This window comes from Streptomyces sp. NPDC046215, from assembly GCF_040646215.1.
In the GTDB taxonomy this organism is placed as follows: Bacteria; Actinomycetota; Actinomycetes; order Streptomycetales; family Streptomycetaceae; genus Streptomyces; species Streptomyces stramineus.
Genome location: NZ_JBEYZW010000050.1, coordinates 1 through 52,535, shown reverse-complemented (window position 1 = coordinate 52,535; position 52,535 = coordinate 1). Strand labels below are relative to the sequence as shown.

General features: G+C 69.3%; 49 protein-coding genes and 8 pseudogenes. 21 read left to right on the top strand and 36 right to left on the bottom strand.

Going from position 1 to position 52,535, the window contains the following annotated elements; translation table 11 throughout:
- The coding region (locus ABZ951_RS21690; protein ID WP_361280482.1) for a hypothetical protein at positions 1–760 on the top strand (760 nt) is incomplete at its 5' end.
- 57 nt (positions 761–817) lie between these two features.
- Here the strand turns inward: ABZ951_RS21690 and ABZ951_RS21685 are convergent.
- The 6 genes and pseudogenes from ABZ951_RS21685 to ABZ951_RS21660 form a co-directional block, all read right to left on the bottom strand.
- Positions 818–1,391: pseudogene (locus ABZ951_RS21685) on the bottom strand (transcriptional regulator).
- The gene (locus ABZ951_RS21680; RefSeq protein WP_344084311.1) at positions 1,391–1,537 is read right to left on the bottom strand and encodes a hypothetical protein; all 147 of its coding nucleotides are present in this window, start codon (positions 1,535–1,537) and stop codon (positions 1,391–1,393) included. The pseudogene ABZ951_RS21685 and the gene ABZ951_RS21680 overlap by 1 nt, the downstream one beginning before the upstream one ends.
- Positions 1,538–1,660: 123 nt before the next feature.
- Positions 1,661–3,874 carry an FUSC family protein gene (locus tag ABZ951_RS21675; protein WP_361280480.1) on the bottom strand — a complete coding sequence of 738 codons (2,214 nt, stop codon included), beginning with the start codon at positions 3,872–3,874 and terminating at the stop codon, positions 1,661–1,663.
- A gap of 42 nt (positions 3,875–3,916) precedes the next feature.
- A complete protein-coding gene (locus ABZ951_RS21670; protein ID WP_344084102.1) occupies positions 3,917–4,369 on the bottom strand; it encodes a cupin domain-containing protein in 453 nt (150 codons plus the stop codon).
- 73 nt (positions 4,370–4,442) lie between these two features.
- A complete protein-coding gene (locus tag ABZ951_RS21665; protein WP_344084099.1) occupies positions 4,443–4,928 on the bottom strand; it encodes a luciferase family protein in 486 nt (161 codons plus the stop codon).
- A gap of 238 nt (positions 4,929–5,166) precedes the next feature.
- Positions 5,167–5,595, bottom strand: a complete 429-nt coding sequence (locus ABZ951_RS21660) for a helix-turn-helix domain-containing protein (protein ID WP_344084096.1) — start codon at positions 5,593–5,595, stop codon at positions 5,167–5,169.
- Positions 5,596–5,966: 371 nt separating this feature from the next.
- Here ABZ951_RS21660 and ABZ951_RS21655 point away from each other — a divergent pair, with 371 nt between their 5' ends.
- The gene (locus tag ABZ951_RS21655; RefSeq protein WP_344084093.1) at positions 5,967–7,034 is read left to right on the top strand and encodes an alkene reductase; all 1,068 of its coding nucleotides are present in this window, start codon (positions 5,967–5,969) and stop codon (positions 7,032–7,034) included.
- 146 nt (positions 7,035–7,180) lie between these two features.
- Positions 7,181–8,101 (top strand): NADP-dependent oxidoreductase, encoded by a 921-nt coding sequence (locus tag ABZ951_RS21650; RefSeq protein ID WP_344084090.1) that lies wholly within the window; start codon positions 7,181–7,183, stop codon positions 8,099–8,101.
- Positions 8,102–8,407: 306 nt separating this feature from the next.
- On the opposite strand, the gene ABZ951_RS21645 is transcribed toward ABZ951_RS21650, so the two are convergent.
- On the bottom strand, positions 8,408–9,694 hold the full coding sequence (locus tag ABZ951_RS21645) for a hypothetical protein (protein ID WP_344084087.1): 1,287 nt from the start codon (positions 9,692–9,694) through the stop codon (positions 8,408–8,410).
- A gap of 935 nt (positions 9,695–10,629) precedes the next feature.
- On the opposite strand from ABZ951_RS21645, the gene ABZ951_RS21640 reads away from it, so the two are divergent.
- Entirely contained in the window at positions 10,630–11,955 is a 1,326-nt protein-coding gene (locus tag ABZ951_RS21640; protein WP_344084084.1) for a DNA/RNA non-specific endonuclease, read from the top strand.
- Positions 11,956–11,986: 31 nt separating this feature from the next.
- On the top strand, positions 11,987–13,036 hold the full coding sequence (locus ABZ951_RS21635) for a hypothetical protein (RefSeq protein ID WP_344084081.1): 1,050 nt from the start codon (positions 11,987–11,989) through the stop codon (positions 13,034–13,036).
- Between the two features lie 117 nt (positions 13,037–13,153).
- Here the strand turns inward: ABZ951_RS21635 and ABZ951_RS21630 are convergent.
- A pseudogene (locus ABZ951_RS21630) lies at positions 13,154–13,327 on the bottom strand (transposase); the annotation flags it as partial.
- Positions 13,328–13,849: 522 nt separating this feature from the next.
- Between ABZ951_RS21630 and ABZ951_RS21625 the strand changes: the two are divergent.
- A pseudogene (locus ABZ951_RS21625) lies at positions 13,850–14,991 on the top strand (DUF4158 domain-containing protein).
- Between the two features lie 66 nt (positions 14,992–15,057).
- Here the strand turns inward: ABZ951_RS21625 and ABZ951_RS21620 are convergent.
- From ABZ951_RS21620 to ABZ951_RS21610, 3 genes are read right to left on the bottom strand one after another with little or no spacing between them, the layout of a single operon-like run.
- Positions 15,058–15,384: a DUF1048 domain-containing protein gene (locus ABZ951_RS21620; RefSeq protein ID WP_344084078.1), complete on the bottom strand. Its 327-nt coding sequence runs from the start codon at positions 15,382–15,384 to the stop codon at positions 15,058–15,060.
- A gap of 1 nt (position 15,385) precedes the next feature.
- Positions 15,386–15,742: a DUF1048 domain-containing protein gene (locus ABZ951_RS21615; RefSeq protein WP_344084075.1), complete on the bottom strand. Its 357-nt coding sequence runs from the start codon at positions 15,740–15,742 to the stop codon at positions 15,386–15,388.
- Positions 15,739–16,065, bottom strand: a complete 327-nt coding sequence (locus ABZ951_RS21610; RefSeq protein ID WP_344084073.1) for a PadR family transcriptional regulator — start codon at positions 16,063–16,065, stop codon at positions 15,739–15,741. Before ABZ951_RS21610 ends, ABZ951_RS21615 begins: the two co-directional genes overlap by 4 nt.
- Before the next feature lie 368 nt (positions 16,066–16,433).
- Here ABZ951_RS21610 and ABZ951_RS21605 point away from each other — a divergent pair.
- Positions 16,434–16,697: pseudogene (locus ABZ951_RS21605) on the top strand (recombinase family protein); the annotation flags it as partial.
- Between the two features lie 103 nt (positions 16,698–16,800).
- Positions 16,801–17,376, top strand: coding sequence for a hypothetical protein (locus tag ABZ951_RS21600; RefSeq protein ID WP_344084070.1), 576 nt, complete (start codon positions 16,801–16,803; stop codon positions 17,374–17,376).
- Between the two features lie 698 nt (positions 17,377–18,074).
- Here ABZ951_RS21600 and ABZ951_RS21595 read toward each other — a convergent pair.
- Both ABZ951_RS21595 and ABZ951_RS21590 read right to left on the bottom strand, forming a co-directional pair.
- Positions 18,075–18,283 (bottom strand): annotated as a pseudogene (locus tag ABZ951_RS21595) (transposase); the annotation flags it as partial.
- 635 nt (positions 18,284–18,918) lie between these two features.
- Positions 18,919–19,980 carry a terpene synthase family protein gene (locus ABZ951_RS21590; protein ID WP_344084067.1) on the bottom strand — a complete coding sequence of 354 codons (1,062 nt, stop codon included), beginning with the start codon at positions 19,978–19,980 and terminating at the stop codon, positions 18,919–18,921.
- Positions 19,981–20,356: 376 nt separating this feature from the next.
- On the opposite strand from ABZ951_RS21590, the gene ABZ951_RS21585 reads away from it, so the two are divergent.
- The 4 genes from ABZ951_RS21585 (at position 20,357) to ABZ951_RS21570 (ending at position 25,172) form a co-directional block, all read left to right on the top strand.
- A complete protein-coding gene (locus ABZ951_RS21585) occupies positions 20,357–21,412 on the top strand; it encodes a polyprenyl synthetase family protein (protein ID WP_344084064.1) in 1,056 nt (351 codons plus the stop codon).
- A gap of 41 nt (positions 21,413–21,453) precedes the next feature.
- Positions 21,454–22,563 carry a hypothetical protein gene (locus ABZ951_RS21580; RefSeq protein ID WP_344084061.1) on the top strand — a complete coding sequence of 370 codons (1,110 nt, stop codon included), beginning with the start codon at positions 21,454–21,456 and terminating at the stop codon, positions 22,561–22,563.
- A gap of 1,247 nt (positions 22,564–23,810) precedes the next feature.
- Entirely contained in the window at positions 23,811–24,860 is a 1,050-nt protein-coding gene (locus tag ABZ951_RS21575) for a hypothetical protein (RefSeq protein WP_344084058.1), read from the top strand.
- 162 nt (positions 24,861–25,022) lie between these two features.
- Positions 25,023–25,172, top strand: coding sequence for a hypothetical protein (locus ABZ951_RS21570; protein ID WP_344084308.1), 150 nt, complete (start codon positions 25,023–25,025; stop codon positions 25,170–25,172).
- Positions 25,173–25,294: 122 nt separating this feature from the next.
- Here the strand turns inward: ABZ951_RS21570 and ABZ951_RS21565 are convergent, their stop codons facing one another.
- The 5 genes from ABZ951_RS21565 to ABZ951_RS21545 all read right to left on the bottom strand — a co-directional run bounded on the left by ABZ951_RS21565 (position 25,295) and on the right by ABZ951_RS21545 (position 30,938).
- Positions 25,295–26,308 carry a 4-hydroxy-3-methylbut-2-enyl diphosphate reductase gene (locus ABZ951_RS21565; protein WP_344084055.1) on the bottom strand — a complete coding sequence of 338 codons (1,014 nt, stop codon included), beginning with the start codon at positions 26,306–26,308 and terminating at the stop codon, positions 25,295–25,297.
- Positions 26,305–27,393, bottom strand: coding sequence for a polyprenyl synthetase family protein (locus ABZ951_RS21560; protein ID WP_344084052.1), 1,089 nt, complete (start codon positions 27,391–27,393; stop codon positions 26,305–26,307). The genes ABZ951_RS21565 and ABZ951_RS21560 overlap by 4 nt, the downstream gene beginning before the upstream one ends.
- Positions 27,390–28,520: a flavodoxin-dependent (E)-4-hydroxy-3-methylbut-2-enyl-diphosphate synthase gene (gene ispG, locus ABZ951_RS21555; RefSeq protein WP_344084049.1), complete on the bottom strand. Its 1,131-nt coding sequence runs from the start codon at positions 28,518–28,520 to the stop codon at positions 27,390–27,392. Before ispG ends, ABZ951_RS21560 begins: the two co-directional genes overlap by 4 nt.
- 190 nt (positions 28,521–28,710) lie before the next feature.
- Positions 28,711–28,869, bottom strand: coding sequence for a hypothetical protein (locus ABZ951_RS21550; RefSeq protein ID WP_344084046.1), 159 nt, complete (start codon positions 28,867–28,869; stop codon positions 28,711–28,713).
- Positions 28,870–29,087: 218 nt separating this feature from the next.
- A complete protein-coding gene (locus ABZ951_RS21545; protein WP_344084043.1) occupies positions 29,088–30,938 on the bottom strand; it encodes a 1-deoxy-D-xylulose-5-phosphate synthase in 1,851 nt (616 codons plus the stop codon).
- Positions 30,939–31,544: 606 nt separating this feature from the next.
- On the opposite strand from ABZ951_RS21545, the gene ABZ951_RS21540 reads away from it, so the two are divergent.
- On the top strand, positions 31,545–31,787 hold the full coding sequence (locus tag ABZ951_RS21540) for a hypothetical protein (protein WP_344084040.1): 243 nt from the start codon (positions 31,545–31,547) through the stop codon (positions 31,785–31,787).
- An 18-nt stretch (positions 31,788–31,805) separates the two neighbouring features.
- A complete protein-coding gene (locus tag ABZ951_RS21535; protein ID WP_344084037.1) occupies positions 31,806–32,114 on the top strand; it encodes a hypothetical protein in 309 nt (102 codons plus the stop codon).
- 663 nt (positions 32,115–32,777) lie between these two features.
- Here ABZ951_RS21535 and ABZ951_RS21530 read toward each other — a convergent pair.
- Positions 32,778–32,948 carry a hypothetical protein gene (locus ABZ951_RS21530; RefSeq protein WP_344084034.1) on the bottom strand — a complete coding sequence of 57 codons (171 nt, stop codon included), beginning with the start codon at positions 32,946–32,948 and terminating at the stop codon, positions 32,778–32,780.
- Positions 32,949–33,002: 54 nt separating this feature from the next.
- Positions 33,003–34,466 (bottom strand): AarF/UbiB family protein, encoded by a 1,464-nt coding sequence (locus tag ABZ951_RS21525; protein ID WP_344084030.1) that lies wholly within the window; start codon positions 34,464–34,466, stop codon positions 33,003–33,005.
- Positions 34,467–35,353: 887 nt separating this feature from the next.
- Between ABZ951_RS21525 and ABZ951_RS21520 the strand changes: the two are divergent.
- Positions 35,354–35,697: pseudogene (locus ABZ951_RS21520) on the top strand (transposase); the annotation flags it as partial.
- A 143-nt stretch (positions 35,698–35,840) separates the two neighbouring features.
- Here ABZ951_RS21520 and ABZ951_RS21515 read toward each other — a convergent pair.
- From ABZ951_RS21515 to ABZ951_RS21465, 11 genes and pseudogenes are all read right to left on the bottom strand, one after another.
- The gene (locus ABZ951_RS21515; protein ID WP_344084027.1) at positions 35,841–37,208 is read right to left on the bottom strand and encodes a cytochrome P450; all 1,368 of its coding nucleotides are present in this window, start codon (positions 37,206–37,208) and stop codon (positions 35,841–35,843) included.
- A gap of 66 nt (positions 37,209–37,274) precedes the next feature.
- Positions 37,275–38,249 carry a pentalenene synthase gene (locus ABZ951_RS21510; protein WP_344084024.1) on the bottom strand — a complete coding sequence of 325 codons (975 nt, stop codon included), beginning with the start codon at positions 38,247–38,249 and terminating at the stop codon, positions 37,275–37,277.
- Between the two features lie 26 nt (positions 38,250–38,275).
- On the bottom strand, positions 38,276–38,695 hold the full coding sequence (locus tag ABZ951_RS21505; protein WP_344084021.1) for a hypothetical protein: 420 nt from the start codon (positions 38,693–38,695) through the stop codon (positions 38,276–38,278).
- Between the two features lie 129 nt (positions 38,696–38,824).
- Positions 38,825–39,016, bottom strand: coding sequence for a hypothetical protein (locus ABZ951_RS21500; RefSeq protein WP_344084018.1), 192 nt, complete (start codon positions 39,014–39,016; stop codon positions 38,825–38,827).
- 566 nt (positions 39,017–39,582) lie between these two features.
- Positions 39,583–39,747 (bottom strand): annotated as a pseudogene (locus tag ABZ951_RS21495) (IS5/IS1182 family transposase); the annotation flags it as partial.
- A 78-nt stretch (positions 39,748–39,825) separates the two neighbouring features.
- The gene (locus ABZ951_RS21490) at positions 39,826–42,117 is read right to left on the bottom strand and encodes an excinuclease ABC subunit UvrA (RefSeq protein ID WP_344084015.1); all 2,292 of its coding nucleotides are present in this window, start codon (positions 42,115–42,117) and stop codon (positions 39,826–39,828) included.
- A 103-nt stretch (positions 42,118–42,220) separates the two neighbouring features.
- On the bottom strand, positions 42,221–42,892 hold the full coding sequence (locus tag ABZ951_RS21485; protein WP_344084012.1) for a gfo/Idh/MocA family oxidoreductase: 672 nt from the start codon (positions 42,890–42,892) through the stop codon (positions 42,221–42,223).
- Between the two features lie 11 nt (positions 42,893–42,903).
- Positions 42,904–43,167, bottom strand: a complete 264-nt coding sequence (locus tag ABZ951_RS21480) for a Gfo/Idh/MocA family oxidoreductase (protein WP_344084009.1) — start codon at positions 43,165–43,167, stop codon at positions 42,904–42,906.
- Positions 43,168–43,264: 97 nt separating this feature from the next.
- Positions 43,265–43,669 carry a VOC family protein gene (locus ABZ951_RS21475; RefSeq protein ID WP_344084006.1) on the bottom strand — a complete coding sequence of 135 codons (405 nt, stop codon included), beginning with the start codon at positions 43,667–43,669 and terminating at the stop codon, positions 43,265–43,267.
- Between the two features lie 120 nt (positions 43,670–43,789).
- A complete protein-coding gene (locus ABZ951_RS21470; protein ID WP_344084003.1) occupies positions 43,790–44,620 on the bottom strand; it encodes a VOC family protein in 831 nt (276 codons plus the stop codon).
- A 147-nt stretch (positions 44,621–44,767) separates the two neighbouring features.
- On the bottom strand, positions 44,768–46,276 hold the full coding sequence (locus ABZ951_RS21465) for an MFS transporter (protein ID WP_344084000.1): 1,509 nt from the start codon (positions 46,274–46,276) through the stop codon (positions 44,768–44,770).
- 63 nt (positions 46,277–46,339) lie between these two features.
- Between ABZ951_RS21465 and ABZ951_RS21460 the strand changes: the two genes are divergently transcribed.
- Positions 46,340–46,933: an HTH domain-containing protein gene (locus ABZ951_RS21460; protein ID WP_344083997.1), complete on the top strand. Its 594-nt coding sequence runs from the start codon at positions 46,340–46,342 to the stop codon at positions 46,931–46,933.
- Positions 46,884–46,991 (top strand): annotated as a pseudogene (locus tag ABZ951_RS21455) (WYL domain-containing protein); the annotation flags it as partial. The gene ABZ951_RS21460 and the pseudogene ABZ951_RS21455, both read left to right, overlap by 50 nt.
- 294 nt (positions 46,992–47,285) lie before the next feature.
- On the opposite strand, the gene ABZ951_RS21450 reads toward ABZ951_RS21455, so the two are convergent.
- Entirely contained in the window at positions 47,286–48,119 is an 834-nt protein-coding gene (locus tag ABZ951_RS21450) for a DUF1206 domain-containing protein (RefSeq protein ID WP_344083994.1), read from the bottom strand.
- Positions 48,120–48,490: 371 nt separating this feature from the next.
- On the opposite strand from ABZ951_RS21450, the gene ABZ951_RS21445 reads away from it, so the two are divergent.
- Positions 48,491–48,790, top strand: coding sequence for a hypothetical protein (locus ABZ951_RS21445; RefSeq protein ID WP_344083991.1), 300 nt, complete (start codon positions 48,491–48,493; stop codon positions 48,788–48,790).
- Between the two features lie 192 nt (positions 48,791–48,982).
- The gene (locus ABZ951_RS21440; RefSeq protein WP_344083988.1) at positions 48,983–49,585 is read left to right on the top strand and encodes a hypothetical protein; all 603 of its coding nucleotides are present in this window, start codon (positions 48,983–48,985) and stop codon (positions 49,583–49,585) included.
- Between the two features lie 159 nt (positions 49,586–49,744).
- On the opposite strand, the gene ABZ951_RS21435 is transcribed toward ABZ951_RS21440, so the two are convergent.
- The 4 genes from ABZ951_RS21435 to ABZ951_RS21420 form a co-directional block, all read right to left on the bottom strand.
- The gene (locus ABZ951_RS21435) at positions 49,745–50,032 is read right to left on the bottom strand and encodes an ANTAR domain-containing protein (protein WP_344083985.1); all 288 of its coding nucleotides are present in this window, start codon (positions 50,030–50,032) and stop codon (positions 49,745–49,747) included.
- Positions 50,033–50,161: 129 nt separating this feature from the next.
- Positions 50,162–50,518, bottom strand: coding sequence for a PRC-barrel domain-containing protein (locus ABZ951_RS21430; protein ID WP_344083982.1), 357 nt, complete (start codon positions 50,516–50,518; stop codon positions 50,162–50,164).
- Between the two features lie 53 nt (positions 50,519–50,571).
- Positions 50,572–50,931, bottom strand: a complete 360-nt coding sequence (locus ABZ951_RS21425) for an ANTAR domain-containing protein (RefSeq protein WP_344083979.1) — start codon at positions 50,929–50,931, stop codon at positions 50,572–50,574.
- A 79-nt stretch (positions 50,932–51,010) separates the two neighbouring features.
- Complete coding sequence (locus tag ABZ951_RS21420) at positions 51,011–51,280, bottom strand: hypothetical protein (RefSeq protein WP_344083977.1); 270 nt, start codon at positions 51,278–51,280, stop codon at positions 51,011–51,013.
- Between the two features lie 383 nt (positions 51,281–51,663).
- On the opposite strand from ABZ951_RS21420, the gene ABZ951_RS21415 reads away from it, so the two are divergent.
- On the top strand, positions 51,664–51,870 hold the full coding sequence (locus tag ABZ951_RS21415) for a hypothetical protein (RefSeq protein ID WP_344083974.1): 207 nt from the start codon (positions 51,664–51,666) through the stop codon (positions 51,868–51,870).
- A 119-nt stretch (positions 51,871–51,989) separates the two neighbouring features.
- The gene (locus ABZ951_RS21410) at positions 51,990–52,157 is read left to right on the top strand and encodes a hydrophobic protein (protein ID WP_344083970.1); all 168 of its coding nucleotides are present in this window, start codon (positions 51,990–51,992) and stop codon (positions 52,155–52,157) included.
- The last annotated feature ends 378 nt before the right edge of the window (positions 52,158–52,535 follow it).

Below are 52,535 nucleotides of genomic sequence, written 5' to 3'. Positions count from 1 at the left end.
CGCACCGGTCGCGACCGGTGCGGACGCCCCTGCCGTCTGCGAGGATCCGCTCCGCCGTTGTGGTTTCGGGATGAAGCAGGCCCGCCAGGAAGCGCAGGGAGCGGACTGCGCCTCCTGCACGCAGCGGATCACCGGCGCGGTGAACGTGGTGGTGACGGGCAGCAGGGGTCCGCAGGTCCGCGTGCGGTTCGCCCACCCGGGCTGCATGCGTTCGGCCGTCACGGAGCTTGAGACCGGCGCGTCGGTCAACCCGGTGGACGACATGCGGATGAGTACCCTGCCTCCGAGCGCTTCCGGACACCAGTTGGCGGTCCTGGTCGCGGAACTGGTGAGCCCGCAGTTCTTCGCCGACACCCGGCAGGCTGAACTCACCGATGTGTTCGCGTCCTACCTCCAGCGCCGTGGTTTCACGCCCGCGAGTGCGACCACCAGTCCACCACCGCTGGTCAAGGAGTGGGTTGCCGTGCTCACCGCGGTGCCGGGCCTGCCGGGTGCGACCAGTCGCCTGACGGTCGTGGACCCACAGGGCACCTTCTTCTTCACCGGCCCCGTCTTCACGCCCACCCGCTGGCGCCGCACAGCGCTGGAGGCCGGGGAATACGCGCTTTACTACCGGCCCGCCGACCTGGATCCCGTCTCCCGTGGCTTCCCCCGACAGCGCCGGCTCCTGGAAGCCGCCGCCCGGGACGGGCACCTCCTGGCCGCACGGATCCCCTGCACGGACGACACCACCTTTCAGGAGGCCGCAGGGAGGCCGTGATGTCCCGCTGGCTGCTTCCCGGCGACGACGGGGGTCGTCCGTAGTCATCCGGGGCAGCTATGCGGCGAAGCCGACGTTGGTGACGTACTCGTACTGGCCCCACTCGCTGCCTAGATCAGGCAGGACATCGGTGGTCCACGCATCGTCCAGGCCCTGGTGGTCACCGGCCGCTCAGAAGATGACGATCTTGTCCCAGCGGCGCACGTTCATCGCCCGGTACTCCACCACCCGCTGCAGCGGCCGCGGCACCTGCGACTGGTTCAGGGGATGGATCTCGACACGAGTGCCGCGGCCGTCGCGGTTGAGACGGGCCAGGAGATGCCGGGCAACGTTCTGGCGGCGCACCGAAAGGTACGCGGCGTCGATGCGTTCCAGGTTGGCTTCCGACGGCGATCGTTGCCCTCGAGCCAGGCTTGAGGGTCCGGTCGGTGACGGTCAGCCCAGCCTATTGGGCAGCCTGGCGGCTCTTGCCGGTCCTGGTCAGGTAGTGCAGGCGCGCTATCAGAGCGCGCCGAGCGGTCACGGGGGTGGCGATGCCGCCCGCGGGTTCGTCGAGCTTGCGGGCGACTGCGTCGCTGCCCTTGATGCCGCGGGCGCCGTACTTCCCGAAGTCGAGGTTCTTCTCCGGCACTACTCCCCCTCCTCTTCCGTCTCGGTGTGTTCGGTGATGCGGATTCCGGCGGTGCAGGTGTCCTTCACCCTTACCTCGGCAACACCCCAGCGCTCAAGGAAGACACTGCGCCAGTCGCCGATGATGTGGAGTTCGTCGGTGCCCATCGCCGGGTGAGTCGTGACCCGCTTGGTACCCAACCGCCGTCAGAGGGCCGGGCTGCGGCCGTCGGCGGGAGTGTGGTGGGGCCAATCCAGTCGGCCTGCTGTCCGGCTTGGTGGCTACGGGTGCTATGCGGCTGAGAACCGTTGACGTTGCGGGGTATCGACGGGTAGGCCCAGGGTGTCGGCAAGGGTGAGCAGGCAGGCGTCGAGGCGGTGGAGGTGCCGGACGGCACGCTGTGCGGCCGGATCGGAGCCCTGGGGTGCCGGGGTGGTGGGCCTGCCGACAACGAGAGCGGCAGGCGTCGTCCATGCGGGGTGCGCGAGGGGTGTGCGCGGGTTGGTGTGGGTGATCAGCCTCTGAAGGGTTGCCTCGACGCGTGCGGCCGTGTCGCGGGTGGCCGGATCGGTGAGGGGCAGGACTGTGGTGAGGGTGGTGAGGTGCTTGGCTTGGGTGGCGCAGATGTCCAGCAGTCCGGTGAGGTAGTGGACGGTGCGGCGGCGTCGGCGCCAGGGGGTGGCGCCGTAGGTGAGGGGCTGAGCGGTGGTGCGCAGGTCGGCCAGTGCCTGGTCCAGCTGTCGTGCGGCGTCCACCGGGGCTGTGGTGCCGGGGCGGAGGGCCGCGTCGACGACCTGGCGCAGACGGGTGAGTGCGTCGCGCAGGCGGGCGTCGGCGGTTGCGGCGGTGGGGACGGGCCAGACGAGGTGGCCGGCGAGGATGCCGCAGACGGCGCCGACGGTGGTTTCGAGGACCCGGTCGGTCAGGGCGTGGCTGGTGGGGGTGGACAGGAGCGGAAGGGCGAGGGCGATGGTGGCGGTGACGAAGAAGGCCATCGCCGCGTGGGAGAGCTGCGCGGTGGCGGCGATCCCCAGGACTCCGGCGACGATCAGCGTCATGGTGGCGGTGGGGTGGCCGGTGGTCAGGCCGGCTGCGGCGAGGGCGGCCAGGATGCCGGCGAGGGTGCCGGTGGTGCGGCGGAATCCCTTGACGAGGATCTCGCCGGTGGTGGAGGTGCCCACGTAGATGGTCCAGCAGCTGAGCACGGCCCAGTAGGCGTGCGCCCCGCTGGTGATCAGGTTCCCGGCGACCAGGGCCGCGGCGGTGCCGGTGGCGGCCTGGGCCGCGGCCCGGGTGGTCGCCCGGCGAAGCCCCCGCGGCGCGGCATCGGGCCCCGGCGTGATGCCCGGGGAGGCGGGTGTGTGCTGCTGGTCGGCCTGGCCGTCGGGGCCCTGTGCAGTCGGCGCTGATGCGACGGGGCGGGGTTCCCCTGCATACAGGGCGGTCAGGGCATCGGCGAGATCGTCGATCGCCTCCCCCACCGGATCGGCGCCCTGCGCCGCGCCGTTCAGGTGCTGATGACGGGCCTTTGCGGCGTGCGGCTGTCGGCGCACCAGGGCGTGCAGGGTGGTCAGGCCGGCTGCGGCGTGTGTGACCCGGGAGCCGGCGGCGGGCGGTGGGGGCTGCGCGCTGACCGTCGCCGGGGCGTGCGGGAGGTGGAGGGCGAGTGCGGGTGCGGGGTGGCCGAGCAGCGCCAGGGTCCCGACGGCCAGGCGCTCGGCGGCCAGGTCGATTTCCACGATCCGGCGCTGCACCTCGCCACTGGTACCACCGGGGAGCGCGGGCGGGCCGGCCGGTGGCGTGAGGAGCAGGGCGGTGCTCCGGTGCAGCCGCGTCAGGTCCCTCCGCACCCGCGCCGCCGCCTGGTTCACCGGCCGGCCCGGGGCCGGCGGGTGGGTGGCGAGGGTGGTGAGGGTGTGCAGCAGGCGTTCCAGGCAGGCATCGAGGGCCCGGAGTAGCCGGGCTGCCGAGCGCTGCCCGGTGACGGGGGCCAGCGTCAGGCGAGTGAGGGCGCCGGCGGTGAAGGCGATGGCCTGGGCGGCGTAGAGGCCGGTGAGCAGCGCGGGGGTGGCCTGGATGAACTGGGTGGCGAAGTACGCCTGGAAGGCGAGGGTGCCCAGTGCGGTGGCACGCTTGCCGAACCGGCGCGCGTATACCGCGCCGAACACCAGGGCCACCAGTACGACGCCGGACGCGAGTGGAGTGGTGGTGAGCAGGGCGCCGAGCGTGGCGGTGGCCAGGACGGCGGGGACGGCGAGGGCGAGGGTGCGCAGCTGGTCGAGGGTGCGGGGGTCGGAGATGGTCAGGGAGGAGACCATCGCGGTGGCCGTGCCCACCAGGATGAGCGGTGGGGCGGCGCCGGAAGCGGCGAGCACGGCCATGGTGAGCAGCATGGTGGCGGCGATGCGGGCGGCGGTGGCGGCGCGCAGCAGGCCGGGGTCGGCGGAGGTGACGGCATCCACGAGGGTGGCTGCCGCCGCCCGGACGGGGGTGGGGGTGTGCACTGCTGTCGTACCGCTTCTGATCGGGCCGAGCCCGGTAGGGGGTCAGGGCTGCCAGGTTTCGGTGGCGTACTTCTTCATTACCTCGGCGATGTCCGCGGGCTTGAGTCCCTCGGGGCCGGGCTTGAGCCGCTGGAGGTCGCGGAAGTACTCGATGTACAGGTCGGGGGTGGTGGTGAACAGGATGCTGGCGTCCTGGTCGTTGTCGGGGTTGCCGAAGGTGTGGGGGGTGCCGATGGGGGCGGTGACGAGCTGTCCGGGGCTGACGCGGTGGGTGTCGTGGCCGGAGGTGAAGTCGACGGTGCCGGCGAGGACGAAGAAGGTCTCCTCGTGCTTGCGGTGCAGGTGCTGAGGCGGGCCGCTGAAGCCGGGAGCCAGCCACAGCTCGGCGATACCCAGGCGCTTGTCGGTCCGCGAGCCGTCCTCGAGGATCCGCACCCGGGTGCTGCCCATGTCGAGCAGGTCGCCGTCGTTCTGGGTGACAAGGTTGATGGTCACGGCCAAGGTCTCCGATCGTCGTGCCGAAAAGCAAACACGTGCAGTTTTATGCGGTAACCACTGTTTTGCGCGGTTAACGCGCGGTGGGCGCCTGTTCCGGAACACGGCCGGTGGCGTACCGGTAGGAGGCGGTGACGACCTGCCGGACGAGAGCGAGTTCGTCCGCGTCGCGGGGTGCGTAGACCATGAGGGCGTTGGCCCGCCGCGGGTGGTAGAGCGGGTGACGCTCACCCCGGCCGGCATCCAGCACCACGGCCTGGTCGTCCGGGTGGAGGGCGAGGTGGAGGCTGCCGTCGGCGTGCAGGTGGACGAATTCCGTGCCGCGCGGCGGCATGAGTACCGCGCCATCGGCGGGCGGGGCCGTCAGGTGCAGGGCCCAGCTGTCGGGGACGGAGATCCCCGAGCGGCCCGGGCGGGTGCCGTCCAGCGTGGTGGCCATCCACCGCTGAAGAGCCTCCCGCACAGCCGGGGGGCTGGCCTGGGACAGTTGCAGGTGCGGGATGAACGAGCCGGTGCGCGGGCGGTCACCGGCGCGCGGGGGAAGGGAGGTCAGGGACATGGTGCGCATTCCTTGTACGGGGGTGCGCCCGCGCCGAGCGGCGGGCCGGATGCCGGCGCTCGCGCCACGGTGAGCGGGGCCGGTATCTCCACGCTAGTAGCCGCCGGATAGTGGTTTCCCTGACGAAACCACCGCGCGCGGAACCAAACACGCAGGTCAGAGGCGCCGATGGTGTTTCATGCCCGCTTGCGAGAGGTCGCTGGGAGCCCGTCAGCCGTCAGCCGTCAGCCGTCAGCCGTCAGCCGTCAGCCCAGGCTTCCTCTTCCGCGCGGGCGGTGTCGTAGGCGCGGCGGGCGGCCTCGACCTCGGCGAGGTGGTCGGTACCCCAGGCGGTCAAAGTCCGGAAGACAGGCGTGAGGGTGCGACCCAGGTCGCTGAGCGCGTACTCCACCCTCGGCGGGATGTCCGGGTGGTAGGTCCGCTCGATGAGCCCGTCGCGTTCGAGCTGCCGCAGCCGGCTGGTGAGGATCTTCGGGGTGATCTCAGGGATCAGGCGCTGCAGGGCGTTGAACCGCAGCGTGCCGTGATGTCCGAGGGTCCACAGGATCGGGGTGGTCCAGCGGCTGAAGATGATGTCACCGACCGGACTGACCGGACAGGCCACCACCGCCTCACTGGCCTGGTCAGCAGTCCTCGCGGGCGTGGCGGAACCTGGTCGGCGCGGCATGAGGGCACTCCCGGAGAACGAGGACGGTAAGGCGGAAAGGCGCGGCCCGGCGGCTGCGGGCCCCCCGCAGCCGACTGAAGCCGCTGACATGACAAAGGCGGCCGGAGCCCCGGTATGTCCAGTGTCGCCGCGACACCAGGGGCGCTTTCGTCAGGGAAACCACTATCTCCACGGTAGTAGCGTGGAGGAGTCGCCGCACGACGGACGCGCCACCGCCGCGCTCCCCGCTGCACGGCAGCCGGGCGCCTCACCCCCCGGCCATACCGGGCGCAGCGCACCTGAACCGGTCGCCTGACACCCCCCGGTCCCCGTCCGCCTCGCGGGCGGTCCCCGCTGCCCAGCCCCTTCCTCACCGAGTCCGGAGTTTTCCTGTGAGTGTCGCTTTCACTCCCTTTGACCTGGCGGGTGCCAAGCTCGCCAACCGCATCGCGATGGCCCCCATGACCCGCAGCCGCGCCCACGGCGGCAGCGGCGTGCCGACCCCCGCCATGGCCACGTACTACGCCCAGCGGGCCTCCGCGGGCCTGATCGTCACCGAAGGTGTCCAGCCCAGCGCCGTCGGCCAGGGCTACCCCGATACCCCCGGCCTGCACACCGCCGAGCAGGTCGCCGGATGGCGGCAGGTAACCGACGCCGTCCACGCGCAGGGCGGGGTGATCTTCGCGCAGCTGATGCACACCGGCCGCATCGGCCACCCCAGCCTCCTGCCCGCCGGCCTCGCCCCCGTCGCGCCGTCCGCCGTCGCAGCCCGCGGGCAGGTCTACACCCATCAGGGCCCGCAGGACTTCGTCACGCCCAAGGAGCTGAACGAGGCGGAGATCGCGGCGACGATCGCCGATTTCGTCACGGCCGCCCGCAACGCGGTGGAGGCGGGCTTCGACGGCGTGGAGATCCACGGCGCCAACGGCTACCTCATCCACCAGTTCCTCTCCGACAACGCCAACCAGCGCACCGACGGCTGGGGCGGCAGCACCGAGGGGCGGATCCGCTTCGGCGTCGAGGTCGCCACCGCGGTCACCGATGCGATCGGCGCCGAGCGGGTCGGTTTCCGTATCGCGCCGGGCAACCCGTTCAACGACGTCACCGAAAACAGCGTCGCCGAGGTCTACACCGCCCTGCTGGGCCGCCTGGCTTCCCTGGGCCTGGCGTACGTGCACATGGTCGAAGGCCCCGGCCGCGATCTGACCCGCCACCTGCGGCAGGTGTGGCCCGGCACGTTCGTCCTCAACCCCTTCACCCACCCCGACGCCACCGGGCCCAAGGACCTGGCCCTGGTCGACGAGGGGCTCGCGGACCTCATCGCCTTCGGCGCCATGTTCGTCGCCAACCCCGACCTGCCCCGCCGTCTCGCCACCGGCGGCCCGTACAACACCCCCGACCGGGCCACCTTCTACGGCGGCGACGAACGCGGCTACACCGACTACCCCACCCTCAACTGACCCACCCACCACACCGGTGGCCACCCCTGTGCCGTCCGCCGTTCGGGGGACGACCCACGGCAACACACCAGAGGGCACACCACCGGCGGGTAGTGCAGCCACACAGCCCGCCGCCCCCGCCCAGCAACTCTGTGAGGAGCTTTACCATGTCACAGGCCATCCGCTACACCACCTACGGCGACGCCGACGTCCTGCAGCTGACCGAGGTCCCCCTGCCCGAGCCCGGCCCGGGCCAGGTCCGCATCGCGGTGAGGACGGTCGGCGTCAACGCCCTGGACTGGAAGATCCGCAAGGGCTTCTTCTCCGACGGCAAGCCCCTTCCCGGCCCGGCGGGCACGGGCATCGAGCTGGCCGGCACCGTCGACGCCATCGGCGACGACGTGTCGCAGTGGCAGGTGGGCCAGGCCGTTTTCGGCCGCTCGGCCACCGGTGGCGCAGCCGCGACTCACGACCTCGCCGGTGCTGACGAGATCTTCGCCAAGCCCGAGTGGCTGTCCTTCGAGCAGGCCGCCGCTCTGCCGGTCGCGGTCGAGACCGCCTACCGCACCCTGCGCGAACTGGGCGTGCGCGAGGGCCAGACCCTCTTGGTGCACGCCGCCGCCGGCGGCGTCGGCCTGATCGCCACCCAGCTCGCCCGCGCCTGGGGCGTCACCGTCATCGGCACCGCCAGTGAAACCAACCACGCCTTCCTCCGCGAGGTCGGCGCGATTCCCGTCACCTACGGCGAGGGCCTGGCCGACCGCGTCCGCGCCGCAGCCCCCCAGGGCATCGACGCCGTCCTCGACGGATCCGGCCGTGGCGTCCTGCCCGACTCGATCGCCCTGACCGGCGACCCGGAGAAGGTACTCACTATCGCCGACCCCACCGCCGCGGAACACGGCGTCCGCTTCTCCGGCCGGCCGGGCCCCGCAGGCCTCGCCCTGGAAGCCGTCCTTCCCCTCATCGAACAGGGCAAGATCCGCACGCCCGTCGACTCCGTCTACCCGCTCCAAAAGGCCGCTGACGCCCACCGGCACAGCGAGAACGGACACCTCCAGGGCAAAATCATCCTCACCGCCGGACAGTAGTCCCACGTGTGACTTGCAAGGACCCCGTGTGTCGGTCGTGACGATGGAGGCCAAGGTCCTCATCAGAAGTCTTTCCCGGGATCACTGCTGACGGGCCCCTTCACCAGACCCCCAACACCCGCCCCGCTACGGCTCCGTATCCGTATCCGTATCCGTGCACACAGGTAGCGCGCACCCAGCGCACACCGCATGACGCGCGTCAGGGGCTGGTCCCCGCGGCCCGCCTCGGGGCAGAGAAGGAGGGCCCGCGCGGAACCCGGGCGGTCAGGGATTCACGTGCGGGCCGCTCTCGTGGGGTCGGGGTCGTCAGACTCCGGTCAGGGTGTACGTACTCGTACCGTCCTGCCTGCCGCTGGAGTACTGGCGGATCAACTCCCCGTCCGCGTACCGGTCGTGACCCATCATGGAGCCGGTGTGCTTGTTCTGCAGACCGATCTTCGAGCTGCCGGGTACGTCGCGGTAGATGTAGAACCGCTGGAGGTCGTCCTCTCCGCAGGTGGCCGTCGTCAGGTAGGCCTGTTCCTGGTTGGCTATGTTCGCCGGGATGGTGGCGCATCCGCCGTTGCCCCAGTTCCACAGGGTCGCCTCAAGGACTCCGCTGTTCTCCGTGACGTTGCACAGGCGCCAGTTGTCCAGGTGGGCACTGGTCCAATTCGATTGGCGCAGGCGGATGCCGTCGTTGGCCAGGAGCGGTGCGCTCCAGTTCAGGGGCTTGCCAGGGACGTCGATCTTGTAGGCGCCGGGCTGGCAGTTCAGGGCGGCCCGGGTGGCGGGCTTGGCGGCCCGGGTGGCCTTCGTGCTCTGGGCGGCTGTGGCGGCGTTGTTGGCGTCGCGCTTGGCCTTCTCAGCCTTGGGCGTGGAGACGGGTCCGGCCGGGTGTTTCGCGGTGGCGGCGGGAGAGCCGCAGTCGAGGAGGTCCTGCGCCTTGCGCATGATGCTGGTGGCGGGGACCTTGTCCTCGCAGCGGACCGCGCCTTCTTCGAGAGTGGTGTAGGTGGTGTAGCTGCCGCTCTCGGGCCCATTGACCCACTTGGTGGCGTAGGTACCGTTGCCGGTGTCGACGCGGTTGCAGTTCAGGCTGCCGTACTGACCTGTGACCTTGCGGGTCCCCTCATACAGGGCGTAGTAGCCGGGCAGGCGGAAGTCCCAGGAGATCGACTTGGACTCGCTGCTGGTGGTGCTGGAGGCTATCTGCACGTTCAGGCCCAGGCTCCCGCCCACCTGGCCGAGCAGTTCGACCTGGAAGCTGCCCTGGATGTTGGCGGAGAGGCCGACCTGGACCGTGACCACGGTCTGTGTACTGGTCTCGATCGTCTGGGAGCCCGTTGACCCCTCGGTGACGTACCAGCCCTTGAAATGCGTGATCGTCGGAACGACCTGCGTGGTCTTGATGTACGGGAAGCGCTTGCCGAGGTCCGCTGACGTACAGGAATCGCCGAGCTTGGGCTGGCCGGCCGCCGGAGCGGCCGGCTTGGCCGCGGCCGGACCCGCTGGAGCAGCCGTCGCCGTCGTGGCGGCGAGCGCTGAGGCAGCGACCGCGGTGAGGACTGTCAGTCCTCTTCTCCAGAGGCCGGGTGATCGTGAATGACGCATCGTGCTCATCCCCCTTGGACCGGTCTCCGCGTGGGGCACGCGGGAGTTCCGGCCGGTGGTGTGGTCGGTGTGATGGTGAACGGTTCTTGATCAGGGTGAACTTAGCGTCGGCAGCGTTGGGGGGACGATGGCGGAATCAGCCAGTTCCGGGGGCAATCCTTGGCCCTTTATGGACTGTTCGGCGGCCTTGACTTGCCCGGTTTCATCAGAATTTCATGGGCGTAGAGATAATCCGCCACCACCATTGTGCCAATGGGCTGTTTGGTCGTGAATCTGCTGCCGTCAACCCCGACGGCGGGCAGCTCCCCTTGCAGTCCCTCGTCGTGTGCCGGTGCGTCCGACCGCCCGCCGAGCAGTCACGTTATTCAGTCAACTTCCGGAGCCCGAAACCGCGTTCCTTCAGTGGGTCACGGCGGCCTGCGTATTTGCGCGCTCGCCCGAACGGCTCTATGAACGACGGAAGCAGATCGCCACCAGCACGGTGAAGGGAATCCATCGGAGGCGGTAGGCCTGCACGAGAGTTCCGTCGGAACCAGCGGCAGGCATTTCGATCGAGGAGACCATGTCAGGGTAAATCGGCCGGCCCTGGCCGCGCGATATCACCGATGCCGTACCTTTCCCCGAGCACCGTCGCCTGTCCGAGGAAAGGCCGGCCCCGTTCATGGCCGCCTCTGCTCGGGGCAGAGGAATCCCTTGCCGACCGCGATCAGATGCGCTAGCCGGGCGACTAGGGCGTGTGAGCACCGGAGTCGGCCGGCGTGTAAGCAGACCACCGCGTAGCGGCACGGCACGACAATCTCGCCTGCCACCATGCCGGGCGCCCTATAGCCCATGGCCCACTGTGCGCCCGGCCGGCCCGACAGCGTCCGCATGAGCCCCGAGCACATCCGGTACGCGCACCAAGACCGTATCAAGCAGAAAACACGGAGTAGAGGATGAACATGCCCAGACCAGGTTTACGTCGCCACCGCGGAGGGCGGGACCGAAAGCAGAACAAGCTGAGCCGCGCCCTGTCAGGGGCGACGGTGGCCGCGACGGCCTTCGCTGTCGCGTTCAGTGGTGGCACTGCGACGGCCGCCTCCGCGTCCACGTATCCGGCCGACCACGGGACCGCCGTCTCCGAAGGCCCGACGGAACACACCATCACATCCAAGATGACCACGGTGCGGGTGACAGAGCTGGTCACCACGACACCGGACCGCGCGGGCAACGTCACCGTGCGCCTGGTCAACGGGAAGACCATTCCCATCCCGGCGGCCCACAAGGACCTGGTGATGCGCCGCGCCGCCCAGCAGGCCAAGACCCCGCTCAAGGCCGCCGAGCCCAAGCCATGCGGCATCACCTGGGTCAGGCTCAAGGAGAAGTCCAACCATCACCCGTTCGCCATGGAGACCGGGTTCAATGTCTTGGGCGGGAGCGCCATCGGCTACAAGTGGCGCGTCACCATCAAGGGGCCGAACGACTACGCCCACGAGTACACCAGTCAAGGCCAACTTGCCTTGCGCGGCACCTGGCAGGGCGGCTACACGAGCGATAAGAACCAGGGCGAGGGACTCTACATAGCCGAGGTCGATGCCGGCATATCCCACTTCCAGTTCCTGAACGGCGACCTCTGCTTTGCGGAGCCGGCGCGCAGAACGGAGCGCCTCACCAAGCCGAAGGCCGCATGCCTGAAGATGATGCAGGCCAATAGCGGCGACGGGTGGATCCTCAACAGCACCCAACCGGTCCCGCGCCGCAACAAGACCGACCCGAGCAGCCCGGCCGGTACCCGGGCAGCCGGGGCGCAGGCCTGCCTGAGGAAGAAGCTCGGCGACGGCAGCGCGGCTTTGGGGGACATCACCGGCTGGCAGGACGCACAGGACTTCGCCCGCCCGCACGCCGCGCCCGGTACCCCAGCGCCGTACGGGCTCGCCCGGTGTCACCTGATCGCCAGCATTCTCGGCGGGAAAGGGCAGATACGGGACGGCGGGCAAGACAACCTCGTCCCCTGCTGGCAGGTGGGGATGAACACCGGAACACCCAGCATGTGGACCTATGAGAAGCAGGTGAAGGACGCGGTTGAGGCGGCTACCATGGGGCCCGATGATGCGGTCTACTACCAGGTGACACCCCTCTACAAGGACAGCGACAGCACAGTCCCCACGGGCGTCACCATGAGCGCCGCGATTCAGCGGGCGGACGGAACACAGAGCCTGCTGCCCCTCTCCGGCGTCACCAACACCAAGGCGAACACCGGGCTGCTCAACCTCGGAAACTGATCTCAACCAGTTAGTGCCTACGGGAGCCAGTATGAGTCGCACCACCCCGCCGCGGCCGCTCGACACCACCGCGCTCTTCCCTCAACTGGCCCCGCTGGCACGCACGGCCACCCGACTGCACCCCCGCCCCGGGTCACCGTCGGTGCACGACAGTTCCGTCGGCGGGCCGCTGCTGTGGCCCGCCGACGAGCCGTGGCCGCACTGCGACGAGCCGCACGAAGGACACGGTGCGAACGCAGGACCCTCGCCGGCAAACGTGCGGCTGCTGCGTCGCCACCGGGCGGCCATAGAAGACCGGCGGCGCCGCGAACCTCAGGGCCCCTGGGCAACGCGCGAGGAATTGGCGACCGACGATCGGCTTCAGGCCGACCGCCCCTGGCCCCAGGGCCCCGTCGCCATGCTGCCCGTGGCCCAGCTGTACGCGCGTGACGTTCCGCAACTCCGCACGCTCGCGCCGTCCGAGGCCGATCTCCTTCAGGTCCTCTGGTGTCCCTTCGACCACCCGGCGAACCCCAGGCCCCTACTGTTCTGGCGGACCGCCGCCGAGGTCGTCGATATCCTCGGCGCCCCTCCCGATCCTTCCGTCATCCAGTTCTCCGACTATCTGCCCGAACCCTGCCTGTTCGCACCGGAGCAGGTCACCGAATACCCGAACTTTCTAGAGCTGAGCAAGGAGCTGCAGGAGCAACTGGGCGACTGGCACAGGTGGCGAGCGGCTGGATCAGCGGTGGACAGCTCCTACGAGGCCGCCCCGGAGGAGTTCTACCTGAACCACCTCTCGGTCTCCCCCGGCTGGAAGGTCGGGGGCTGGAGCAACTGGGGCCTCACCGACCCCATGCCCCGGCGCTGCCCCGGGTGCGACACCGAGATGGACCCGCTGCTGACGATCGCCTCGACCGAATGGGACGGTGGCAGCGAGAGCTGGGCCCCCATCGAGGACCAGGCCGGCGACACACCACCCCTGCCGCAGGGAAATCCCCCGGCGAACTTCACCAGGGTCGTCCTCGCCGGGGGCTATGGCATGCAATTTCACATCTGCCCGGCATCCCCGGACCATCCGTACATCGAACTGATTCAGTGAGCCTCTTTCATCCTGAATATCCGCAGTTCAGCAGTGTGTGGACGAGACCATGGAGTGTCAGCGGCGGGCGGTGGGGAGAAAGCCCAGGAGGTGCGCGCAGGCGCGTCAGAGTGATCGGTGCATGGCGCGGTTGAGCTGCCGATCCCCGCTGCGGTTGAGCCGGTGCCGGTTGGTGAGCCCAGAGGAGGCGAGGGTCGGCGAGACGCCGGCGAAGGACGCGAAGGCGGCTTCCGAGCGGAAGCGGCCCCGGTGGGACCACCTGACCAGGATCTGAGCTGCGGTGATCGGCCCGACACTGAGCTGCCCGAGCTCTGGGGCGGCCCTCCCGGACCAGGACGAGGATCTCTTTACGGGCCCGTGACGGAGAGCCCGCTGTGTCCGGGATGTTCTTTTGTCTGGGACATGCGTGATCTCAGCAGGCGATACAGCAACAAGTGGGGGCAGAACTGTGGCGACATGGCCCGTGCGGGATCAGGACCGTGGCAGCGGGAGATGGCCACCTGCCGCCCGACCTCCAGAGACGCCTTCTCGCTCACATCGGCGGAGCCGCGCTCGTCGAGCAGGTCCACGCCTTGCGCGAAGCCGCGTCCCCGGCCCCACGCGACGTTCGGCGCGCAGTCCTCTCGGTTGCCCGTTATCCGCTCCATTTAGAACACCCGTGCTCCGCCCTTTGGCCTGTTCCGGCCTCGGGGAACATAGGTACAGCGGTTATCGATGAGAACGATCATGGCCGTCTAGCACAGTGATCCACTTCGCCGCTGGGGTTCGGTGAACGCCTCCGGCCTCGGTCCGGGGCTGGCTACGGTCCGGCTCGTGCCGGTGGAATTTCTGAGCGATGAGCAGGCCGAGGCGTACGGGACGTTCGCCGAGGAGCCGACGAGGCCCGAGCTGGAGCGGTTCTTCTTCCTGGACGACGTGGACCGGGACCTGATCGCCCTGCGGCGGACGGAGCATCATCGGCTCGGGTTCGCGCTCCAGATGTGCACGGTTCGATATGTCGAACTATTTCTGGAGGACCCGCTCGCGGTGCCGTGGCCGGTGGTCGAGCACCTGGCCGTGCAGCTCGGCATCGAGGACCCGTCGGTGGCCAAGCGGTACACGGAGCGACGTCAGACGCTGTACGACCACGCGTGGGAGATCCGGGACGCCTACGCCGACCACCCCTACGAGGACGCCGAGTGGGGCCGACGGTTCCGTACGTTCCTGCACGGGTGGGCGTGGACGCACGCCGATGGCCCGAAGGCGCTGTTCGACCACGCGGTGGGCTGGCTGCGCCGTCACCGGGCCCTGATGCCCGGGGTGTCCGTGCTGGCCCGGCAGGTGGCGGAGGCGCGGACGGTCGCGGAGAAGCGGCTTCACGCCACCGTCGCGGGCGCCGCCCGCCGCGCGGACCCGGCGCTGCCCGGGGATCTGGTGGCGACGCTGAAGACGCCGGAGGGCTCGCGGTTCTCGGAGCTGGAGCGGCTGCGCCGGCCGCCGACGCGGACAACGGGTACGGCGTTCGCCGAGTACGGGCGGATCGCGAAGACCGAGCACCTGTTGCGGGTGGCCGACCCGGTGGACGACACACCTACCGCCGGCAGATGAACCGGCAGCTCACCGCGCAGGAGTCCCGCCACAAGCTGGCCCGGGACGTGTGCCACGGCAAGCGCGGCACCATCCACCAGGCGTACCGCGACGGGATGGAGGACTAGCTCGGCGCGCTCGGCCTGATCCTCAACGCCATCGCGCTCTGGACCACGAAGTACATCGACGCCGCCGTCGCCCAGCTCCGCGCCGAGGACAACGAGATCCGGGAAGAGGACATCGCCCGGCTCTCCCCGCTCAAGCACCGCAACCTGAACCTGCTCGGCCGCTACAGCTTCACTGCCAGTGTTCCTGCCGCCGGTGCCCTGCGTCCGCTGCGCGACCCGGAGGCGCCCGAACTGGATGAGGACGAAGAGGGCGATGAGTGAGCGCCAGGGGGCTGCTCGACGGTTACGCAGTGCCCTCGATTTCGGCCCGCACCCGGGCGGCGGGCGTCACTTCTTGTCAGTGCCGGGTTCCGCGTTGATGGATGCCTGGTAGACATCCGCGTAGGTAGGGGAGTCCTTGACCAGGTCGTCGCAGAACGCGGCGACGTCGGTGCCGATGAGTTCCACAACCCCCTTGCCTGCGGCGACGCCCTCCTCGAAGAAGTCGACGATCCCGGGGAGCAGGGGCCCGTCAGGCAGGCTGATCGGCCCGACTTTGAACAGGTACTTCTGCATCTCCTTGTAGACGATCTGGTAGTCCGGCGGGAGTGCCTTGACCCGAGCCACGTGCGCCCGCCACTGTTTCTTGCCTTCGATGATGTCCTGGATGCTCATGTCAGCCTCCCAGCCGGCTCAATTTCCTCGCGACGTTCCTGTTCAACTGCTCGCGCCATCGGTCGCGATAAGTCCGGGCCCCTGCTCCGCCGGCCAGCGCGGTGCAGAAGCCTTGGATGTCCTCGCCGAGCACCTCGTGGACGCTCTGGCCGTCCGCCGCTGCTACTTCGAGCAGCCCTAGGGCGGAGTCGAGGATCGGCATCAGGTTGCGACCGGTGAAGTCCCCGTAGGGGAAAAGGTGGGCGATGGTCTGCCCCCATGCCGCCCGGTAGTCGTCCGGGAGGACCTCGGCCCTGGCCTCGAACGCCTTCCATTCCCTGGTGAGATCGCTGCCTGTGACCTTCTCCCAGAAGTTCATCTCCCGCCCTCCTTGAGCCTGTCGATGCGTGATGAGAGGTACTGCCACTTCGCCCAGAACTTCGCGAGTTCCTCGCGTCCGGCGTCGTTGAGCGCGTAGAACTTGCGCGGCGGACCGACCCCGGATGGCCGTTTCGTCACCTGGACGAGCCCGTTCCTCTCCAGCCGCAGCAAGATGGCGTACACCGTCCCCTCGATGACGTCGGTGAAGCCGAGCTCGTTCAGCTGACGGGTGATGGCGTACCCGTAGGTTTCCTCGCTGCCGATGATTTCGAGCACGCACCCTTCGAGCGTGCCCTTCAACATCTCCGTCAGGTCGTTCACCGCAGGTGCTCCTCAACTTGCCGGTACTACGTGGTACCGAGTACCGCTATACAGTAACACCGAGTAGCGGAGGGCGGCAGTATCGATCGAGGAGCGGGGCATTGCGGAGCCGGTCCGATGAGTGGCCGCCGCTGTGGAGCCCGGGGCCTCGCCGACCGGTCCTGGATTTGCGTCTACCGGATCCCCAGGTTCCTTGTCGGCCAGCTTGTGCCTGTCGGCAAACGATGGCGACAGGCGGCTGACGCGTCCAATGCACCCGGGAAATCCGGGGGTTCGCGGCGGCGCGCATCCAATCAGGTCCGATGGTGATCGCTGACAGGGTTTGACGACAGATAGGGTCCGATCCTCCGTACGGAAGGGGCCCCTCGGTGGCAAACCTGGTCTACAAGCGGGTCTCGACCGACCAGCAGTCCACCGCCCGGCAGGACCTCGTCCTCGCCGAGGCCGGGATCGAGGGCCCGGTCGTCTTCGAGGAGGACCCTGGCACCTCCAGCCGCCTCCACCCGCTCCAGCGTCCGGAGTTCGGTGAACTGCTCACCTACGCGCGGCCGGGCGACACCGTGCACATCTCCGTGATGTTCCGCCTCGTGCGCGGCAACCAGCACATCCTCGACGTCCTCGAAGTCCTGCACCGCGACCAGCTCGCCCTGCGCATCCACGACGGCGCGTTCTCCGCCATGGACCCCACCGCCCGCCACCCCCCGCACCGGCGAGCTGTTGTCCACCGTGAAGTTCATGGTGGAGACCCTCGCCGCCGCAGGCGAACTCCAACGCGACCTCCAGCGCGAGCTGACCCACGACGGGCTGCGCGCCGCCGAGACCAAGGGCGCGAAGGGCGGGCGCCGCCCAACCGTGGCGGCCGCCCAGGCCGCCGATGTACGCACCGCGTACCTGGAAGGCCGCTCCATCGCGGCCCTCGGCTGTGACCACGGTGTCAGTCGCGGCGCCATCCGTACCGCTGTCGCCGACCTCCTGCCCGACCACGCCGACAGCGAGGAGGGCCCTCCCCTCCTGGAGCTGCCGGTCACCCTCGACATGCCCGGCAAGGTCGCCGACTACCTCCGCACCACCGAACTGGAGCCCGCCGAGCGCGCCGCGCTCGACCAGGGGGTGACCGTACGGCGCGGCGGCCAGGGCTACACCCTGCGCGTCAGCGCCTTCCCCGCCGTGCACCGCCTGCTTCTCGCCCGCTGCCAGCCGCTCGACGGCGGCCGGGTCTTCCCGCAGTGCCAGCCCAGCGCAAGGCCCGCCGCGAGTACGAGAACAGGGTCAGCGCACTCGCGCCCTGACCATGATCGTTCTCACCGATAACCGCTGTACCGATGTTCCCCGTGGCCGTCTTCGCCGGCTTCACCACCGCGTCCTTCGGCACGGAGGTGGTTGCGGTGTGGCGCAAGGGGCACTTGGCGGTGGCCCGTGGCCGGCGCGGAGTGGCTGTCGTCGGTGATCGCCCGGCTGGAGAGCTGATCGGAGGTACTGGCGCGCCTGCCGGTGATCGCCAACAGTGCGCTGGTTGTCCGTGGTGACCGGCTGGTCGTGCCCTACCAACCGCAGGATGGGGGCCAGGGGGCGACGGCCGTGGAGGTCCCAGTTGCGGTACACCGCGCCTGTGCGTATGGCCCTGGCCGCGGCCGGCTCACCGATCCCGCTTGCCGACGTGCTGCGCGAGTTGGCAGCGGGCTTTCCCGAGGCGGGGCGGAGCGGGTCGCCGGGCTGCTCACGGAGCTGGTAGCTCGGCGGGCACGATCACCGCTCTGCACGCCCCACCACCGTGACCGCCCCCTTGGAGTACGTGCTGACGCACTTGCAGGCCCGAGCCCTGCGGACCTACAAGTGCGCCCGGTTCCAGGACGCATGTCCTGTCCGACGCGGACGGGCTGCCCCTACGCGTTGAACTCCCCGCGGTCAAGACCCACGACAGCCAGGCGCTGCAGCCAGTGCTGTACCACTTTCACATGCGACACGAATCCCACGCAGCCGACTCCAGGGGGGAGCCAGTCGGAGGTGGCGGGTTTCTCCCACGGCCGGCGGAGGTCCTCGGCGAAAGGCCGGACGAGCCGGAGCTGAGTGTGAGCGACGATCAAGATCCAGGTCCAGCGGTCTGCTGCCTTGGGAATACGGTGCTTCGGAGTGGTCCAGGCGAGGGTCTGCTTCGCAAGCGGAAGGTGTACGCCAGGTCGAAGCGGCGGAAAAACGCCTGCCAGAAGTCGAGCATGTCGCCGAGGATGCCATAGACAAGGCCGTCGACGACCTGATGGGGCGAGTGGTCGCAGGCCCCGAAACCGCCCTGGCTCCGCCCAAGCCGACACGTGATCGGAACAACCGCCGGGGCTGAAAGGTCGCCGCCCGCACCGGCCGCACGTGGCTCGCCGCATGGGAGGGCGCCGGGTGGCTGGCCCCCGAGACCTACACCCAACATCTGGCCCGCTACGACGATGTCGCCGCCGTCGGCGTCACCTGCCTCGCCCCTGTAATCCTGCTGCCCCAGCCGGTCTACCGGAAACACACTGGTCAGATGACCCAGCAGGGGGCGACGACAAGCTGGATACAGCAGCACGGCGGCACGCCTGGAACGTCGGACGCAGCCTTCGCACCGCCGTCGCCCTGTGCGGCCTCCAGGATTGGCGACTTCGCTGGCAATGAAGCCGTCTCATGGAAAACGGATTGGTAAATCTGCGATCCCACCGACGATGACTCCATTGCGCCCGCACTCTGTTGTGGCTCTGCGCCACCCGCCCCCGTGCGGTTCGTAGCTTGGCAGTACGCAGCATGGGCAGCACGCGCGAGTTCACACCCTCGCCTTTCGTGTGGGTCGCGTTGGCCGGGTGGATGAGGGTCCGGGCAATGGCCTGGCTACCGCACCTGATGTGTTGTGTCGGTGTTCCACAGGTGGTCGATGCAGGTGATGCCCGGTGCTCCGGTAGCTGCCGGGCGCGGTGCTTGTGTGACGGTGACGGAGGAGAGGTCGAGGCCGGGTGAGCGGTAGCGGCCGGTCATCTGCTGCGGATACCACGACAGCGCGGTGGCGGGGTAGGCCAGGGCGGTGTTCAGGTAGTCGATCAGAACCGCGGGTGCCTGCTGTCGCGCCAGGACGTGGACGCGGCGCACCGCCTCTGCGATGGCGCGGTCGGCGAGTTCGGCGACGCGTTGGGCGGCCTGGTGGATGGTGATGCCGTATTCGTGCGCGAAGGCGGGGATCGTGTTGCCGCCCGTGGCGGAGTCCGGGCGCAGTTCGCCGTCGCGGTACAGCTCGGTGTATCCGGAGTAGAGGTCGTTGTGCATCGCTGTGGTGAGCGCGCTCAGTTCCCACACCGCGGCGGCTTCGCGTGAGCGCGCGTCTTCCTCGGTCAGCTCGGGGTAGGCAATGGCGGTGTAGGCCGCGACGACCGGCATTCCGGCGGTGACCAGCCGGTGCCGCAGGGCTTCGTCCAGGGTCCGACGGCTCTGTGCGGCGTGCCGGCTCTCGGCCCCGAACCACTCCAGGAAACGCGTGATGTAGCACTCGTACTTGCCTGGAGAGGTGGTGGCCCGCAGGGGACGGTTGGCGGCTAGGAACGCCTTCGCGAGCGGGCTGGTGAGGAATGCGTCGATCCCGGGGTCCGCGATCAGTTTGATGACCTGGGGCGGGGTGAGACCGAGTAATCCGCCTGTCATTCCCTGCAGGAATTCGGAGGCGTGCTCGTCTCCCGTCTGGGGGTTGTCTGCGAAGAACGCCAGCATGTAGGCGGGGGCGATGGCGATGAGCCTTGCGATGTTGCCGGTGGGGTGGCAGGTACTGAATACCTCCCCCAGCCTGAGGTTCCGGTACACCCGCCGGTATTCCTCCACCTCGAACAGCCCGACCCGCCACAGCCACGCCTCCACGCCGCGCACTACCTGGTCGGCGTGGGCGTGCGGCCGGACGGGGACAGGCATGTACAGCGCGGGGATCATGTAAGGCAGGTCGCCGTTATCCGTTGTCTTTCCGTCCGCCATCGCCCCTCCCGGACCGGAAACCGGGTGGCAACCGGCGGTGTGGCTGCCTCGTCGGCGTGCCCCGCTCGGAGACTACCCCCGAGCTCCTCCGCCAGTCCCCCGTTCCGTCAGCTCTCACGGTGGGTAACCATGCGCGCGAGGACGGCGAGCTCGGCAGCCCGGCCTCGCCGGGCCTGTGCCTCTGCCGCACCCGGCTGACAGCACGATTCCTTCGGCATCCGAGTGTGCCCCATCTACTTCCGCCCGCCCACATTCGGCTGGGAGAATGCACCTCTCAATGGGATCTGTATGCTTTTTGGCTGCGGAGGGAAGAGCGATGACAGCGGAGCCCTTCACCCGCCCTGCCCGTGACGCCCGGCAGGTGCTGGCCGATGCCGCCGCGGTGACCGGACCGGCTGTGCGGGAGGCGGTCACGCGGCTGCCGCACCGGATCCGGCATCCGGTGGGGATGCACTTCGGCTGGTGGGACACCGACGGCACGGAGCTTTCCGCCGTGACGGGCACAGGGAAGAGCGTGCGGCCCGCGCTGACCCTGGGGGCGTGCGCAGCGGTGGGGGGCAGCCGGTCAGCGGGGGTGGCGGCGGCGGTGGCCGTCGAGCTGGTCCACAACGCCTCGCTCCTGCACGACGACATCATCGACGGCGACCTCACCCGCCGGGGCCGCCCCACGCTGTGGGCCCGGATGGGCGTACCGGCCGCGGTTCTGGCCGGTGATGCCCTGTTCTTCCTAGCCGTTCATGTGCTGGCCACCGCTCAACCACCGATGGACACTTCGGCGGGAGTGGCGGTGCTCACGGCCTCGGTACAGGAACTGATCGAAGGCGAGTACACCGACACACTCCTGGAGGGCGAAGGCGGGACGGGAGCCTCGCTGAAGGAGGTCCAGGCGATGGCGGCGGGCAAGACCGGTGCCCTGATGGCCGCCGCGTGCGCGCTGGGGGCACTGGCCGGCGGCGGGGACGAACCGCGGGTCGCGCACCTGCGAGCGTTCGGGGCTCACCTCGGGGCTGCCTTCCAGCTCGTCGACGATCTTCTCAGCATCTGGGGCGACCCGCAGCGCACCGGCAAACCGGCCGGCTCCGACTTGGCCGCCCGCAAGAGATCCCTGCCCATCGCGGCTGCGCTGGGCGCCGACGACCCAGCCGCACAGCAGTTGCGTGCCCTGTACGCGTGCCCCGGCCCGCTGTCCTCCGCCGAGCAGGAGCTGACGGCCCGCCTGGTGGAACAGGCCGGAGGTCGCGCCTGGGCAAGGCACGAATGCGAACGGCACACCCGACAGGCCCTGGAACGCCTGCACGGCGCCCGACCCGAACCGGGCGCCGGGGCCGAACTCACGGCTCTGGCCCGCCTGCTCACCACCCGCGACCACTGACACCTGACAGACCGGCACAGGAACCGCCGTGGAGGCACCGCATGACGACCCCTCTCAGCCGGCTCGTGGGTAGCCTGGCCCCCGAGGGCCTGCAACTCTACTGCCCGGTGCCCCTCCAGGAGCATCCGGCCGGTGGTGCGTTCCTCGACCGGGCCGGGGCCGCTTGGGCGGTCGGTCAAGGACTGTGCGCTCCGGGTTCCCGCATCACCCGGGTGAACATCGGCACATTCGTCGCCCGCGGGATGCCCTATGTCACCGAGCAGGCGGCGATCGCCATGACCTGCTACACCTACTGGGCTTTCCTGTGGGACGACCACCTCGACCACCTGGCAGAGGATCCAGCCCGTGCGATGGCGCTGACGGGCGAGGCCAACCGCGTCCTGTATGAGCCGTCCGACATCCCCCTGCCGTCGGACCCGTTCCTCACCAGCCTCCGCGACCTGCGGCGCCTCCTGGAGGCGTGCCTGGACCCGGACGCCATGGCCATGCTCCGCAGCGAGAACGACCTGTGGCTCGGTGGCCAACTGTGGAAACTCGCGCTCCAGTCCCGCACTACACCACCCACGGTTGGCGAGTATCTGCGCATGCGCAGATACAAAGCCGGCAGCGGGCCCCTGGCCGTATACACGGGGCCGGGCGCCGGGTACGCGATGACAACGGCCGATCTCTACGACCCACTCGTGTGCGCCTTCACCCAGTCAGTGTTCTACCCCTGCACCATCATCAACGACCTCGGCAGTCTGGCCAAAGAAACCCAGAACGGCCAGGACGGCATCAGCCTCTTCACCGCCCTCGCCACCGAACACTCCCTCGACACCACCACCGCGCTACTGAAGGCCGCAGAACTCTACGAGCGCACGCTCTGCCTCATGCTGCGCCTCCAGCAGCAACTCCTGGAGGATCCGCGACCGGCCGTCGCCCGCTACGCCGCCGAACTCCCCCAGTGGATCCCCGCCACCGTCGTATTCACCGCGACCAGCGCCCGCTACCTCACCACCAGCCTGGCCGGCCAAGCCGATGCCCCGGCGACTCAGCCCCTGATCAGCCCGAGTACGAATCCCCTGCTGTGGGACCCCGACGACCTCACTCCTCCCCCGTACCCCGACATCGCCTGGATATGGCAGCACCTCGCACCGCCGAAACCCCGGTAAGGGGGTGCCGAGGGGCTGGTAACGATCTACCACCGAACCGACTACACCGAGCTCAACCAGAACCTCGACGACGCAACACTCGCCGAACGCTCAGTAGACCTCCTCAGCGCCACCCTCCCAGGCCTCGCCGACCAGCTCCAGACCTCCAGGAACATGACCCATGTCCATCGATGGGAACACGCGCTCTTCGCCCCGCAACCCGGCCACTACCGCAACCTCTCGTCTTTCGCTAATAGTTGAGGCCAACGATCACCCGTACATTCGCAGCGACTACCTTGCCGCCTGCCACACCAACTCACGCCTGGCTATCGAAGAAGAGGCAGCCGACCAGCTCAAAACAGTTCTGGGCGTGCCAGTGAGCCTTCTTCATCCTGGGGCCGGGGGGGGTGAAACGGGCTGTCCAAAGGGGGTACGATCCTGCGCGGGCAGGGCGCACAGGCGCACTCAACGTTCGCAACAAGCGCGCAGCCCGGCGCACACCCACCATGGACACGGGCGAGATGGGCCCGGCCGCCACACTCGGCACAGCCACGTGCCGACCCTGTGACGGCATACACAGAGCTGCTCCGGCGCCGGTAGCCGGGCCGTTGACCTCGGCAGGTGTTCGTAGGCTGTTTTCTTTCGGATCATCTGATCGCTGGTTCGGTGTGCCGTTGACTGACGCGCAGTGGGCGCGGATCGGGCCGCTGCTGCCGAATCGGGCCCGGAAACGGGGTGGTCGGCTGCGGGAGAAGAGTGGGTGGTCGCGGTCGACTCGACCGTCGTGCGCGCGCCACGCGGTCGGGGTCCGCGAAAAGGGGCCCCGGCCGGCGAACCACCCGCGCCGTCGGCGGCGAAGGCCTGCTGCTCGGTTCCTGCATCGACGCGATCCCAAGGTCGATGTCACTGCCGTCCGGAACCCTGGGGTCCAGTAAAAGCTCACTCACCCGGCCTGGCCGGCCCTGGCCACGCTTCCACCGTGCGCCGCGTACGCCATGGAGTGTCCGTCATGGCCGTTAGCACCCACTCTCCCCGATACGCCCTTGGCGTGGGCCAGGATCCACCCTAGCGTTGAGGGTGGCAGGTGGAGCCCCGTCGCGGTCCCCCGTCGGGGAGGCCCGAATCCACGCCGAACGAACCGGCTTCCGGCGGTTCCGCCCACCGAAGCGGCCTGTCGCTGGAGTGGAAGACGGCAGACCTCTGGTTTCCGCACCGTCCGTCCGCGCACGGGCGCCCGCCCACGCCGGGCGGTGAAGGAGTGCCGCCTCATGACCGCTCACACCGACAGCTGGCCCGTCGTCGAGCTACCCTTCCCCTTGCGCCGTAACCCCCATGCCGACCGGGTACGTCCCCGGACGCGCCAGTGGGCTATCGACATGGGCATGCTGCCCACATCAGCCGCATGCCGCTGGTGGGACCACGTCGACCTCACCGCTCTCGAAGCCTGGTGCTTCCCCGACGCACCCGCCGATCGACTGCTGCTGATCGACAAGTGGCTCTCCCTGGGCATCATGTTCGACGACCAGTTCGACAGCACTTCCCTGGGGCGCCGCCTGGACGTCACGTGCCGCGTGCTGAACCACATGATGACGGCGATCGAACACCCGCCATCCGAACCGGTCACCGCGCGCCACCCGTTCTCCCGCGCCATGGCCGACCTCCTCGCCGACTTCGCGCGCCTGATGAGCCCGGTATGGCTGCGGCGCCACCGCCATCACCTGACCCTGTGGTGGGGCGGGGTCATCCAGGCCACGGCGCACCGCGCCCGCAGCGGGCCACCGCTGCCCTTCACCGAGCGCCTGAAGGTGCGCCGCCTCACCGTCGGCATGCACGCCTACGGCGACCTGTTCGAGGCGGCGTGCGACTGGGAGATCCCTCCGGCCGTCTTCGCCCTGCCCGAGATCCAGTGCATCCGCCGGATCATCACGGACATCACTGTCTTCCTGAACGACCTGTACTCCGTGGAACGCGAACGCGTCGACGGCAACGACGACAACGTCCTGCTGGCCTGGGAAGCCGAAGGACACTCCCCGCACACCGCCCGCACCGCGGCAGCCGACCGCATCACGAAGCTCGCCGAAGAGTTCACCACCTTGAGCCGCGCCCTGCCGCAGCTCGCCGAAAGCGCCGACCTCACCATGTCCGACCGAACCGGGCTGCGGCACTGGGCCGACACCTGCGCCCTGTATCTCGCGGGGGCCGGTTACAGCCAGGCCATCATCCCCCGCTACACCGACACCACCAGTCACTTGGCCCACGACCACCGACTCGACCGCGCCCTCCAAGTTCCCTCAACGGAGCACCCGCCCGGCCGCTAGGACACCTGCGTCCCCTTTCTTCTTCATGACCTCGCAATGGGGCTCCCGGCCCCGGGCCCGGTCCAGAGCAACGGCCGGGGCCCAGCTGACCAGGTGGCAGCGCCGCGCGTCCGCTAGGCGAAAGAGACCACGGCGCCCGGTGCCCGCGCAGCCGAAGGCGCAATGGATGAACTGTCCGCCGAGGCCGACCACGTCCCCAACTTCACCCGGGACGTCACGGGGCTCGGCCACCACGGGACCGGTGACCTGGAAGCGCGGTCACGCACGGATCGCGTCCAGGACCTGTTCTGTCTCAGCTGCACCGCGGCGTAGGGACAGGGGAGCCAAGGCGTCATACCGTACGACAGGTCGCTACCCGACACCCCGAGCATTGCCTTGCTCCATACAGTGACAGGCCGGGAATCCGCTCCGCTACGCGTCTTCCCACTCAGAGTTCACCACTCGCCGCCTGGTCGTGTCGCCCTCCGCACCTCGACGGGTGCCGCGGCCTCGGCGCGCAGGTCGCGGCGGAGCTCCTTGGGGAGGGAGAAGGCGATGGACTCCTCGGCGGCCTTGACGGTTTCGACGTCCTCGTAGCCGCGTGCGGCGAGCCATTCCAAGACGCGCTCGACGAGAATTTCGGGGACGGAGGCGCCGGAGGTGAGGCCGACCGTGTCGACGCCGTCCAGCCAGGCCTCGTCGATCTCATCGGCGTAGTCGACCAGGTGGGCCGCGCCGGCTCCCGCGCCGAGGGCGACTTCGACGAGTCGGACGGAGTTGGAGGAGTTCTTGGAGCCGACGACGATGACGAGGTCGGACTCGGCGCTCATCTTCTTGACCGCGGTCTGCCGGTTCTGCGTGGCGTAGCAGATGTCGTCGGACGGCGGGGAGAGGAGGTTGGGGAACTTGTTCTTCAGGGCGCCGACGGTTTCCATGGTCTCGTCGACGGAGAGCGTGGTCTGGGAGAGCCAGACGACCTTGTCCGGGTCGCGGACCTCGACGTTGGCGACGTCGTCGGGGTCGTCGACGAGCTGGATGTGGTCGGGGGCCTCGCCGGAGGTCCCGATGACCTCTTCGTGGCCCTCGTGGCCGATGAGGAGGATGTCGTAGCCTTCGCGCGCGTAGCGGACGGCTTCCTTGTGGACCTTGGTGACCAGCGGGCAGGTCGCGTCGATGGTGGCCAGCTTCCTGCGGGCGGCCTCCTCGTGGACGACCGGGGCGACGCCGTGCGCGGAGAAGATGACGATGTTGCCCTCGGGCACCTCGAACGTCTCGTCGACGAAGATCGCGCCCTTCTTCTCCAGGGTCTTCACCACGTATTTGTTATGGACGATCTCATGGCGCACATAGACCGGCGGCCCGTACCGCTCCAGGGCCTTCTCGACGGTCTCGATGGCGCGGTCGACGCCCGCGCAGACTCCGCGTGGTGAGGCCAGCAGGATGCGGCGGGGGGTCGGGGCGGTGGTCATGACTGCCTCACGGTGGTCGTCAAGGCGACGTTCTGCAGAACGCGGCGGGTGGCGGGCGGAGCGTTGAGGTCGTCGAGGGCGTTGAGGGCCTGTTCACGGCGGTCGCGGATGAGTTGTTCCACGATGGCGTGGGCGCCGGTGGAGACGAGGACGGCGCGGACGCGGGTGGCGGTGTCTTCGGTCAGGTGGGGGTCGCCCAGGGCGTGGCGGAGGAGTGCGCGTTGGCCGGGGTCGGCGTGGTGGAGGGCGTGGGCGATGAGAACGGTGTGTTTGCCTTCGCGGAGGTCGTCGAGGTTGGGTTTGCCGGTGTGGGTGGGGTCGCCGAAGATGCCGAGGAGGTCGTCGCGGAGTTGGAACGCCTCGCCGAGCGGGAGGGCGTAGGCGCTGAGGGCCTGGAGGAGGGCGGGGCCGGCCCCGGCGAGGGTGGCGCCGATGTGCAGGGGGCGTTCGACGGTGTACTTGGCGGTCTTGTAGCGGATGACGCGCAGCGGGGCGTCGAGGTCGGTGTCGGGCGCGTCGCCCTGGACGAGGTCGAGGTACTGGCCCTGGACGACCTCGGAGCGCATGGCGTCGATCAGCGGCCAGGCGACCTCCGTCTGCACCGGAGTCAGCCCGGCGGTGTGCAGGAGTTCGTCGGACCAGACGAAGGCGAGGTCGCCGACGAGTACGGCGGCGTGGGCGCCGAGTTCGTCGGCGCCGGCCTGAGTGCGGGCCGGTCGGTGGTGGGCCGCCAGGACGCGGTGGACGGTGGGGTGGCCGCGGCGCAGGGCGGAGTGGTCCATGACGTCGTCGTGGATGAGGCAGAAGTCGTGGAAGATCTCCAGAGCGGCGGCCGTGCGGACGACCGCCGGGGGCGGGGGCGTCTCGGTGGCGGTGTGCCAGCCGAGCAGGCATAGCAGGGGACGCAGGCGTTTGCCGCCGTCGAGGACGAAGTCGGCCAGGGTCTCGGTCGCTTCCCCGGGCATGCCGGCCTCGCGCGTGGCCTCGCGTTTGGCGTTGACGAAGGCTGTCAGGGCCTCTTCGACCCGGTGGCGGAGGTGAGCGAGGTCGGGGGGTTCGGTGGTCAGGGTGGGGGGCGGGTTCATGCCGGGTCACTCGTTTCGGGGGGAGGTAGTTCGGTGAGACGCAGGGCTTCTTCCACCAAGGTGTCGACGACGCGGTGTTCGGGGACGGTGCGGACGACTTCGCCGTGGACGAAGATCTGGCCTTTGCCGTTGCCGCAGGAGACGCCGAGATCGGCTTCGCGGGCTTCGCCGGGGCCGTTGACGACGCAGCCCATGACGGCGACGCGGAGGGGGTGGGGGAACCCGTCGAAGGCGGCCTGGACCTGGGCGGCGAGCTTGTGAATGTCGACTTGAAGGCGGCCGCAGCCGGGGCAGGAGACGATCTCCAGCTGGCGGGGGCGCAGGCCGAGGGACTGGAGGATGTGGGTACCGGCTTTAACCTGTTCGACGGGTGGGGCGGAGAGGGAGACGCGGATGGTGTCGCCGATGCCTTCGGCGAGGAGGATGCCGAAGGCGACGGCGGATTTGATCGCGCCCTGGAAGGCGGGTCCGGCTTCGGTGACGCCGAGGTGGAGGGGGTAGTGGCAGGCGGCGGCCAGGAGGCGGTTGGCCGTGACCATCGTCATGGGGTCGTGGTGTTTCACCGCGATCTTCAGGTCCTGGAAGCCGTGTTCTTCGAACAGCGAGCACTCCCACAGCGCCGATTCCACGAGCGCCTCGGGTGTGGCGGCGCCGTGCTTGGCCAGCAGCCGGGGGTCGAGGGAGCCGGCGTTGACACCGATGCGGATCGGCACCTTCGCGGCCGAGGCGGCCTTGGCGATGTCGGCGACGCGGTCGTCGAAACGCTTGATGTTGCCCGGGTTGACGCGCACCGCCGCGCAGCCGGCGTCGATCGCGGCGAAGACGTAACGGGGCTGGAAGTGGATGTCCGCCACCACCGGCAGCGGGGACTTCGCGACGATCGCCGGCAGCGCGTCGGCGTCATCCCGCGAGGGTACGGCCACCCGCACGATGTCGCAGCCCGCGGCCGTGACCTCCGCGATCTGCCGCAACGTCGCGTCCACATCCGCCGTCGTGGTCGTCGTCATGGTCTGCACGGAGACCGGCGAGCCGCCCCCGACCGGAACGTCACCGACCCGGATCCGCCGCGATGCACGGCGCTGCGGTGCCTTCGGGGGGATGATGGGCAACCCGAGGTGGGTGGTCATCAGGACGTCTCCCGTACGCGGCGGGCTTCGTCGGCCGGGGAGCGGGACGATCGCCCGCGGGGGCTGTCGGTGAGGTCACGGCCGTGGGTACTGCCGTGGATACCGCTGTCATGCGGTGGCGGGGGCATGAGGGGCTCCGTTCGGTGTGTGTGCGGGCCGCGGCGCGGGCGACGGGCTCCGCGGCGAAGCATCATCCGCGCCAGCGGTTTGAGCCGTCCCAGGTCGCCATGGGGTAGAAGTACGCCGCCATGTAGGCAGTGCGGGTCTTCTTGAAGCACTCCGCGACCTCGGGCGATACGAGTCCCGCCCACTCACCGTCGATCCAGCAGCGGTCGGTGTGCTCCTGCATGGCCGTCGCGTGCGGGTTGACAGGGTGGGGAACGGATACCGCAGCCTCGCGGATGTCTCACGGTCGAGCACGGAACCGCTCCTCGGCCGCAGGGTGCCGGCACCGGGGCCGGAGCGCTGCCCGGGGCGAGAACATCGGCGCCAGGAACTCGCCGGTCCGGGCGGCGCTCCGGAGGTCGGGGGAACCGGGGGGCCGGGCGGGCAGCCGGAGGCGGGTGGTCATCGTGACCTCCGCCGTCCGTTGAGGGGGGCGACGTCGTGGGTGAGGCAGTCGGTGCGGGCGCGCAGGACGGCGGTGGCGATGCCGTCGGCGTCGAGTCCGGCGTCGGCCAGGAGGTCGGTGCGGGTGCCGTGGGGGAGGAAGGCCCGGGGCAGGCCCAGGCAGCGTACCGGGGTGGTGACGGCGGCGTCGGCGCACGCCTGGGCGAGGACGGAGCCGAAGCCACCGGTGCGGGTGTTGTCCTCCACGGTCACGGTGAGGTGGTGGCGTGCGGCGAGGTGGACGAGGGCACGGTTGACGGGGGTGACCCAGCGGGGGTCGACCACGGTGGAGCCGATCTCTTCGTCCTCGTCCAGCTGCCGGGCCGCCGCCACGGCGGCGCCTGCGGTGGGGCCGGTGGTGACGAGGAGGACGTCCAGGGGACGGCCGGCGCTGCGGTGGAGGACGTCCATGCCGTCCATCTGTGCCAGCGCCTTCAGGTCCGGCCCGGACGTGGCTTTGGGCAGGCGCAGGGCGGTGGGCCCGTCATCGGTGGCGACGGCTTCGCGCAACAGTTCTTTGAGGCGTGTGGTGTCGCGGGGGGCGGCGACACGCAGGCCGGGGACGAGGGCGAGGAGGCTGACGTCCCACATGCCGTGGTGGGAGGGGCCGTCGGGGCCGGTGATCCCGGCGCGGTCCAGGACGAGGGTGACGGGCAGGTGGTGCAGGGCCACGTCCATCAGGATCTGGTCGAAGGCGCGGTTGAGGAAGGTGGCGTAGATCGCGACGACGGGGTGGAGGCCGCCCATGGCCAAGCCCGCGGCGCTGGTGACGGCGTGCTGTTCGGCGATGCCGACATCGAAGACGCGGTCGGGGTGGGCCACGGCCATGGGGTGCAGGCCGGTGGGCCGGAGCATCGCCGCGGTCACCGCCACCAGCTCCGGACGCTCTTCGGCCAGGGCCAGAAGCTCCTGGCCGAAGACCTCTGTCCACGTGGCCGGCTGCCGCACGGCCGGAGGAACGGTGGCCGGGGAACGGCCGGTGATCGGGTCGATCACTCCGACGGCATGGAAGCAGTCCGCCTCGTCGGCTTCCGCGAACGGATAGCCCTTGCCCTTGACCGTCACCACATGCACCACGACCGGGCGGGCAAGGGCACGGGCTTGGCGGAACGCCGCCTCCAGCGCGGGGATGTCGTGCCCGTCGACCGGCCCGAGACAGGCCAGACCGTGCGCGGCGAACACGTCGCTCCCGGCCGGGTGCGGGCCGGGTGCGCGCAGCGCGGCCAGGCGGGTGGCGACGGCGCCGGTGGTGGGAGAGTAGGAGCGGCCGTTGTCGTTGAGAACGACGATCACCGGGCGCTCGCGAGCGGCGCCGATGTTGTCGAGCGCCTCCCACGCCATGCCGCCGGTCAGCGCCCCGTCACCGATGACCGCCACCACCGCCCGCTCCCGTTCCCCCGCCAGGGCGCGGGCCTTGGCCAGCCCGTCGGCGTAGGACAGGGCGGTGGAGGCATGCGAGTTCTCGATCAGATCGTGTTCGGACTCCGCGCGGCAGCAGTATCCCGACAGGCCGCCGGCCCGGCGCAGCTGTTCGAAGCCCTTCTGGCGGCCGGTCAGCAGCTTGTGGACGTACGCCTGATGTCCGATGTCGAACAGGACGCTGTCGCGCGGCGAATGAAAGACACGGTGCAAGGCGATCGTCAGCTCTACCACCCCCAGGCTCGGGCCCAGGTGACCGCCTGAGGCGCACACCGTCGCCACCAGATAGCGCCGGATGTCCTCCGCCAGCGCCGGCAGCGCTTCCGCCGACAGGGCCCGTAAGGCATCCGGGCCTGTCACGGACGCCAGAAGCAGCGGTACGTGTGTCATACCGCCAGGAGGGTTCTGCATAAGGTCCTCCACGCTGGGCTGATCAGAGGCCTCACCCGCGGCGGTGGGCCCGTGTGCGGTGATCCACGCCGTACTCTTTCCGGACGCGGCTTCGTCATGGCCGCCGCACCGCGGTCCGGCAACCGCCACTTGGTGGAGGGCCTGGGTGTCATCGTCCACGTGCGCATACCCAGCCTCCACCAGCCCGGACGCGGAGCGGCAGGTGCATTCGCCGACCAGGGGAAGCACGGTGGGGCCTCCGCGAACGCCTGCGCGAGACGGTACCGGCCGGCTTCCCACCGTGCGTGCCACCCGGCTCGTCCCGGCCTCTCCGTGCCGGAGCGCTGAGGCGGCCACAAGCGTGGTGTGAAACACCGTCGGAGCGCGTCGGGAGCCACGGGGCGGGCAACTACACCGTACGCCCCCACGCCCCTCCCCCGGCATCCGAGTGCCGCCAGCCGGGCCGGTGCGCGTCTGGACGGGGCGGGCGGCGCATGTCCTCATGAATGGAGTGGCCGGGCCCGCCCGGTGAGGGCGCCGCCTGGGCACGGCACCCCTGCCCGCGCGCGTGAGCCGGAAGAGCCGGCGCAGAAGAAAGGGCCAGTCATGACCACCCGCTCCAAGGGCCGCCGCCGAAGCGGCCTCATCCGTTTCATCGGCGACGTGCTCGATGACGCGAAGGACTTCACCGACGAGTGCCTGGACCGGGCACGCGACCTGGAGCACGACCTGCGCACGGCAGCGAGCAACGCTGTTCGGCCCGACAAGGATGACGACCACCGGCCGGCCGCCCGGACCGGTCACGTCGGCCCCCGGCAGGTGGCGGCCGACAAGAGCACCCGTGCCTGACGGGTCTCGGGTGCGTTGATGCGTGACGACGCCCCGCGCCACGAGCCGCCCGGACGGGCCCGGATGGTACGTGAGCTGGCCCGCCACCACGACGGCTCACTGCACGACGCCACCGCGCGCCGGCCCGTCTCGTTCGGCGAGTTGGCGGACGACGTACGTGAGGGGGCCATTTTCCGGGCGCGGGACGCGGCCACGGATCAGGACTGCACCTACCAGGTCCTGGCCGCCGTCCTCGCTGGGGCGCTTTCCTGGTTGCCCGTCTCCTTCGAACGCGGGGGTGTGCCGTCCGCTGCGTTCACAATGCTGCTGGCGCTCAAGCGGGACTGATACAGCGTCACACGCAATCGTTGTCGGCGGTGCCGTCCGGCACGTCGTGCTCCCCTGGGTCGGCACCGGTGGACGGGGAGGCGGGCGGCGCGTCGTCGGCCGTAGGCCGGTCGAACGGCGTCGTGCCGTCCGAGGCCGGTCGGCGGCACGGCGGTGTGGCCTCGGCGGCCGACGAAGGTTCGTCCCATGCACGACTGCGGCTCGGTGGGGCTCCGTTGCCCCCGTTGGGACCGGTATCGGGTCTGAGTGGCGTCGCGGAGCGCTGGGACAGGATGTCCCGGCTGCCCGCCGAAGGCGCCGACGGGGCGTCGCGGGCCGGGGAGGAGGCGGTGGCGGGCAGCGGGCCCGGCCGCGATGCGCCGACGGACGGGGCCGCGGACGGGAAGGGCGACGCGGCGGAGGCCGTCGGTGCGGTCGGACCGCTCCTGCCAGGTGCCGACGACGGAACCGCAGGCGGCCGCTGCGGGGCCGGCTCAACGTACGTGGCGCTGAACGAAGCGCATCCGGTGGCCGCCGCCAGAGACACGGCGATGAGCGTGCATCGTAAGGCGTTGCGGGGAAACCGCACCGAGGAACTCCTTTGCTCGGGACGGCTCTCAGGCCGCCACGGCGCGAGGGGAAAGCGGGCTCCTGCCCCGCCTCGGGACAGCCGGCCGACCGCCGTCACCGTGCGGAGCTGAGCACACTCATGAACGTCTTCAGCCCGGTGAAAAGGGTAATGACCGCCCGCCAGACAACCAGGATCGCGTGGGCGGTGGCGACGGGAGCGGTCGCGATGAAGAACAGAAAGATGATCAGGACCAGCCAGAAGAAGAGACCACGGGGACGCGACAACAAGGGGCTTACCCTTCGTGGCGGGCGGGACCGGGCAGGCGGTGTATCCCGGGCTCACATCCTCCTGCCTCTTCTGACGAGGAAGACGGCCAGGACAAGGGCGGCCCAGAACGTACGGGAGCCGGTGTCACTGAGCTTCCCGGGTTCGTTGGACTCGCCGGCGACCTTGGCGTGGAAGGTGAGGTCCTGGTCGGCGATAGTGCGCAGGATGCCCCGGGTCTGCTGGAGAGCACCGGGGGCCGCGATCATGAGATCGAGGGCGGTGCGGGCGGCCTGCTGTTCGGAGAGGGTCTCGCGGGCGAGGCCGAAGATGATGGTGCGGAGGTTGTCAGCGAAGACGTCGGTGATGGACAGCTCCGGACACAGGTAGCGAATAGACCCTTCCAGGTTGGCGAAAGACTTGCCCAGCAGGGAAATCACCGGGCTGGTGCGGATGCCGCGACGGGTGGCATGCATGAGGATCGCCGTCAGGGTGACACCGAAGTCGAGCTCCTCAAGAGAGACGGAGCTGAGCTTGGGGACGAGCAGGCTGATGTCTGAGCGGAACCCGGCGAGATCGGCCCATGCCGTGGGGTTGCCCATCTCGATCCAGGTCGTGGCCAGGCCCGCGCCGTCATTGGCGGCGACGTTGAGCAAAGCCAGCACTAACCCCCGGCTGGCGCCGCTCTCCATGCGGCCCACCATTCCCCAGTCGATCAGATGCGCGGGCTCGTCCGGAGCGACGAAAATGTTGCCTGGGTGCGGGTCGGCATGGAAATACCGGTCGAGAAAGTAGCCGCGATACATGAACGCCATCAAGTCCCGGCCAATAGCGGCACGCTGCGCCGCGGTGAAGTCTCCGGGATCGGCGTCACGGATCGACACCCCCGGGGCCAGCGCCTGCACCAGTACTCGACGCGTCGGCGGCATCAATACGCGGGGCACTGACAGGTGTTCGAACTCTAGCGCCAGCCTCCGCCCCCGGCGCATGTTTCCCGCCTCGACGCGGAAGTCGGCCTCCGCCGCCATGGCCTCGAACAGCACACTCAGCATGGCCGGCACGTCCACCACGGCGGTGAACCGGGGAGCCGCCCGCGCCAGCACGCGAGCCGCCCGACGCAGCAGCCGCATGTCGTCCATCAACACCCCCTCAACCTGTGGGCGTTGAATTTTCACTGCCGCCGACGTGCCGTCGGTCAGCTGCGCCCGGTAGACCTGGGCCAGCGAGGCGGCGCCCAGCGGCGCTGAAGTGTCGATCTCCCGGAACAGCCGCCGCCACCGCGGCCCGAGCTCATCCGCCAGCACCGGCTCGAACACCGTGAACGGCGCGGGAGACACCTGGTCGTGCAGGAGCTTCAACTCCCGCAAGACAACCGGTGAGACGAAGTCCGGGCGGGTGGATAGCATCTGGCCAATCTTGATATAGAAGGGACCGAGTTCCTGCAGCGCCTCCCGTAGGGCCCGCGCCCGCTCCTCAGCGCCTTCCCCCGGCTTCGCCCGCTGTGAGCGGGCCTGCTCGGCGAGCAGCCGCCCCAGCACACGGGTAACGTGCCGTGCGCGGCCACCGCCCACTTACTCCTCCCCTAAACACGCCACACGCCAGACCAGGTGGCGCCCGGCCCGCCAACGACGTCGGAGGACGAGTAATCCCCGCTCTCCCTCGTACCTCCAGTGCACGGCAAACCGCCACCTGCCGACAACCCCAACCCCAGCGGCGCGCGAGGGCATGAACAGGCGCGCGGCAGCCGGCACCCGCGCGGGGGCCCAGTCGTGCCCACACCGTGACCTCACGGCCGCTTCGCCCCGAAAAACCGTCGAACCGCTACCGCACGCGTGCGGCCCGGCTCCTCACATGCCGGTGCTCCAGTGCACGACACACCGCCGTCGATCGGCAACCCCGTCCACAGTGGCGCGCAAGGGGCGTCGGCAGGCTCACAGCGGCCGGTAACGGCGCTCGATAGCCTGGACCCCCATGTCCGCAACCGTTACCACCCCGTCCCGCTGATCGGATATGACGTCTCGATTGTGACGCCTAACTGGTCATTTCAAAATGCGCCCGATAGATGGTCTTGGCAGGCGGGCTCGGTGGCGGCAGAGTTGTGTGGGTGTCGGATGATCTTATGCCTGATGACCTGTGAGAACGCGTCGCTCCGCTGCTCCCTCCCCGGCCGCTGCGGCGCTGGCGATATCCGGGCCGGTTGCCGGCGGATGACCGTGTCGCACCAACCATGATCAATGCTCATGGCTTCGAACACGCCACCGCCAACCATGCACGAGGTCGTTAAGACTGTCTCGTAACTCCTGGTCCATTGCTGCGTTGGGCTGCTTTTGCAGATCTTCACCGCTCAATGCAGTGAGCCCATAGAGGTGTTCACCGGACTGCGCCCTCGTCAGTGCCAGCGCCTGGTGCGGCCGTCGACGGCAAGGTCGGCCGGCCCCTGACGGGCAACCGCAACGACTGCACCGCCTTCGCCGAATCCGGCATCAAGGACGCCTGCGGTCACGCGACCGTCCTCGCTGACGGCGGCTACCAGGGAACCGGGGTCCTCATGCCCCACCGGCGCCCGGCCGGACAGGACCGGCTGCCCGACTGAAAAGAACGGCACAACGCCTCGCCTCGCACCGGCAGGTCCGGGCCCGCGTGGAGCACGCTTTCGCCCGTATGAAGGACTGGAAGAACCTCCGCGACTGCCGCCTCAAGGGCGCCGGCGTCTTCTGGGCCACCAGCGGCGTTGCCCACATGCGCAATCTCGCCCTCAGCGGAGGCTGATTACGACGCCCCGAGACAACCTTTGGGGGCGATGTTTACGGTGGTTCCGGATAGTGAAGTCGCCTTGCTGCGCATCGTTGGAATTGCCGGATCGGGCTCCGTCCCCTTCCCCAGTCATCCGTGAGGGAGTGCCGTTTGAGGGTTTATGGTTGCGTGATCGGCAGTTTGACCATGGGGATCCGGCCGGGACTCAGGGTCATTTTTGCGAGTGGCCGGAGGATGGCACCAGATGCGGCGTGCAGCTTCCAGAGCCTGGTGACGGTGGCTAGCACGAGGGTCGCTTCGTTGAGGCCGAAGGTTTCGCCGGGGCATCGGTGGCTTCCGCCTCCAAAAGGGATCATGGCGTTGCGCGGCGGGGCGGGAGATGCTCCCGGCAGCCAGCGGTCGGGGTCGAACCTCTCGGGCTCGGGGAACAGGCGGGGATTGCGGTGAAGGATGTAGGGAGACCACATCACAGCCGTGCCGGGCGGCAGGATCTTCCCGGCCAGTTCGACGTCGGTTGTCGTGACGCGCGAGACGATCCAGACTGGCGGGTACATACGCAGGGCTTCGGTGAGTACACGGCGGGTGTATTTCAGGTGGGCAATGTGGTCGGGTTCTGCGGGTTTTCCGGCCAGGAGCGACTTAGCCTCTTCACGTACCCTTGCTGCGGCCTCGGGATATTCACTCAGAAGGTAGAAGGTCCAAGCCAGGAGTGCCGGGGTAGTTTCAACCGCCCCCACTAGGATGCCCAAGACCTCATCGTGGACCTCTGCGTCGTTGAGTCGATCACCCGTCTTCTCATCGTGGTGGTCGAGCAAGGCGGAGAGTGCGTCGGAGTGGTCGGTTCCGGTGACCCGGTAGGCAGCGATGACCTCGTCGATGGACTGGTGAAGCTTGCTCAGTGAGCGGTCGAAGTGACGATTTCCGGGCGTGGGGATCTTGTAGACGGACTTGACGGGTGTGAGCATCCGGGGGTAAAGACCCTTGACGACCACTGGCAGACACTTGTCAACGGTGTCGACGGCGGACGCGCCGAGATGGCCGGAGAAAAGGGCCTTGGCGGTGATATGGACAGTAAGGGAGTGTGCCGCCGCGGTGATGTCGAATGCCCGTCCGGACGGCCAGGCGGCGGTGACGTCTGCGATCTCCTGAGCCATCGTGCGGGTGTAGGCCGTGATCCGTTGTTTTTGGAATACTGGCATGACCAGTGGCCGTTGACGGCGGTGATCCTCCCATCCGCATGTGGAGATTCCATTTCCGGCCAATGTCCGGGCGGTGTCGTAATAAGGTCCGCCCTTGTCGAAGGCCTGCGCGTTGACGAGTACGCGCTGGACCAGCTCGGGGTGGCAGACCATGTAGGCGGGGCATGAGCCGATGTGAATCTTGACTAGATCGCCCAGCACGGACAATGACTCCAGGAATTCCAGAGGACGGCGCCAGAGCGGGAGCACATGGCCGAGCAGCGGTCGCCTTCCGGGGGCAGCAGCCAACTGGTAGGGCTGACTGCGGGGTGCGAGGCTCTTTGCCATCGGTGACACCTCTCTTCGCGGGTATGGGAGCCGGCCGAGTGCCTCACGGTCACCGGACGTCTGCTTTTAGAGAGCTGGGGCCGAGGGAGAGCGGTAGCGTCGGGTGCTGTTGCCCCAGTCGTAGTTGCCGCGGATGACGGTGCGGAGCCCGTCGGTGACATACCCGGCAACGGCCTCCTGCTCTTGAGCGGTGAGCGCGAGTCCGTCGCACAGCCGGGGCAGGCCCTCTTCCAGGTGCAGGAAGGTTCGCATCCGGTCGTTGACCATGTCGCGTACGGCGCTGATGGCCTCGGGCCGAGACAGGTGGTGGCTGTGTTCGAGGAGCAGGACGCTGTTGAAGAGGAAGTCGCCCTTGCCGGCTTCCTTTTCGACTGACTGCACGTCGTTGACCAGGGTGACCACGTCCTCGGCGAGGTCGCGCATCTGTACCAGGTTCCCACCGGCGAACATGCGTGGCGGGACCTCGTAGCGGGAGATGCGTTCTGCCAGGTTGACCACGGGGCGGACACCGATCGTCAGCCGCCGCAGTTCCAGATAGACGGGAATATCCAGCACTTTTCGCCCCTGCCGGCAGGCGGCTTCGACCGCGAAGCCGGACAGGAAGTGCTCCCAGTCGCGGGCAGCACGCTCCCGCCAGGCACTGGGCATCCCCTCGGCCGACCGGCTCCACATGTCCGCGAAAGCCGCCACCATCGGGACCGACCGGTCCGCCCGACCGGGCTCGTGGAGCACCTCAATGACCCTTCTGGCCTCGTGCTCGGTCTTTTGGGGGTCCTGGCCGAGAGTGCCGTCGAAGTGGTCGTCGTAGTAGCGGAAGAACGCCATCTGGTCCATCGCCAGGTTCAATTCGTCGCCGACTGCTTGCGGATGGAACCGGCCCACGACGACGGCGGTGTCGATGGCTTTCTGGTACGCGACGGCTTCGGTGGTAGGCAGCAGCCCATGGTCTTGCATCCATGCGACATGCCGGGGGCGCGCACGGTTCACCTCTGGGCTGATCCTGGAGGGGAAGGGGATGAAGAACTCGATGTCTTGCGGCATACATCAGTCCCAGGACATGTGATGGTCTATGGGATGTGTGGCACCTGTGTGCGGGACGCCGTGCGGGTCGACCTCACTGTGACTCCAGAAGGGAATCGAAGCCGACGGCTGTCAGGTTGTCCGCTGCCCAGTACTCGGGCGGCAAACATCATCGCTTCTGTGGCGTCGGAGGGCTGGACGGAGCCGCCGGTATCGAAGACAGGCTGCACCTGCGAGGAGACGCCGTGGGCGGAGAACACCACCACCGACCCATCCGTAACCTCATCCAGCTCGCCCACGAACACCGCACCACGCGACTCCAGAACTCTTACGACATGAACGTTGTGAACGATCTGCTTCCTCACAAACACCGGACGACCAGTATCGGCATGGCGTTCCAACAGAGCCTCAAACACCTCAATCGCACGCTCCACCCCTGCGCACATCGACCGCGGCGACGCCAGCATTACCGTGCGGGAACGCCCCCCGCCCAGGCATCCATGGCCACCGGTACGGCCTGGCCCGCCTCCAGCAGCCCGGACCCGGCCAGCGCATCCGCCGCCAGCACCACCGCAGGGCCCGGGTCGCAAGAACCATCAGACCGACTCAGGAAAATCGCGCGGGGCAGAGGCCACCACGGCGTGGAAAGTGCTGGGTGTCCCCATGGACGGCAGCGTCACCGGGCCGGAACGCACCAGGCACGCCGTGCGGGCGAAGGGTCCTTCAAGCAACGGGGTCGACAGGCACAGCACGAGCGTGCCGCCGGGGTGCCGGATCTCGGTGGCCACCCGTACCTCACTCGCACACAAAGCGGGTTGAGGGGGAACGGACGAAAGAGTGCGGAAAGCTGAATGAATCATGACGGCCCGCTTTCAGGAGGTGCAGTTGCAGGTCCTGCTCAGATCCGGATCACAGAGCCAAAGCTCTCACCACCAAGCCCTACCAGAACCGGCCCCGCCGGCCCGACAGGAGCGAACCGGCCTGGCACAGTCGGCACCCCCTCCCGGCGAGGCAGCCCGCGCCCGGACAGCCGCACCGCAACGCCCGGTACCCCGGACACAACGGCCACAGTAACCACCTCACGACAAGATCCGAAAACACCGACCCGCCACGGCTGCGGACACCCCGGCATCAATGGGGTGACAGACAGGTCCGGTAAGGGGCCTGCGTACCGGACACCCGCACACAGGCACGCGGGCTTCCCACCGGCACGGCAGAAGCAGGAAGGAACAGGAACCAGGTCACCACCCTCCACTCAATAGTTGGGCCATATACCCCCGCTCGGAGAAGGCGCACACCCCCAGCGCTGTAAAGTCATACAAACGCCAGCCGCACGCCCGCCCGTGCTGGAAGCGGCCACGCTGCGGTCACGGGTGGGCACGAGGGTGCCGTCGACGATGTAGACGGTGTCCTTGCGTGGCCGTCGTGCCGGCGAGATGGCCGGCAAGGGCGCCAGGTGATCGAGGCTGTGGTCGGCCGCAGACTTCGAGGCCCCGAACAACGGTGCCACCTGCCGCAACTCGGTCGACACTGTTCCATCCGCCCTGCTCCGCCTGACTGGGTGTGGTGCCTATGAGTCGGGGCCAGGGGCGGTTTCTCAGTTCCTGAGGGAGGGGGCGAGGTCGTTGCGGAGTGCTTGGGCGGTGTGGGAGGTGGGGTGGTGCAGCAGTTGGTTGGGGGTGCCGGTGAAGACGAGTTGGCCGCCGTGGCGGCCTCCTTCTGGGCCCATGTCGATGATCCAGTCGGCTCGTTTGATGAGGTCGAGGTTGTGTTCGATGACGATGACGGTATTGCCGTCGTCGACGAGCCGGTCGAGCAGGCGCTGAAGGATTTCGATGTCGGCCATGTGCAGGCCGGTGGTGGGTTCGTCCAGGACGTAGATGGTGCTGGTACGGCCGAGCTGGCCGGCGAGTTTGAGGCGCTGAAGTTCGCCGCCGGAGAGGGTGGAGACGGGCTGGCCGAGGGTGAGGTAGCCGAGGCCGACCTCAATCAGGGTTTCGAGGGGGCTGCGGATCTTCTTCTCGGCAGGTGCGGTGAAGAAGTCCACGGCCTGCTGGGCTGTCATTGCCAGGACGTCAACGATGGTGCGGCCGTGCAGGGTGTGGGCGAGGGCCTGGTCGTTGTAGCGGGTGCCTTGGCAGGTTTCGCAGGTGGTGGTGACGGGGTCGGCGAAGGCCATGTCGGCGGTGATGGTGCCTTTGCCGCCGCAGGCGGGGCAGGCACCGGTGGAGTTGAAGCTGAACAGGCCAGGCTTGGCGCCGCCGGCCTGGGCGAAAACGATGCGGATGGCGTCCATGACTCCCACCCAGGTGACGGGCGTGGAGCGCGAGGAAGACCCGATGCCCTGCTGGTCGATGAAGACCGCCTCGGGATGCTGGGCGCGCAGTACGTTGCTGATGAGGGTGGATTTGCCGGAGCCGGCCACGCCGGTGACGGCGGTCAGAACGCGGGTGGGGATCTCGACGCTGACGTTCTTGAGGTTGTGCAGATGCGCCTTGGTGATCTTCAGTTTGCCGGTGGAGGTGCGCACATCGGTCTTGAGCGGGACGGCGGCATCGAGGTGGCGGCCAGTGGGGGTCTTGGCGCGGCGCAGTTGCGCCGCGGTGCCCTCGAAGATGACCTGTCCGCCGTGGGTGCCGGCGCCGGGGCCCATGTCGATGATGTGGTCGGCGCGGGTGATCACGTCGCGGTCGTGCTCGACGATCAGGAGAGTGTTGCCCTGGTCGCGGAGCTGGGTGAGCAGGTCGTTGACGCGGTGGACGTCGCGCGGGTGCAGGCCGGTGGAGGGTTCGTCGAAAATGTAGGTCATGCCGGTGAGGCTGGAGCCGAGGTTGCGCACGATTTTCAGGCGTTGGGCCTCGCCACCGGAGAGGGTGCCGGTCTCCCGGCCGAGGTGGAGGTAGCCCAGTCCGATCTGTTCGATGCGCTCCAGGGCGTGGACGGCTGCCTGGGCGAGCGGCGTGCCGAGCGGGTGATCGACTTTGCCGAGGACGTCGATGAGGTCGGTGACTTCCATGGCCATGTGGTCGGCGATGCTGTGGCCGTTGATCTTCGTTTTCAGCGCGGCTGCGTTGAGGCGGGCACCGTGACAGGTGGGGCATTCGCCCTCGGTGGTGAACTCCTCCACCGCCTCGCGGGTGCGCTGGGAGAGCGTGGACAGGTCGCGGTTGAGGTAGAGGCGGTGGAAGCGGTCCAGGATGCCCTCGTCATCGACGCTCTTGGCCGCTCCGCCTGCCGGGGTCTTTGGGCCGCGGCCATGCAGGAGGATGTGCCACTCAGCCTTCGTGTACTTCTTCAGCTGTTTGCCGGTATTCAGCGTCCCGGAGCGGGTGAACAGGGACCACTGCACGCCGCCGACGTTGAACAGGGGGAAGCGCAGTGCCCCGCTGTCCAGGGACTGCTCCTGGTCGAAAAACCTCTCCAGATCGGGCTGGATGGTGTAGCCCAGGCCCTGGCAAGTGGGGCAGGCGCCCGTGGGGTCGTTGAAGGAATAGGCCGTCGACATGCCGGCGCTGGGCGACCCGGCGCGGGAGAACAGCAACCGGATCAGAGAGGCGATGTCCGTGATGGTGCCCACCGTGGAGCGTGATCCGCCGCCCAGCGGCTTCTGGTCGACCACAATCGCCGGGGAAAGGTCCTCAATGAGGTCGGCTTCGGGTTTCTCGTACTTCGGCAGCCGGTTGCGGACGAAGAAGGGAAACGTTTCGTTCAACTGCCGCTGCGACTCCACCGCGATGGTGTCGAAGACGATGGAGGATTTACCGGAGCCGGACACCCCGGTGAAGACAGTGATGACACCCTTGGGGACGCGCAGCGAAACATCCTGGAGGTTATGGACGCGGGCGCCGGTGATGACGATCTCGCCGTGCGCAGATGTCTTACGGGACATGGTGGTGCTTTCTGGCTGGCTGGGGGCGTGCGGGCGGGGTGCGGCCTGGGGCCCTGTTGCCACGCGGTCGGGACCGGGTGGCAACAGGGACAGGGCTGGACGGTCAGGTGGCGGGGTTGACCTGCTGGTCGATCTTGCAGGTCAGCTCCAGTGCGGCCAGAGCGCTGGCCGGGCTGATCTCGTTGTCGGCCTCACCGCGCAGCACGGCCAGCACATGGTCGATCATCGCCGTGTACTGGTCAGCGGCGGGTAGCTCCACCTCGTGGGCCCCCTCGTCGCTGTAGGCGGTGAGAGTGCCGGCCGGCTTGCCGTCGTAGCCCATGGCCGAGACCCACTCAAGGACGCCGTGGGCGAAGGCGGCGGTGTAGCCGCTGCGGGCACCCCACGGCTTGGGCCGCAGTGAGGAGACCGAGCTGCGGGCGATCGCGCCGTCGAAGGCCAGGGTGGCCTCGAGGGCGCCGGCGTCCGCGTCGCGTCCCACCGCGGTGACGTGTACCTGGTCCGGTGTGCCGAGGGCCCGGGTGATCAGGTCCAGTTCGCTGTGCATGGCCTCCATCGGCAGCGCCTTCAGCCCGAGCGAAGCGCCCGGCCACAACAGAGCGACCGCGTTCCAGCAGGTCAGTTCCTGGAGTCGGCCGTAGGTACCCTCGCCTACGGCGTCGCTGAGGGCCTGGTTGGCGGGGATGAACCGCTCGAACATGTCCACGAACACGTGCCGGTCGCTCGACTCGGCGGCGGCCACGATCGTGCGGCCCTCCTCCAGGGAACCGGCCATGGGCAGTTCGGTCAGAACGTGCTTGCCGGCCTCCAGGGCGCGCGCAGCACCATCGGCGCATGCAGCGCGATGGGCAGACAGACATCGACCAAGTCGAAGGAGGGGTCGGTGAAGGCGGCGTCCAGGTCAGTGCTGGCGGCGAACCCGAACTGTCCGGCGGCCTGTGCGGTCTTGTCCGCGTCGCGGCCGAACATCACCACCTCGACATCGTCGCGAGCGGCGTAGACGGCGGCGTGCGCCTGGCCGAAGTTGGTTCCCAACAGGGCGATCTTCACGAGGGATCGGTTCCTTTCAATGAGCGGGGACGGTGTGCCGGGCCGGGCAGGGCAGTGCGCCTGTGCCTCCGGCGTGCGGCCCGGCCAACTCCTGCGGTCAGGAGGGTTGGGCCTGGCTGATGCACAGCGGCTGGCCGGAGGGGTCCAGCAGGACCGTCCAGTGCTCGCCACCGGGCTGGAAGTCGGGCTTGTTCGCCCCGAGTTCCAGCAGCCGCTTCTCGGCGGCGGCCACATCGGGAAAGGCCAGGTCCATGTGGAAGGGCAGCTCCTGCTGCGGCCAGGCGGGCGCGGTGAAGGAGCTGGAGGTCCAGAAGACGTACATCGCGTTGCCGACGGTGACGGGGAAGGCGACCTCGTTGCCGTGCTCGTCGGGGTAGGGCTCGCCGACCTCGCTGCCCAGTGCGGCGGCGTAGAACTCGGCGAGCCGGCGCCCGTCGTCGGCCCAGATCGCGTACGAGATCACCGAGCCGCTGAGAGTGCCGGTGGAGGGGGTGGTGCTCATGGGGATGCATCCTTTCCGTGTTCCCGCCGCCGACGGGTATCGAGGCCGCAGAGCGTGCAGTCGATGTCGGCGGACCGGGCGGCGCAGGGGGCGCCGGCCGCGGTCCGCTTCCTGCAGGGGTCAGACGTCGGTGGTCTGGGCGGGCGGGGAGAACAGCCCGAAGCGGTTGCCGCGCGGATCGAGGAGGCGGGAGTAGACCAGCCCGTCGGGGGTGGTATCGGGCCCGTACTCGACGCGGGCGCCCGCCTGCTGTGCTGCGGTGGTGGTGGCGACGACATCGGGGACCAGAAAGCAGGGCATCATATAGTCGGCCCCGGCCCCCTCGGTGCTGTCGCCGCTGTGGTCCCACAGGCCGCCGGACGGCCACTCGGCTGAGGGGCCGAAGATGCTGAAGTACGGCTTGCCGCCGGCCGTCTCGTCCTTCTCGATGCGCCAGCCGAACGCGCTGGCATAGAAGTCGGTGGTGGCCTGGAGGTCGGTGGTGCCGATCTCGAACCAGGCCATCGCGCCGGGCTGCGGCGCGGCCGCGGCCTGCTGCATGTGCTCCTCGGTCGCCTGCGCCCGCTCGGCGAGCTGGGCCGACTCGCCACGGGAGAACAGGGACAAGACGTTCCCGCGTGGATCCTTCAGACGGGCGAAGACCGTCACCTCGCCGACCGCCGTGGCCGGGACCACGATCTGCGCGCCGAGCGCGGTGAGCTTGTCGACATCGGCGTGCACGTCGGCGGACAGGACAGAGAGGTTCAGGGTCTCACCGCCGGTGTCGCCCTGCTGGATGGCGCCCATCGGCCAGGGTGCGCCCGGGGCGAGGATGCGGGTGTAGGTGCGGCCGTCGACCGAGGAGTCCGGGTCGACCTCGAAACTCCAGCCGAGGAGAGGGCCGTAGAAGTCGGTGACGGCCTTCGGGTCGGTGGTGCCGATCTCGAACCAGACCACCTGGCCGGGAGACATGAAACCCATGATGAAAATGCCTTTCGCGGGTGCGGTACGGGGTCAAAAGGGAGCGGGAACAGGCTGTGGTGTCGAGCCTTGCCCCCCTGTGGTGCGGGTGGCCCGTGGTGCGGGCCGTTGGAGTGAGGCCGCGGTGCCGGCGGCGTATCAGCCGACCGGGACCGGCCCGGCCTCCTGCTCCCGCTCCGGGGCAGCCGCAGCCGGGGCCTTGGTGCCGGCGGTGCGGGGCAGAGCGAACAGGACGGCGGACGCGGCGGTGAAGGAGCCGGCGACGTACCACAGGGAACCGGCGAAGGCGTGCGGCATCTGCTGCGCCTGGGCGGTGGGGCTGCCGGGCCCGAGCCGGCCGAAGAAGACGACCGAAGACAGAGCCACACCGACAGCCTGGCCGAGCTGCATGGTGGTGTTGGTCAGCCCGGAGTCGGAGCCGGCGTGCTCGTGGGGAACCTCGGAGAGGATCACGTCGGTCAGCGGAGCGATGATCATCCCCATGCCCAGGCCCATCGGGATCAGCGGCAGCATCGTCTGCCACACGGCGATCTCCGTGCCGTAGTGACCGGCCAGGCCGACGAACAGCACCATGCCCGCCGCGGCCAGCAGCCCGCCGGCCTGCAGCACCCGGCGGCCGAAGCGCGGCACCAGCCGCTGCATGGACAGCCCGGCGCCGGCCATCATGGCCGCCGACAGCGGCATCCCCGACAGCCCCGCCTTCAGCGGCGAAAAGCCCAGCCCCAGTTGCAGGTAGAGCGTCCAGGCCAGGAAGAACACTCCCGAGGCCAGGCCGAACAGCAGCTGCACACCCTGCCCGCCGGCGAAGCTGCGCCGCCAGAAGAGCGACAGCACCACCAGTGGCGACCCGCCGCGCCGCGCCAGGCGCCGCTCCCAGGCCACGAACGCGCCCAGAACCGGTACGGAGGCAGCCATCGACCCGTACGTCCAGACCTGCCAGCCCAGCTCCCGGCCCTGCGTCAGCGGCAGGACCAGCGCCAGCAGGCCCGCCGTGGCCAGCACCACCCCCACCAGGTCCAGGCGGGCGGCCCGCTCGGCCTTCGACTCGCCGATCAGCAGGGCCCCGGCGGCCAGTCCGGCGATGCCCAGCGGCAGGTTGACCAGGAAAACCGGCCGCCAGCCGAGGCCGAACAGGTCCCCCTCGATGAGCAGGGCGCCGACCAGGGGCCCGGCGAGGGTGCCCAGGGCCATGACCGAGCCGTAGATCCCGAAGACCTTGCCGCGCTCCCGCTCGGGGAAGGTGACATGGATGATGGAGAGCACCTGCGGCACCATCAGCGCCGCCATCGCGCCCTGCGCGATCCGCCCGGCCAGCAGGAGCTCCGGGCTCCCGGCGAGGCCGCACACCAGCGAGGTGAGCGTGAAGCCGACCACCCCCAGCAGGAAGACCTTCTTGCGGCCGAACAGGTCGCCCAGTCGGCCGCCGGTGATCAGCCCCAACGCGAACGCCAGCGCGTACCCGCCGGTGATCCACTGCACCTGCGCCGTCGACGCGCCGGTCTCGGCCTGGATGTCGGGCAAGGCGATGTGGACCACGGTCACGTCGACCGCGTCCATGAAGGAGGCGATCAGCACCACGGCCAGCGCCGCCCACCTGCGCGGATCGACCGCGTTCGAAGGAGTTCGGAGGGGTTTGTTCTCGGGCATGCCCTCACGCTAGGAGGCTTTTAGGACACCTCACGTCCGTAAAGGGCGGCCATTCTGGAAAACATGACGAGCGACCTTCCCGCACGGATGCTGCGCCTGCTGTCCCTGCTGCAGACGCGCCGCGAATGGTCCGGCACCGAACTCGCCGAACTCGCCGAACGCCTCGGCGCCACCGGCCGCACCATCCGCCGCGACATCGACCGCCTGCCCGAGCTCGGCTACCCCGTCGAAGGCACCACCGGCCACGTCGGCGACTACCGCCTCGCCTCCGGCACCGCCATGCCGCCTCTCCTGCTCGACGACGACGAAGCCACCGCCACCGCCGTCGCCCTGCGCACCGCCGCCGGCCACCTCACCGGCATGGAGGAAACCGCCCTGCGCGCCCTGGCCAATCTCGAACAGGTCCTGCCCCACCGGCTGCGCACCCAGGTCGCCGCCCTGCACCAGGCCACCGCCACCATCGACTGGAGGCAGCACGGCCCGCGCACCGACCCCGCGACCCTGGCCCTGCTGACCGCCGCCTGCCGCGACCACGAGACCGTCGCCTTCGACTACACCACCCCGCGGCGGCGCGCAGGCCCCCCGTCGCGTCGAATCCCACCACCTCATCGCCTCCGGCGGCCTGTGGTACCTCCTCGCCCACGACATCAGCACTAACGCCTGGCGCGACTACCGCCTCGACCGCGTCACCCGCCTCTCCCCCACCCGGCACCACTTCCCCCCTCGCCCCGTCCCCGGCGAAGACCCCGCCGCCTACGTCGCCGGCAAAATCGCCACCGCCCCCCGTTCGCTACCGAGCCATCGCCACGGTCCGGTAACCCGCCGAAACCATCCGCCGCCGCACCTGGGCCCTGGCCGACCGCATCCAGCCCCTCGACACCAACACCTGCACCATCGACTGCTCCAGCAACCACCTGCCCGGTTCAGGCCCACCACTCCCCCTCCGCGATCACGGTGCCCAAAGGGGAACGTCACAGGCTCGCAGAGCGGGGGCCGTGGTAGTCCCTGCTCACAGGCGGCGCCAGCGCGCCGAGGCGAAGGAGAAGACCCCGAAGAGGATCAGGCCGATCGCCACGGCGACCAGCAGCCACGGGCCCACCGGTGTGTGGGTGAAGCTGCGCAGCGTGGCGTCCACCCCCTTAGCCTCGGTCGCGTCGAAGCGGATGGCCGCGATCAGGATGAAGGTGCCGGCCGCGGCGAACACCAGGCCGCGTGCCACGCCCCCGCCTACCCCCAGGCCGGTGACCACCTGCCGGGTGTGGTCGCTCATCGCGCCCACGTCCAGTTGGCGCAGGAACTTGCGCATCGCCGCCCGTACCGCGAGCACGGCACCGATACCGATCAGGAGACAACCCCCGGCCCCCACAAGGACCTGGCCGTACGACAGCTTCAGCACCGACGCCGTCCAGTCCTTGGACTTCGCGTTGCCGCTGGAGCCCTGGCCACCACCGGCGGCGAACACCGCGGTTCCCCAGCAGACCGAGGAGTAGAAGATCGCCCGGCCGCCGTCGAGGAGTCGCGAGGATGCCTTACGCTCGGGCCCCCTGCTGAGCACTGCGCGCGAGCCCCGCCACAGCGCCATGCAGCCAAAGCCGACGACCAGCGCCCACAGCATCACCTCTCCGAAGGGCTGCTCCGCGACCTGGTCCAGCGCCCCCTGCCGGTCCGCCGACTCCCCGCCACTCCCCAGGGCCATCTGAATCGCCAGGGCTCCGATGAGGACGTACACGACACCACGTGCGACGAAGCCCGCCCGGCCCGCAGCGGTCAGCGTCTCCTCCTTGGCGGCGTGGGCGGCAGAACCCGCGCCCCCGCCCCTGTCCTGTGCTTGAGACGACGTCACGAGGTCCTCCCCACAGCTATGGGCGCGCGACGCGCGTCCTGGACCCCGAGTGCCCCCGCATGGAGGCGCGAAGCGTCGTACGCGCAGCAGCCTGTTCACCACCTGCAGGGGTACCCGGCCGGTATGCGAACCCACGAACCGCGTCCCGCCGAACGCACGAACCTCGCCCCCCTGGCCACGAAGGGCTTGACCGGCAACCGCAGCGCTCGCCGGGCCGCCTTGCGCGGCACCGGCTCCCTGGCCCTTGCCGCTGCCGCCGTCCAGGTCGCCACCAAGGTGCTCGACAAGCGCCGACCCTTGCGTATCCGCCGAGCGGGATGTCCTCGTCCCACCGCACAGCCGGCGCTGCCGCTTTCGCGACGGCCGCCACCTTGGAGAATCCCCGACTGGGAGTCGTCCTCATCCCCGTCGCGGCAGGCATCGCCGCCGCCCGCGCCCTCTCAGGCGTGCATTCGCCCGCGCGCATGCTGGTCGACACCGTGCCCGGCGGGGAGCAGCGGCGACCTGCCGCTGGTGGCCGCTGCATCGCGATCGCCACCCGCCTGCGCATCGACGGCCGGGGAACGGTAGGCGACTCCACCCGCGACGGAGAAGTCAGCCCCGCCGCCGACACCCTCGTCCTCGACAAGAGGGGCCACGCCCTCACCGTCTACCTGCCCGCTCCCCAGTGATCCTGTGCCATCAGCGGGCGGCAACGCAGTACCGGTCCGGGGCTATGCTGCGAAGCAGACACCCCGGACCCCGGCCGCGCACCGCCAGTTGGGCACGATACCGCCCCGCACGTCTCCCGGTCTCTTGAACCGAGGCGCCCCATGCACACTCCGCAGCACTCACATGACCCCGACAGCTCAGAGCCGCACGCCATGGACGCCGTGCGTCTGCGCCGGCTGAACCGCTGGCAGACCGAGGGCCTGCGAGAGGACCTCGCGGACCTGTACGTGGAATCCACCACCACTCCATCCGGCGAGGAGTTCCACGGCCGACAGGCGTTCCTGCACCGCTTGGCGCACGGCGCACAACGACCCGGCTTCGACATGCTGGTCGTCGAGGCAGAAGCACTGACCGGCTGCGCCTACGGAGTTCCCGTGGAGCGTGACGTTTCCTGGTGGCAGGGGTTCGACGTCCCCCTGCCCCAGACCCTCGAACAACTCACCGCGTCCGGACACGCCTTCGCGATCACCGAAACCCTCATCCATCCACACGAGGACGCCCCCGGACTCGCCCGCCGACTGCAGGAGCGCCTCCTCTCCGACCACCAGGCATCCCTCGGCGTCACCCTGGTCGATCAGTCCGACCACTCGGCGATATCCACCTTCACAGCCTGGGGCTGGCAGGAGGTCGGGCAGATCCGCCGACAGCCACCCGGCCCACCAGCGCTGCGCGTACTGGTCCTTCAGCTCGGAGAGCGCACGACAGAGCATCCCGACGGTCTGGCGCACAACGCCCGGACCCAGCGGCCCGAATAGCAACGCTGACCCGGACGTGGGCCAAGCGCAGATGCCGGATCCGTGTTTGCGCCCACCGGGGCGGGCTACCCGAGCAGGGCGTTCGACGGCCGGCCCGGACGAAGGCACCGGAGAGTTGGGAACACAGCTCCCGGTGCCGTCCACAGCACGCACAGGCCCTCAGCGCCGTTCGTCGAGGCGCCTTAGCGCGCCGCGCAGTTCCCGTCGCATCCGCTCGGAAAGCGGCTCGCCCTCCGCAGTGGCGACCAGGGACGCGGCCACATCCCGGAGCTTGACGTTGCAGTGCTGCGATACGTCCACCAGCAGCTCCCAGGCCCGCTCGCTGGGACACGGCGCCAGAGCCATCACCATGCCGCGCGCCTGGTCGATCACCGCGCGGCTCGACAGCGCCCTGGTCAACTGATCGTTCTCCGCACGCAGTTCGAGGATCTCGATGACGAGAGCCACATTCCGGCCGACGCCTCAGTCGTCAGGAGTCTCCGCTCTTCGCCGGGTGTGGTCGCTTGACACATGGCACCTACCTCACAGCACAGTGATGAGAGCCATGGCCTACGCCCCCATGGGCACCGCCGGCGGTCAGCGGCGGGCGAGTTGCCGCTCCCCTTCCGTACCGAGCTCGTAGGGCAGCCCGTAATGCTTGAAGAGTGCAGCCTCGTCCTCGGCGGGCAGCACGTCGTCCGTGCCGATCGAGGGGGCCGCCTTCGCCAGTGCCTTGGCATAGGTGACCTTGAGATAACCCGGACCTACGATCGCGCCGTCGAGGGGGACGAACAGCAGCCGGTGCCGGGTGGGCAGCCCGGTCCGTACCGTCGCCATGGCCGGCTCGTCGGTGCTGGTATCGACATAGACCGCTTCGAGGACACCGATCTTGTGCCCGTCGGTATCGATGACGTCCCCGCCGCGCCATTCGCGGAGATCAGCTGACTGGATCATGGATATCTCCCGTCTGGATTCAGCTGCTGGTGACGCGCGCTCGGCGCGGGTCCTCATGTCCGGCCTGCTGTGTGCAGGCGCCACAGCGCACCGCGCAGCGCATGGTCCCGGTGCTCGGGGAACGGGCTTCCCTCGCAGGTGGCGACGAGGGCGGCGGCCACCTCCCGGGGCGAGAGGAGGCCGTGCCGCGAGACATCCGCCAGCAGGACACCGGCCTGCCTGCGGGGGCATGGAACCAAGGTCATCATCACGCCGAGGGCCTGGTCGATCACCGCCCGGCCGCCCAGGGCCCGGCGCGACCGGGCGATCCCAGCGCGCAGTTCGACGACGGCCGGATCCAGAGCCGCACCGCCCCAGGCCACTTCCGCCGCCATCATCCACCGGTCCTCCTGGATCCTGACCTTCCGCTCCATGACACCTACCTCACCACGCACTGAATGCGCCCGCCCGGCAGAGCTGCCGAGGGCCCCGGGCACCGGGGGACTGAATCGGTCACCGATGATGCCGCTCGTCGCGACGGTTCTGGCGACTCCAGAGCCCCTGGCGCTGTCGCCGGTAGCGGCGGTCCCAGCGGTTCTCACGGTCGCGGTAGTTCCGGTAGTCGCGGTACTCGACGTTGCCGTCCTGGCGCCGGCTGCCCTCATGCCTCCGGCCGTAGTGCACGGCCACGAAGATAAGCACGGCCGCGGCCGCCCACCACAGGGGGTGGAAAAAGCCGAAGCCGAACAGGGCCACGATCAGGATGGCGAACAAGACGATCACGATGGGCCTCCCCGGGCGGAACGGGACCTCGCTGCCGGGGACCGGGGCCTCGCTTCGCAGCATAGTCCCGTCAAGAGACCGTGCATACCTCGCCGCGTCACCGCGTGACTACCTCACGCAGATGCACACCTGACATCTGGTCAGCGACTGCCCTATAGGACTAGCGTGCGCCGTGCCGCCCCGGCCCCCGGCTGCGCCGAACAGTCCTCGCGCTCCCCAGGGAGCGCACCGTGCGCATCGCTGCCAAAACTCGCCGCGTCACAAGCGTGGCCGCTCCCGCACCCGCCCCTCGCCACGTGATCCCGGCACGGCCTCGATGCGCTCCACGCGGGCACCGATCCCCTGCCCGCAGCGTCGCACGCATTTGACCCCAGGCGGTACGCATGTACGCGCTGATCGTTCCGGCCTCGGTCCCCTTCGTCCTGCTCGCCACCGTCATGGGCCTTGCCTGGTGGGAGGAGCACGTCCTGCCGCCGGCCGAGCCGACCGAAGCTCCCGCCGAGGCTCCGATCGCCCCGGACGTCCCGGCTGCGCTCGGCCAACCCGTCGGCTTCCAAGGGCCATTGACAAGGGGCGTCGCCGGGCGTTGACTGGCAGCACGGCGTAGGGCTATGCCGCTCCGGATCGTTCGGGCGAAGCATTCCACCTTCCCGCTTCGCCCGGACCCCGCGGAAACCAGGAACAATTGCCGCGATCTGGAGGCCCGGCGATGCTCGTCTGGATTCTTCTCCTTCTGCTGATCCTGGTGATTTTCGGGTTCGGCTTCACGATGCAGATCCTGTGGTACGTCGCGGCCGCGCTTCTGGTCCTCTGGCTCGTCGGCTTCGTGATGCGCGGGCGCGGCGGCAGGCGCCGGGCCGGCCGCAGTCACGGCTGATCCCCCCGGCGCCAGGCCCTGCCCGCGGAAATGGCGGCTTGCACGGCGATCACTCGCGGGAGCCCCACCCATCGAACGAGCAGAGGACAGCCATGAGCGTGGGACAAACGATCAGGCACAAGACACAGGCTTTCACCGGCCGGATCACGGAACGCTTCGGCAGGACCGCCGGCAACAGGCGGTTGCGGAGGCAGGACAGGACCGACCGGATCTCCGGAGGTCTCAAGCAGTCCGGCGACAAGGCCAAGGGCGCCTTCAGGCGCTGACCCCGAGCGCCCCGGTTGGTGGCCCCCCCGCGGGGGGCCCCACCCGCCCGGCCCCCCCCCGTGGTTTGGGGGAGGGGTAGCTGGTAAATGACAAAGGGCGCCCGAGGGTGAA

Bases quoted from the DNA above. Each gene is read 5' to 3' on its own strand.
- ABZ951_RS21415 (WP_344083974.1), top strand. From the start codon at position 51,664: ATGTACGCGCTGATCGTTCCGGCCTCGGTCCCCTTCGTCCTGCTCGCC.
- ABZ951_RS21430 (WP_344083982.1), bottom strand. From the start codon at position 50,518: ATGATCCAGTCAGCTGATCTCCGCGAATGGCGCGGCGGGGACGTCATC.
- ABZ951_RS21570 (WP_344084308.1), top strand. From the start codon at position 25,023: ATGGATGAACTGTCCGCCGAGGCCGACCACGTCCCCAACTTCACCCGG.
- ABZ951_RS21640 (WP_344084084.1), top strand. From the start codon at position 10,630: ATGAACATGCCCAGACCAGGTTTACGTCGCCACCGCGGAGGGCGGGAC.
- ABZ951_RS21475 (WP_344084006.1), bottom strand. From the start codon at position 43,669: ATGAGCACCACCCCCTCCACCGGCACTCTCAGCGGCTCGGTGATCTCG.
- ABZ951_RS21440 (WP_344083988.1), top strand. From the start codon at position 48,983: ATGGACGCCGTGCGTCTGCGCCGGCTGAACCGCTGGCAGACCGAGGGC.
- ABZ951_RS21565 (WP_344084055.1), bottom strand. From the start codon at position 26,308: ATGACCACCGCCCCGACCCCCCGCCGCATCCTGCTGGCCTCACCACGC.
- ABZ951_RS21505 (WP_344084021.1), bottom strand. From the start codon at position 38,695: ATGCTGGCGTCGCCGCGGTCGATGTGCGCAGGGGTGGAGCGTGCGATT.
- ABZ951_RS21590 (WP_344084067.1), bottom strand. From the start codon at position 19,980: ATGCCTGTCCCCGTCCGGCCGCACGCCCACGCCGACCAGGTAGTGCGC.
- ABZ951_RS21650 (WP_344084090.1), top strand. From the start codon at position 7,181: ATGTCACAGGCCATCCGCTACACCACCTACGGCGACGCCGACGTCCTG.
- ABZ951_RS21665 (WP_344084099.1), bottom strand. From the start codon at position 4,928: ATGTCCCTGACCTCCCTTCCCCCGCGCGCCGGTGACCGCCCGCGCACC.
- ABZ951_RS21560 (WP_344084052.1), bottom strand. From the start codon at position 27,393: ATGAACCCGCCCCCCACCCTGACCACCGAACCCCCCGACCTCGCTCAC.
- ABZ951_RS21425 (WP_344083979.1), bottom strand. From the start codon at position 50,931: ATGGAGCGGAAGGTCAGGATCCAGGAGGACCGGTGGATGATGGCGGCG.
- ABZ951_RS21535 (WP_344084037.1), top strand. From the start codon at position 31,806: ATGCGTGACGACGCCCCGCGCCACGAGCCGCCCGGACGGGCCCGGATG.
- ABZ951_RS21410 (WP_344083970.1), top strand. From the start codon at position 51,990: ATGCTCGTCTGGATTCTTCTCCTTCTGCTGATCCTGGTGATTTTCGGG.
- ABZ951_RS21550 (WP_344084046.1), bottom strand. From the start codon at position 28,869: ATGCAGGAGCACACCGACCGCTGCTGGATCGACGGTGAGTGGGCGGGA.
- ABZ951_RS21620 (WP_344084078.1), bottom strand. From the start codon at position 15,384: ATGAGCATCCAGGACATCATCGAAGGCAAGAAACAGTGGCGGGCGCAC.
- ABZ951_RS21540 (WP_344084040.1), top strand. From the start codon at position 31,545: ATGACCACCCGCTCCAAGGGCCGCCGCCGAAGCGGCCTCATCCGTTTC.
- ABZ951_RS21585 (WP_344084064.1), top strand. From the start codon at position 20,357: ATGACAGCGGAGCCCTTCACCCGCCCTGCCCGTGACGCCCGGCAGGTG.
- ABZ951_RS21485 (WP_344084012.1), bottom strand. From the start codon at position 42,892: ATGGCCGGTTCCCTGGAGGAGGGCCGCACGATCGTGGCCGCCGCCGAG.
- ABZ951_RS21545 (WP_344084043.1), bottom strand. From the start codon at position 30,938: ATGACACACGTACCGCTGCTTCTGGCGTCCGTGACAGGCCCGGATGCC.
- ABZ951_RS21660 (WP_344084096.1), bottom strand. From the start codon at position 5,595: ATGCCGCGCCGACCAGGTTCCGCCACGCCCGCGAGGACTGCTGACCAG.
- ABZ951_RS21615 (WP_344084075.1), bottom strand. From the start codon at position 15,742: ATGAACTTCTGGGAGAAGGTCACAGGCAGCGATCTCACCAGGGAATGG.
- ABZ951_RS21645 (WP_344084087.1), bottom strand. From the start codon at position 9,694: ATGCGTCATTCACGATCACCCGGCCTCTGGAGAAGAGGACTGACAGTC.
- ABZ951_RS21635 (WP_344084081.1), top strand. From the start codon at position 11,987: ATGAGTCGCACCACCCCGCCGCGGCCGCTCGACACCACCGCGCTCTTC.
- ABZ951_RS21460 (WP_344083997.1), top strand. From the start codon at position 46,340: ATGACGAGCGACCTTCCCGCACGGATGCTGCGCCTGCTGTCCCTGCTG.
- ABZ951_RS21575 (WP_344084058.1), top strand. From the start codon at position 23,811: ATGACCGCTCACACCGACAGCTGGCCCGTCGTCGAGCTACCCTTCCCC.
- ABZ951_RS21600 (WP_344084070.1), top strand. From the start codon at position 16,801: ATGGTGGAGACCCTCGCCGCCGCAGGCGAACTCCAACGCGACCTCCAG.
- ABZ951_RS21515 (WP_344084027.1), bottom strand. From the start codon at position 37,208: ATGGCAAAGAGCCTCGCACCCCGCAGTCAGCCCTACCAGTTGGCTGCT.
- ABZ951_RS21510 (WP_344084024.1), bottom strand. From the start codon at position 38,249: ATGCCGCAAGACATCGAGTTCTTCATCCCCTTCCCCTCCAGGATCAGC.
- ABZ951_RS21580 (WP_344084061.1), top strand. From the start codon at position 21,454: ATGACGACCCCTCTCAGCCGGCTCGTGGGTAGCCTGGCCCCCGAGGGC.
- ispG (WP_344084049.1), bottom strand. From the start codon at position 28,520: ATGACCACCCACCTCGGGTTGCCCATCATCCCCCCGAAGGCACCGCAG.
- ABZ951_RS21490 (WP_344084015.1), bottom strand. From the start codon at position 42,117: ATGTCCCGTAAGACATCTGCGCACGGCGAGATCGTCATCACCGGCGCC.
- ABZ951_RS21680 (WP_344084311.1), bottom strand. From the start codon at position 1,537: ATGGGCACCGACGAACTCCACATCATCGGCGACTGGCGCAGTGTCTTC.
- ABZ951_RS21470 (WP_344084003.1), bottom strand. From the start codon at position 44,620: ATGTCTCCCGGCCAGGTGGTCTGGTTCGAGATCGGCACCACCGACCCG.
- ABZ951_RS21465 (WP_344084000.1), bottom strand. From the start codon at position 46,276: ATGCCCGAGAACAAACCCCTCCGAACTCCTTCGAACGCGGTCGATCCG.